This window comes from Agrobacterium sp. CNPSo 3708 (genome assembly GCF_028674915.1).
GTDB lineage: Bacteria > Pseudomonadota > Alphaproteobacteria > Rhizobiales > Rhizobiaceae > Agrobacterium > Agrobacterium cavarae.
Window position 1 is genome coordinate 280,139 of the sequence record NZ_JAQZSF010000006.1, and the last position, 55,613, is coordinate 335,751.

Below are 55,613 nucleotides of genomic sequence, written 5' to 3' on the forward strand. Positions count from 1 at the left end.
ATCATGGCGAAGGAGCTTGGGGTTAACTTCAAGTCCACCTCCGGCCCGGTCATCGCCAAGGCGGGTGATCTTGCAGCGCTTTTGACCAACCTTGAAGAGCGCGACGTTCTGTTCATCGACGAAATTCACCGGCTGAGCCCGGCGGTGGAGGAAATCCTCTATCCGGCGATGGAAGACTTTCAGCTCGATCTGATCATTGGCGAGGGGCCAGCGGCACGCTCGGTGAAGATCGATCTTTCCAAGTTTACCCTCGTTGCCGCCACCACGCGCCTTGGTCTTCTGACCACGCCGCTCCGCGACCGTTTCGGCATTCCGGTGAGGCTCTCCTTCTACACGGTGGATGAGCTGGAACTGATCGTGCGCCGTGGTGCGCGGTTGATGGGGCTGCCGATGACGGATGAGGGCGCGCGCGAAGTTGCGCGCCGCGCGCGTGGGACGCCGCGTATTGCCGGGCGCCTGCTACGACGCGTGCGCGACTTTGCCGAAGTGGCCCGCGCCGAAGCCGTGACCCGCGAAATTGCCGATCAGGCGCTGACGCGGCTTTTGGTCGACAATATGGGTCTCGATCAGCTCGACATGCGCTATCTGACGATGATCGCGATGAATTTCGGTGGCGGGCCAGTCGGCATCGAAACCATTGCAGCCGGTCTCTCAGAGCCACGCGATGCGATCGAAGATATCATCGAGCCCTATATGATCCAGCAGGGATTTATCCAGAGAACGCCACGTGGCCGTATTTTGACCGCGACAGCGTGGAAGCATCTCGGTATGCAGCCGCCTAAGGATCTGGAAGCGGCGCAGTTTCGCCTATCTCTCGAGGACGAGTAAATTTGATCACGCGTCGAGCGCTTCTTAAAATGGCCGCGACTGCCAGCGCAGGCTTCTTTTCGCTTGGGGCCTATGCAGGTGGTGTCGAACCTATGCTGCGGCTTGCGACGACGCGCTATCGCATCATCCCACCCAACTGGCCGGCCGGGCAGAGCCTGCGTCTCGTCATCCTTGCCGATGTGCATGCCTGCGAACCGTGGATGTCGACGGAACGGATTTCAAGCATCGCCAACTATGCCAATACGCTTGGCGGGGATATCATTCTGCTGCTTGGCGACTACGTCACCGGCATGCAACGCTTCATCACCGATATCGTCCCGCCAGCGGAATGGGCAAAGGCGCTTTCCGGCTTGACCGCACCCTATGGCGTTCACGCCGTGTGCGGCAATCATGACTGGGCGCAGGATGCCGAAGCCCAAAGGCTGCGGCTGAAGGAAACCGTGTCGCACAGGGCGCTTCGCGCCGTCGGTATTACCGTTCATTCCAACACCGCGATCCGAACCGGGAGCGAAGAGCATCCCTTCTGGATTGCTGGACTTGAGGATCAGTGGGCCTTTCGCGAAAGTGGCGAGACTGTCGGGCTCGACGATCTTCCTGGAACGATGGCGCAGATCACCGATGACGCGCCGATCATCATGATGGCCCATGAGCCGGATATTTTCCCGACGATCCCGGAGCGCGTGTCACTGACCTTGTCAGGTCACACGCATGGCGGGCAGGTCAATCTCTTTGGCTGGAGACCCGTCGTTCCGTCGCTCTTCGGCGAGAGATATGCCTATGGACACAAGGTCGAGAACAATCGCCACCTGGTCGTGTCGGGCGGGCTTGGTTGTTCCGGCGCGCCGATCCGCTTCATGTCGCCACCGGAAATCGTTGTGATCGATCTGGTCGGCTGACGGAACCAGATCGCGGCCGCCGCCTTTTCCCGTTCTTTCAATGGGAGAAGCCGCATGACGACATATCGCAAAGGCACCAAGGTCAGCTGGAAGTGGGGCAATGGCAAAGGCGAGGGCAAGGTGGCCGAGAGCTTTACCGAGGATGTCGAACGCAAGATCGACGGCTCGACGATCAAGCGTAAGGCCAGCAAGGATGAGCCTGCCTATCTGATCGAGCAGGAAGATGGCGGCAAAGTTCTGAAGAGCCATTCGGAGCTCGACAAGGCGAGTTGAGCCGACACCTCGTCGCCGCTGACGAAAAAGGCTCAAGGCGCTGATTGCCTCGGGCCTTCGGCCTGTATGCGAGAGGATGGCGAGATGACCTATGATTCAACGCGGATATTCAAAAAGCTGGCGCGCAACAACAGGCTTGCCAATCTGCGCTTGCACCACGCCTGTCTTCAATTAACCGCTGATGAGTTGGTGGCACCGCGCACCAGCTTTTTTCCGACGATCCGCAAAACGCTGAACCACATTTACCTGGTGGATCTCTTCTATCTCGATGCGATGAACGGCGGATCGTTGGGTCACAGCGTTTTCGGCGAGCCTGAGCCCTATAGCGACATGGCGTCCTTGGCAGAGGCGCAAGCGGCACTCGACATGGATCTGATCGCTTTCGTCGACGGTCTCGACGAGGACGGGCTTGCCGCTACGGTCCATGTTCACCGCGGTGAGCGGGTGCAGCAGGATCGTTGCGACGATATTCTTTCCCATCTCTTTCAACATCAAACGCATCATCGCGGCCAGGTTCATGCGATGCTCTCCGGCACGCGCCTCAAGCCGCCACAGCTGGATGAATTTATCGTCGGCGACGATGCGCCTGTTCGCAAAACCGAATTACAGGCATTAGGATGGACGGAAACTGATTTGCTGTTTCCTGTTTAATCCTTTGGACACCTGATGGTTGAAGACACTCGCATTCGCATGAAATTCAAGCCGAAGCGCATTTTCCAGATGCGCGTGGCAGGCATCGCCTTTCGCAACGGCCACGTGCTGGTGCATCGCGCCACCCATGAGAAATTCTGGACCTTTCCCGGCGGGCGCGCCGAAATGGGCGAGCGATCGGAAGAGACGCTGGCGCGCGAAATGGTGGAAGAACTGGGTGCCGAGGTTTCCGTTGGGCGGCTGCTGTGGGTGGTGGAGAACTTCTTTCACTACGAGGGCAAGGACTGGCACGAGCTTGGTTTCTACTACCTGATGGACCTGCCCGAGAGCTTCCCATTCGATGAGGAAAAGATCGTCCACCGGGTTCAGGACGGCAAGAATGCGCTTGAGTTTCGCTGGGCCAGGGCGACTACAGAGGCATTGACGGCACTCGACATCCCGCCCTATTTCATCGCCGCAGAGATCGAAAACTTGCCCGCCTCCACCCGCCACGTGGTCTGGGATGACGGCAATCTGGACGACAAATGAGCAATCCTCAACCGCGCCACATGATCCGGCTGGACCACAAGCCGCAGCTCTTCAGCTTTCGCGTGGCAGCCCTGATCTTCCACCAAGGTCATCTTCTGGTGAACCGGAGCGTCGCCGATCGTTACTGGGCGCTGCCCGGTGGCCGGGCCGAAATCGGGGAAAGCACCGACGAAACGATCCTGCGCGAGATCGAGGAAGAGCTGCATGTGAAGGCGCGCATCGAGCGTCTCGTCTGGTCGGCGGAAAACTTCTTCACTTACGGCGACTATCAGGCGCATGAGATGGCCTTCTATTATCAAATCCGGCTGGACGAGGCTTTTCCGTTTCATGAGAATGATATCATTCACCGCGTCGCCGATGGCGGCGAGGTAGAGTTCCGCTGGTTGCCCGCAACCGTGAAAGCACTACGGGAGAACGATCTGCGTCCCGCATTCATTGCCGACAGTATCGAGATGCTGCCTGAGCGGCATCAGCATGTGATCGTGCGCGAAGGCAATCAACCCAGGACAGACAATGACTGACATCACCGTTTCCCTTTCCGGAGAGTTGATCGAGCATGGCCACAGGCTGGTGCAGCGGGTCTATTACGAGGATACGGATTTTTCCGGCCTCGTCTATCACGCTCGCTACCTTCATTTCCTCGAGCGCGGCCGCACCGACTATCTGCGCTGCCTTGGCTGCGAGCAGAGTGCGCTTCTGACGGCGGATGAGGAGGGGCTGGTCTTTGTCGTTCACCGCATGGAGATCGACTTCAAGACGCCGGCGCGGATGGACGATGTGTTGACCATTACCACCATCACCGAAAAGGCGGGCGGGGCAAAGATGGTGCTGAACCAGGAGATCCGTCGTGGCGAGACGCTGCTGGTCGCGGCGAAAGTGATCATTGCCGTCATCAACGCCAAAGGAAGACCAAGACGTCTGCCGGAGACGGTCGCGGAGAAGTTTTTGAAGTAAACCGAAGGGCGGGACAGAAAACGCGCCCGCAGCCCCATGTTTCGTAACACTCCCTTAACCATAATGTAGTCTTACTGAAACGCCCGGTATTTGTGGGCTATGCGCCTTCCTTTTACCAAATTTACCGGCGAATAAGGCGTACTGGCACTTATCGGGGCAAAGGCGACGGGCTGGCGGATTTCAACCGCGACGCTTAACGCATCAATGCGTGTTTGAATCGCCCGGTCATGCACCGGGCGTTTGGATTCGGGGATTGGAATATTTATGGAACAGGCAGGTTTGGCAGCGGCAACGCATGATGTGAGTCTTTGGGCACTGTTCATGCAGGCAGGACTCATCGTCAAGCTGGTGATGATCGGCCTCTTAGCCGCCTCGGTTTGGACGTGGGCCATCGTCATCGACAAATATATGAGCTTCACCAAGGCACGGCGCCAGTTCGATCAGTTCGAGCAGGTGTTCTGGTCCGGCCAGTCGCTTGAAGAGCTCTACCGCACCCTGGCCGAACGCCAGAATGGCGGCCTTGCGGCGATCTTCGTGGCCGCCATGCGCGAATGGAAGAAGTCCTTCGAGCGCGGCGCGCGGTCTCCGATCGGTCTGCAGATGCGTATCGACCGGGCCATGGATGTGACGATGTCACGCGAAGCCGAGCAGTTCGAAGCGCGTCTCGGTTCGCTGGCGACCATCGGTTCTGCCGGTCCGTTCATCGGTCTTTTCGGTACGGTTGTCGGTATCATGACCTCGTTCCAGGCGATTGCCGGTTCGAAGTCCACCAACCTTGCGGTCGTGGCGCCCGGTATTGCCGAAGCGCTTCTGGCAACCGCAATCGGCCTCGTGGCCGCTATTCCGGCGGTCATGGCCTACAACAAGTTCATGGCTGACGCGCACAAGCTTTCCTCGCGCATGGAAGGTTTTGCCGACGAGTTCTCCGCGATCCTGTCTCGCCAGATCGACGAGAAGCTGCAGACGCGTCAGGCCGCGCAGTAAAACGCAACGCCGAAAGCCAGTGGAGTAAAACGCGATGGGTATGTCAGCAGGCGGTAGCGGTGGTGGTTCGGGCGGTCGTCGCGGCCGTGGACGCGGTCGCCGTGGCGGCGGTGCGATCAGCGAAATCAACGTGACGCCACTCGTGGACGTCATGCTCGTGCTGCTCATCATCTTCATGGTGGCAGCGCCGATGATGACGGTCGGCGTGCCGGTCGATCTGCCGCAGACCTCTGCCTCCGCTCTGAACTCGGAAACGCAGCCGATCACCATTTCGGTCAATGCCAATGGCCAGATCCATCTGCAGGAAACGCCTATCGAAGCGGCGGAAGTGGCGGATAAGCTGAAAGCGATCGCCACCACCGGATACAATGAACGCGTCTTCGTGCGTGCCGATTCCGTCGCCGCTTATGGCGTTGTCGCGGATGTCATGGCGCGTATTCAGGGTGCGGGCTTCAAGAATATCGGCCTCGTAACGCAACAGAAACAGGACAATTGACCTCGGCGATGAAGGGTAGCATTACCACATCTGCGATCGTGCACGCCTCGCTGCTGGCCTTTGCCCTTGTGTCCCTGGGCTCGCCGGCACCGCTCGAGGTGTCTCAGGCCGAGTCGATGCCTGTCGAACTCGTCTCCGTCGAGGAAATGACGCAGATCCAGCAGGGTGACAAGAAGGCGCCGAAAGCGGAGAAATCCGCCCCTGTTCCGACCACGCGTCCCGACACCGTGCCCAATGCGCAGAATGTCGGCAACAACAATGCCGACCTCGATGCGCCGCCGACGCCGACCGAAAAGCCCAACAACAATGACAGTGCTGCCGCTCCGCCCAAGCAGGAGCAGCCGGCACCGGTGGTCGATACCAATCCGAACGACGTCAAGGACATCGTAAAGGAAGAGACCGCGCCGAAGCCGCAGGAGATGGCGGCCCTTCCACAGCCCAAGCCTGAAATCGCGACGCCGCCGAAGCCCGCCGAGCCACCGCCTGCCGAGCAGAAGGCCGAAGAGCCGCCGCCGCAGAACCAGGAACCGGCAGAAATTGCCGTGCCGCAGAACGTGCCGCGCCCCAATGCGCGTCCGCAGCCGCCGGAACAGAAGCCGGAGCCGCCAAAGCCCGAGCCGCAGAAGCCGGCTGAGCAGAAGCCTGCGGAAAAGCCGACTGAAAAGAAGACCGACCAGGCCAAGGCCAATGAAAAGCCTTCCGACAAGAAGGTCTCTGATCGCAAGCAGGAAACGGCAAAGGCTGCCGCAACACAGCAGAGCGAGTTCAATGCCGACGAAATCTCTGCACTTCTCAACAAGCAGGCGCCTTCCGGCGGTGGCGCGAAGCGCTCCACCCAGACGGCAGCCCTTGGTGGCAAGAAGACGATCGGCACGGGCCTGAGCGCCAGTGAGATGGATGCTTTGCGTGGACAGATCTCCAAGAACTGGTCGATGGTTGCCGGCCTGACGGATGTGGCGCAGGTGGTCGTTGAAGTCCGCGTCCATCTCGACAGATCGGGTGAGATCGTCGGCCAGCTTGAGGTTTCGGCGACAGGCGGACCGGACGGAACGCGCCGGGCGGTGGAAGGCAGCGCAAGGCGCGCCGTCACCCGATCCGCGCCCTTTACCAATCTCCCACCGGATAAGTACGACGGTGAAAAAGGATGGAACACCTTGTTGTTGACGTTCACGCCGGAAGACTTCGGTGTCTAAGCAGCCGCTTTCGGCGCCGGGCATCCGTATTCCAATCGATGTGCAATTTATGAAAAAAAAGCTGAAAGGCTTGTCTCGATGATCAAGTTCTCTTTCCTTCGCGCGATGATGGTGGCCTCCGGCCTCATCCTGTCGTTCGTTGCGATCACTCCAGCCAACGCGGAAGTTCGGCTCAATATCACCAAGGGCAATGTGCAGCCGCTGCCGATTGCGATCACCGATTTCATGTCGGGTGACGGCATCGGTGCGCAGGTTTCCGCTGTGGTTGCGGCGGACCTGCAGCGCTCCGGCCTGTTTGCGCCGATCAACAAGAGCGCCTTCATCGAAAAGATCAGCAATCCGGACCAGTCCCCGCGCTTTGAAGACTGGAAGGTCATCAATGCCCAGGCACTGGTGACGGGCCGGGTAACGAAAGAGGCCGATGGCCGTCTTCGCGCCGAGTTCCGTCTGTGGGACACCTTTGCCGGCCAGCAGATGATGGGTCAGCAGTTCTTCACCCAGCCGGAAAACTGGCGCCGCGTCGCGCATATCATCGCCGATGCCATCTATGAGCGCATCACCGGCGAGAAGGGCTATTTCGACACCCGCGTTGTTTTCGTGTCCGAAAGCGGACCGAAGCAGCAGCGCAAGCGCCAGCTGTCCATCATGGACCAGGATGGCTTCAACGTTCGCAACCTCACCAACACCAACGATCTGGTGCTGACGCCGCGCTTCTCGCCGAACCGGCAGGAAGTCACCTATATGTCGTTCGAAGGCAACCAGCCGCGCGTTTACCTGCTGCAACTGGAAACTGGACAGCGTGAAGTCGTCGGCAACTTCCCGGGCATGACCTTCTCCCCGCGCTTTTCGCCGGATGGTCAGAAGGTGATCATGAGCCTTCAGCAGGAGGGCAATGCCAATATCTACACGATGGATCTGCGCTCGCGCACCACGACGCGTCTGACGAATACGGGTGCGATCGACACGGCACCATCCTATTCGCCGGACGGCCAGCGCATCGCCTTTGAAAGCGACCGTGGCGGACGCCAGCAGATCTATGTGATGAATGCCGATGGCTCGGGCCAGACGCGTATTTCCTTCGGCGACGGGTCCTACTCCACGCCGGTCTGGTCTCCGCGCGGCGATCTGATTGCCTTTACCAAGCAGTCGGGCGGCAAGTTCTCCATCGGCGTGATGAAGCCCGATGGTTCTGGCGAGCGCATTCTGACGTCCGGCTTCCACAATGAGGGACCGACCTGGGCGCCAAATGGACGTGTGCTGATGTTCTTCCGCCAGAATGCCGGTGCCGGTGGCCCGCAGCTCTATTCCATCGACCTGACAGGTTACAACGAGCAGATGGTCAAGACCCCGACCTATGCGTCCGACCCTGCCTGGTCGCCACTACTTGACTAAGGCGTTTCGCGATCTTTCAGATTCGCTCCCTACGCATTAGGCCTTGTTCTTTCGCATGTCGCTCTCGCACAACCGCTCTACCGTTTTGCTTCGACCATGCCTGATGAATACCCGCCACAGCACCTCGAACCGGAGTTGTTGTGGCGGTTTTGTGGAGAATACCGGGAATGCGCCTCTTTCTTGCCGCAAAATGCTGTGAGGGAGCAGAAAAGTGGGACATTTCCGTTTTGTTAACCATAAGCGTTCGGGGGCCGTTAACCTCAATCGGTTAGCGTCTGGCAACGTTATCGAAATCCTAAGGAGAGACCGGCGATGAGCCGTACACAAACTTCGGCGCTTAGCCCAATGCAGAAAATCGCCCGCAATCCGGCTGTTATCGCTCTGACGCTTGCTCTGGCGCTTGCCGGTTGCGCGAACAAGAAGAACATGCCGAACAGCGCTGGCGAGCTTGGCCTCGGCGGTGGTGCTGGTTCCGCGACGCCTGGTTCGCAGCAGGACTTCACCGTCAATGTCGGCGACCGCATCTTCTTCGATACCGACTCCACCTCGATCCGCGCCGATGCACAGCAGACGCTGCAGCGTCAGGCCCAGTGGCTTGCTCGTTACCCGAACTACGCCATCACGGTTGAAGGCCATGCCGATGAACGCGGCACGCGCGAATACAACCTGGCGCTCGGTGCACGCCGTGCAGCCGCCACCAAGGAATTCCTGGCATCCCAGGGCGTTCCGGCCAACCGCATGAAGACCATCTCCTACGGCAAGGAACGTCCGGTCGCCGTTTGCGACGACATCTCCTGCTGGTCGCAGAACCGCCGCGCGGTTACCGTTCTCGGTGGCGCAGGCATGTAATTGCCTCGCGCAATCGTGATGAAATTTGCAAAGGCGGCCCTCGGGTCGCCTTTCGTTTTTTTCATAGTTTGGCCGAAGTTAAGTTGCTTTTTCATCGCAGATGGAAAAAATCGCGAGTTGCGCCGCTGGGGCGCAAATCAATGAGACAGGAAGCACTATGAAGAAACTTGTCGTGGCGGGAATGCTGGGGCTTGCAGCCTGCACCGGCTTCAGCGGCACTGCAGTGTCGCAGCCGTTGTTTGGCTGGGGTGGGAACCCTAGCACGACCAATTCGCGGGCTCCGGTGGTCAATGTCCAGGCCAACGAGACCTACCGCGTACAACAGCTTGAAGAGCAGATCCGTCAGTTGAACGGTCGTATCGAGGAGATGAGCTTCCAGCTTCTCCAGATGCAGGAAACCATTCGCAAGGCGCAGGAAGACAATGAGTACCGCTTCCAGGAACTGGAAGGCGGCGGCAAGTCCTCTGCACCGGCTGCAGCACCGAAGAAAAAGGCCGAGGCGGATCTTCCGCCTGCAGGCTCTTCCGCCGGTCCGTCTGACGATGTCGCAACCATTATCGGAGAGCCGTCCACCAACGGCGCTTCGGTGCCAGGCAGCGCAGCACCCACCGGTCCGCGGTCCAACGCGGCACCCGGCGAGACGACGCTTGGCTCGATCGAGCTTGATTCGCGCGGCCTGCCGGTTGGCGGCACGCTGAATTCCAGTGCCAACAATTCTGCAGGGGCGCTTCCAGGTGTAAGCACGGGTGGCAAGTCCACCAGCACCGATCCGGTCAATACCGCAGCGCTGACCAGCGAAAACGATATCTACCAGGCAGCTTACAGCCATGTGCTTGCTGGCGATTACAAGCAGGCGGAGCAGGGCTTCGAGCAGTATATCCAAGGCTACCCCAATGGCTCGAAGGCGGCGGATGCCAGCTTCTGGCTTGGCGAAGCGCAATATTCGCAGGGCAAGTTCACCGCTGCGGCGAAGACCTTTCTCGACGGCCACAAGAATTACGGCAAGTCTCCCAAGGCACCTGAAATGCTGCTGAAGCTCGGCATGTCGCTTGCCGCACTGGATAACAAAGACACCGCCTGCGCCACGCTGCGCGAAGTGCCGAAGCGCTACCCCAGCGCCTCCAAGACCGTTCTCGGCAAAGTCACCAGTGAACAGAAGCGCATCGGCTGCTGAGCCTGCTCGCCGCCCCCGCCATGGCGCCCCTTTCTTCTCCGCTAGCGCCGATTGAGGCAGCGCGGAATCTTCTAGAACGCATTTCAACACCCGCCCTTCTTCTGGTGGCGGTCTCAGGTGGAAGTGATTCCACCGGCCTGCTTCTTGCCCTTCACGAGGTTTTGCGTGTCTCCGGTCGCGACGATGTCCAGCTTCATGCCGTGACCATCGACCACGCTTTGCGCCCCGAAGCGGCGGATGAAGCGCAAGCCGTTCAATCCTTCTGCCGCGGGCTGAATATTCCCCATGACATCCTTCGCTGGAATGACGAGAAGCCGAAAACCGGTATCTCCGCCGCAGCGCGGCTAGCGCGGTATCGGCTGGTCGGCGAGGTCGCCGGCAAGATCGGCGCAACAGCCATTGTGGTAGGGCACACGCTTGACGACCAGCGCGAGACGATCGCGATGCGCAGTCAACGAAGCGCGCAGGCTGGCATGCCCGGCCTCTCTGGTATGGCGAATGCGGTTCTCTACAATGCCCGCCATTGGGTGCTGCGCCCGTTCTTGAGCGTGCGGCGCGAGGATATTCGCGACTATCTCGCCGCCAAAGGGCAGGGCTGGTTCGATGACCCTAGCAATGACGACGATAAGTATGAGCGGGTGCGTGTGCGCAAGCTCTCAAGGGATGCCGGACCACAGTCCCGCGAGCCGTTGCTTGACAGGACAGAGCTTGCATCCCGCGCCGCGGCTTTGGTCTCCGGCGCTGCGCAGGCTTATCCGGGTGGACTGATCAAGCTCAGCGCCGATTGTCTTGGCGATGATCCTACCGTCATCCGCTATGCGCTGACCGCAGTCGCTTGCGTTGCAGGCGGCAGAACCTATCCGCTTGCGGCGCAGAGCATGGATCGGGTGATGGCCTTTGTCACCGCCAGAGAGCCAGATAGGCTGACGGCAGGGCGCGTCATATTCGACCGGCGCAAGGATAGTTTATACCTGATGCGGGAGAACCGGGACGTGCCGACGATAACCGTTGCTCCCGGCGAGACCGCGAGGTGGGATGAGCGGTTCGAGATCGTCAACCGTTCTCAGCTTCCGGTGACTGTTTCCGGCGGTGCGGTTGCTTATGCAGAGGATGCCACGCCCACCGCCGTTCCGACCGGCGTGTTGAAACGCGCGAAGCTCTCGCAGCCACGTGTTACTCCGGAGGGTGCAGGGCAGGGGGAGGCCGATATGGGGTTGATTACGATGCGCCCTTTGCTAGCGCCCTACGACCTGTTTCTCCCGCGCTTCGACCTCGATTTGGCCAACGCAATTGCGCTCAGTCTCGGGCGCGGCGTCTATCCGCGGCTTCCACTGCAAAGTTTGTCGTAAATTTCGCAGAGTTTTTACCGCAAAACACATCTCCTTCCTCCCTTCGCCTTGGCAACCGCAACTGTCCTCCTTATGTTAGGGGCAACATAATGGCGGGCGGTCATCCGTCCGTTGGAGTTCGGGGAGTTCAATGAACCCAAATTTTAGAAATTTCGCCCTGTGGGCGGTGATTGCTCTTTTGCTGATTGCGCTTTTCAGCATGTTTCAGACGTCGCCGTCTCAGTCCGGCTCGCGCGAAATTCCATATTCGCAATTTATTCGTGATGTCGATGCAGGCCGTGTCCGTGAAGTGACGGTAACGGGCAACCGCGTTCTTGGCACCTACACCGAAAATGGAACGACCTTCCAGACCTATTCGCCGGTCATTGACGACTCGCTGATGGACCGTCTTCAGCAGAAGAACGTCACCATTGTCGCGCGTCCTGAAAGCGATGGTTCCTCCGGTTTCCTGAGCTATCTCGGTACGCTTCTCCCGATGTTCCTGATCCTTGGTGTGTGGCTGTTCTTCATGCGGCAGATGCAGGGTGGATCGCGCGGCGCGATGGGCTTTGGCAAATCCAAGGCGAAGCTTCTGACGGAAGCACATGGCCGCGTCACCTTTGACGATGTCGCCGGTGTCGACGAAGCCAAGCAGGACCTGGAAGAAATCGTCGAATTCCTGCGGGACCCGCAGAAGTTCCAGCGTCTCGGCGGCAAGATCCCGCGCGGCGTGCTGCTCGTCGGTCCTCCCGGTACGGGTAAGACGCTTCTGGCGCGCTCGGTTGCCGGTGAAGCCAATGTGCCGTTCTTCACCATTTCCGGTTCCGACTTCGTCGAAATGTTTGTCGGTGTGGGTGCATCCCGTGTCCGCGACATGTTCGAACAGGCGAAGAAGAACGCGCCCTGCATCATCTTCATCGACGAAATCGACGCCGTCGGTCGCCATCGCGGCGCCGGTCTTGGCGGCGGTAATGATGAACGCGAACAGACGCTGAACCAGTTGCTGGTCGAGATGGATGGTTTCGAGGCCAATGAAGGCATCATCCTGATCGCCGCGACCAACCGTCCCGACGTTCTTGACCCAGCACTTCTGCGCCCAGGCCGTTTCGACCGTCAGGTCGTGGTGCCGAACCCCGATATCGTCGGTCGCGAACGCATCCTGAAAGTGCATGCGCGCAACGTGCCTCTGGCGCCGAATGTCGATCTCAAGGTCTTGGCCCGTGGCACGCCCGGTTTCTCCGGTGCGGATCTGATGAACCTCGTCAATGAAGCAGCCCTCATGGCCGCCCGCCGCAACAAGCGCGTCGTCACCATGCAGGAATTCGAAGACGCCAAGGACAAGATCATGATGGGTGCGGAACGCCGCACGACCGCCATGACCGAGGCCGAAAAGAAACTGACCGCTTACCACGAGGCAGGCCACGCCATCACGGCTCTGAACGTGCCGGTGGCCGATCCGCTGCACAAGGCGACGATCATCCCGCGCGGTCGCGCGCTTGGCATGGTCATGCAGTTGCCGGAAGGCGACCGTTACTCGATGAGCTACAAGTGGATGGTGTCGCGCCTCGTCATCATGATGGGCGGCCGCGTTGCAGAAGAACTGACCTTCGGCAAGGAAAACATCACGTCGGGTGCGTCGTCCGATATCGAGCAGGCGACCAAGCTTGCGCGTGCCATGGTGACGCAGTGGGGCTTCTCCGACGAACTCGGACAGGTTGCCTATGGCGAAAACCAGCAGGAAGTCTTCCTGGGCCACTCCGTGTCGCAGTCGAAGAATGTTTCCGAGGCAACTGCGCGGACGATCGACAGCGAAGTTCGCCGCCTGATCGACGAGGCCTATACTGAAGCGCGCCGCATTCTGACCGACAAGCACGACGAGTTCGTGACTCTTGCCGAAGGCCTGCTCGAATATGAGACGCTGTCGGGCGAAGAGATCAAGTCGCTGCTGAAGGGCGAAAAGCCTGCTCGCGATATGGGCGACGACTCGCCCCATAATCGCGGCTCGGCCGTGCCGAAGGCGGGCGCCAAGAAGGATGGCCCGAACGAGGCCAAGGGCGATGGCGAAGCCGAAGGCGGCATGGAGCCCCAGCCGCACTGAGCTTCGTGCACAAGTTTACGACGGGAAGGCCGCTTCGAAAGAGCGGCCTTTTTGTTTGTCAGGTGTCGCTGGCGACGCTTGCTTGTCCAAAAGCTGGCACAAATTTCTCCGTCGTCATGGTCGGGCTTGACCCGACCATCCACAGGCAACAAACGTAAGCGATTGAAAAACATGGATCCTCGGGTCGAGCCCGAGGATGACGGAGTGTGTAGTGGGTGCGGCGCCAGTCCCGTAGCTTCCCGTCTGTCCGTCGCCTCTCTCATTGCTGGCGCTTCGCCCCCGAGCCCCCGCTTTCCTGGGGAGAACCTGGGCCGGTCACGACATATATTCCGTTTTTGCGGTAATTTACGTGCTGCCAGACTCGCTTTGTGGCATCTAGCGAAAAAAGGTTGCCGCATCTTAGTGCACGGCGCCGCCATATATTTGGAGTTCACATGACACGTCGCTATTTCGGAACTGATGGCATTCGCGGGCAATCCAACGTTTTCCCCATGACGCCGGATCTTGCGATGCGGGTGGGGATCGCTGTTGGCACGATCTTCCGTCGTGGCCATCACCGTCATCGCGTCGTGATCGGCAAGGATACACGTCTGTCCGGCTATATGCTGGAAAACGCCCTAGTCGCCGGCTTCACCGCCGCCGGTCTCGATGTCTTCCTGCTCGGCCCGATCCCGACTCCCGCCGTTGCCATGCTGACCCGCTCGCTTCGTGCCGATATCGGCGTGATGATTTCCGCCTCGCACAATCCCTTCGCCGATAACGGCATCAAGCTCTTCGGCCCGGATGGCTACAAGCTTTCCGATGAGCTGGAGCTGGAAATCGAAGACCTGCTCGACAAGGACATCCACGCACAGCTTGCCAAGCCGCATGAGATCGGTCGCGCCAAGCGCGTCGATGGCGACATTTATCGCTACATCGAGTTCGTCAAGCGCACCCTGCCACGCGACGTGACGCTGAGCGGGCTCAGGATTGCAATCGACTGCGCCAATGGCGCGGCCTACAAGGTCGCACCGACAGCGCTTTGGGAGCTCGGTGCCGAGGTCGTGACCATTGGTAACGAGCCGAACGGCACCAACATCAATTTCGAATGCGGCTCGACGCATCCGGACGCGTTGCAGAAGAAGGTGCACGAAGTGCGCGCCGATATCGGCATCGCGCTCGATGGCGACGCCGACCGTGTCATCATCGTCGATGAACGCGGCCAGATCGTCGATGGTGACCAGTTGATGGCGACGATCGCCCATAGCTGGGCCGACGACAATATCCTGCGTGGCGGCGGCATCGTCGCAACCGTCATGTCCAATCTCGGCCTGGAACGCTTCCTTGGCGACAAGGGTCTGACGCTGGCGCGCACCAAGGTTGGCGACCGTTACGTGGTCGAGCATATGCGCAACCACGATTTCAATGTCGGCGGCGAGCAGTCCGGCCATATCGTGCTTTCCGATTACGGCACGACGGGTGATGGCCTCGTGGCCGCCCTTCAGGTTCTGGCGCGCGTCAAGCGCTCGGGAAAGACGGTGAGCGAAGTGTGCCGCAAGTTCGAGCCCGTGCCGCAGCTCTTGAAGAATGTCCGCATTTCCGGCGGCAAGCCATTGGAAAACCCGGTTGTGAAACAGGCGATTGCCGATGCCGAAAGCGCGCTTGCCGACAAAGGCCGTCTCGTCATTCGCCCATCCGGCACCGAGCCGCTGATCCGCGTCATGGCAGAAGGCGATGACAGCGCCCAGGTCGAGCGGATCGTCAACGACCTGGTCGGCGTGATTGGCAGCGTGAAGTCGGCTGCTTGAAGGTAATCAACTGATAGGACGGGGAAAGGTAACGTCTTTCCTCATTCCTGTGCTTGTCACAGGAATCTAGCCGCTGCGCGTCCGCGCGGCGAGAGGAGTTCTTTAAGACCAAAGACTTGGTCTGACTGGATTCCTGTGACAAGCACAGGAATGAGGAACGTAACCATCGATGCTCCCGTTCCTTCGTCGCCGTCGCGGTGCAACTCGTCGAAGACACAGAAAAGATAAGCTCGATCAAAGACATACGTCATACGTCACAACATCGAACCGGACAGCGATGGGTCCAGACCAAGGGTGATCAAGAGGCGAGGTCAGAACGCCTCGGTATCTTTGCTGCGCTTGCTTTGCCGCCCGCTTGCCTATGACCGCGTCACGCCCACTGCGGAAGGCTGTCCTCAACACACCCGTTGAGAAACGCATGCACATCATCCGCCTGGATCGGCCGGGAAAAGACATAGCCCTGCACTAGCGTCCCGCCGAGCGCCTTGACGACGGCGAGTTCGGCTTGAGTTTCGACGCCCTCCACAATCGTGTCTAGGCCCATTTCACGGCTGAGCGTCAGCAGCGAGCGGACGATGTTGTAGCTGGCGTCGCTGTCTTGGATGTCTCTGACGAAGCTGCGGTCGATCTTGAGCTTGGTCAGCGGTAGAGAGTGAAGCGAGGTCAGGCTCGAATAGCCGGTGCCGAAATCGTCGAGCGAAATGCCGCAGCCGATCTTTCGCAGCATCTCGACGGATTTGCGTGCCTGCCGGGTGTCATGAATGATCGCGGTTTCGGTGATCTCGAGATCCAGCCGCTGCGGGTCGAAGCCGCTATTGGCGATGATGGCGATGATGCCAAGCGTGGCTTCGGCGCTGTTGATGTCCTGGGCAGAGAGATTGAAGGACAATCGAATGTCCTGCGGCCACGTCTTCGCGGTGGCCAATGCCTTCTTCAACAGCGGTTTCGTCAGCATGTTGATGATGCCGGCGCGCTCTGCGATCGGAATGAATTGTGCCGGTGGGACAGTACCAAGAAGCTTGCTGTTCCAGCGTGCGAGCGCTTCGAAACCGACTGTCTTGCCGGAGTTGACGTCGAGGATCGGTTGATAGACCACCGACAACTCGTTTGCGAGATCGGCTTGCCGCAGCGTCTGCTCCACGCGCGCATCGCGGTGGATTTCGACGATATGCTTGGTGGTGAACAGGGTGCTGTTGCCGCGATGTTCGCGCTTGCTCTGGTAGAGCGCATAGTCGGCCCGGTCGAACAGTTCCTCGGGCGTGGACGCCACATCCGGATAGATGGCGATGCCGATCGAAGCGGAAATCATGATCGTCGCATCCGGCGTTTCAAAGGGGATGCGGAGTTTGGAGCCCATCAGGTTTCCCGCGGCAAGAACGGTATTCTCGTTCACCTGACCGGAGATGATGAAAGCAAACTCATCGCCACCCAAGCGCGACAGGAACATGCTTTCGGCGTTGCAGACGTCTTGCAGCCTCTCACCGACCTCTTTCAAAAGCCGGTCGCCAGCGGAGTGCCCGTAAAGGTCGTTGACGGGTTTGAAGCCGTCTAGATCGATCACGCCGACGGCGAGGCGATGATTTTCCGCCTGGGCGAGGGTGAAGGACGTGTCGAGATGATGAAAGAAGGCGCGGCGGTTCGGGAGTTCGGTCAAGCTATCGATATTGGCGAGCTTGAGGTTCTCGTTGCTCAGGGCTTCGGTCTTCTGCTGCGCCAGCACCATTTGCTCGAAATTGTCGTAGTTGATCTTCAGCACGACCAGCATGCCGAAACAGACGAGCAGAATGTTGATGGCTGTGGCAATGAGCGTCAGGTGCCCGGTGGATGCGAAGAAAACGACGAAGGTGCCGTTGACGATCGCCGTGACCATGAGGGCGGCGGAGCGCACATGCATCATGCAGAAGATGCAGGAAATGACGGTGATCGCCATATAGAAGGCGACATGTGATTTCTGGAAGGCGTCCCCATAGGGATAGAGAAGACAGGACCATGTGGTAAAGGACGCGGCAATTACCGCCCCAAGGATGTTGATCCGCCTCATGCTGGATGCGACAGCCGCAATGGGCGGAGTATCACCTCTAGACCGTAGCCAAAAGAGGATGCGCGCCCCGCACATCACGGTGAAGAGGCATGGGACGCCAAGCGACAGCAGCCTCGGCGCGGTGTGCAGATAGGTTAAGGCCAGCGCCCACGTGCTCGAGAGTAGAATGAAGTACATCATCGGCATCTGCTGGCTGAAGGCCACATATTGCGCTCTCAACAACACCGGATTGTCCCGAGGTGTGGGAGAGAAGTCGAAGATGCTTTTCAGATTGGTTTTCAACGAAGGCCACTCTCGAACAGTTGTTGTGTCGTCTTCTCAACGGGTTTGTCGTGATGCAGTTGCTAGCGAACGCTGTGAGTGGCTTCGTCGTGGTCGCTTGTGGGGACGATGACGGGCAAAGTCGAAACGTTCTGCGTTTGAACCATCTGGAAGGGTCTAGGTTTCCAGCTGTTCACACACGTTTCGTTTTATACTGTGTGCCGGTTAATACTGTTGTCTATCAAAAGGGAATAATTCTACAGAAACGTACCGGTTCGGCGCAGCGGCGTAGACTTGCTGACGTGCAGCTTTTGGATGTGCTGGAGCGCATTCCTGCGTGTGAATGCGCACTTTGAGGTGTAGACGTTGCTTCATTTAACCGGGTGTTGACTGTATTTATTAGCAAAACGACCTGTACTGGCCGTGATATTAATCGTCACTTAACCAATTTCCTTCATGTTTCATAAGTGAAGAATTCACTGGTGTACGCGCCGTTCGCGTATGCCGCTTATGGAGCCACCCACATGAAGAAGAGCCTGATCGGTGTCGTTGCCGCTCTGATGGCAGGTCAGCACGCACTCGCTGCGGATGTCTATCAGTCAGCCCCACCAGCCTATATTGAGCCCGCACCGGAAATTCAGGTGAAGGAAGCAAGCGGCTGGTATCTGCGTGGCGATGTCGGCTATTCCTTCAACAAGTTCCGTGGCGGCAGCTTCAACCGGGCAGTGTCGGCATCTGCGATGGAAGATGTGAGCTTTACCAGCACGTCCCAGAAGGACAGTGTCCTCTTCGGCGCAGGCGTGGGCTACCAGATCAACAATTATCTGCGCACCGACCTGACCCTCGATTATCTGTCGAAGTCGAAATTCCGGGGCTCCGCTCCAAGCCTCGAGTCGCACACCTCGCTTCAGGCCTTTGGCCTGATGGCGAACGCCTATGTCGATCTCGGCACCTATGGCCGCGTCACCCCCTATCTCGGTGCAGGTATCGGTGGTGCGCATGTGAAGTGGGATACGTTCAAGACCGATTCGGGTTGCTGCGAATTCGATGGCAAGGGCAGTTGGCGCTTCGCTTACGCTTTGATGGCCGGTGCCTCGGTTGATGTCACCTGCGACTTCAAGGCCGATATCGGCTATCGCTTCCGCCAGATCGGCCAGGGCGAAATGTTCGGTCTCAATGGCGCTGCCGGTCCTGGTCGCGACAAGGGTCTGACGTCGCATGAAATCCGTCTCGGCGGCCGCTATGTCTTCAATGGCTGCGATACCGCACAGTACATGCCACCGGCCGATATTCCGGTTCAGCCTGCCGTTTACAAGTAAACGTCACAGACCGACTATAGACTTCGACCGCTCGTATCTCATCGATACGGGTGGTTTTTGTTTGGGCGGTTGCCGGCATCTGACGCAGATCGGACAAAATTATCGAAGCTTGCGACATATTCCGCTTGACGGGAACGGGCGAGAGGAATAGCAACGGTGTCAGGACACTCCACCCTAACGTGGAGCGCCTATCTGGAAGGATAGTCAAATGACAGATATAGTGAAGCCGGACGTGCGTCCGGGCAATACGCATTTTTCTTCAGGTCCCTGCTCGAAGCGCCCCGGTTGGTCGCTTGATGCTCTCACCGATGCACCGCTTGGTCGTTCGCATCGTGCCAAGGTTGGCAAAGCCAAGCTGAAGCAGGCCATCGATCTTACCCGCGAAATTCTGAATGTTCCCGCCGATTATCGTATCGGTATCGTTCCCGCATCCGACACCGGCGCCGTTGAAATGGCCTTGTGGTCGCTGCTTGGCGAACGCGGCGTGGACATGGTTGCCTGGGAAAGCTTCGGTGCCGGCTGGGTGACCGATGTCGTCAAGCAGCTGAAGCTCAAGGATGTTCGCAAGTTCGAGGCCGATTACGGCCTGCTTCCGAACCTCGCAGAGGTCGATTTCGACCGCGACGTGGTCTTTACCTGGAACGGCACCACCTCCGGTGTTCGCGTTCCCAACGCCGATTTCATTCCCGCCGATCGCAAGGGCCTTACCATTTGTGACGCAACCTCTGCCGCATTCGCGCAGGATCTCGATTTCGCCAAGCTCGATGTTACGACCTTCTCCTGGCAGAAGGTTCTGGGCGGTGAAGGTGGCCATGGCGTCATCATTCTTTCGCCACGCGCCGTCGAGCGTCTGACGACCTATGTTCCCGCCTGGCCACTGCCGAAGATTTTCCGCATGACGTCCGGCGGCAAGCTGATCGAAGGCATCTTCACAGGTGAGACGATCAACACGCCCTCGATGCTCTGCGTTGAAGACTATATCGATGCGCTTCTCTGGGCGAAGAACCTGGGTGGCCTCAAGGCGCTGATCGCCCGTGCCGATGCCAATGCCAAGGTCATCTTCGACTTCGTCGCCGAGAACAACTGGATCGCCAATCTGGCGGTTGCCGATGAGACGCGCTCCAACACCTCCGTCTGCCTCAAGATCGTCTGCAAGGATGTTGCAGCCCTTGATGCTGGCGCCCAGGCCGATTTCGCCAAGGGCATGGTTGCCCTTCTCGAAAAGGAAAACGTCGCGCTCGACATCGGCGCCTATCGCGACGCGCCGTCCGGCCTTCGTATCTGGGCTGGCGCGACTATCGAAACGGCCGACATGAAGGCCGTGATGCCCTGGTTGAAGTGGGCTTTCGAAACGCAGAAGGCAACGCTTGCCAAGGCTGCGGCCTGATCCATTCCGGCCCTGCGCATTGCAGGGCCGCACACACTTTTCGCTTTCACGCATAAACCGCTTTTCAAGGAGCCCACACCATGGCACCTCGCGTACTCGTATCTGACGAACTGTCGGAAACCGCCGTTCAAATCTTCCGCGACCGTGGCGTCGAGGTCGATTTCCAGCCGAAGCTTGGCAAGGACAAGGACAAGCTCGCCGAAATCATCGGCAATTATGATGGTCTTGCCATCCGCTCTGCCACCAAGGCGACGGAAAAGCTGATCGAATCGGCCAAGAACCTCAAGGTCATCGGCCGCGCCGGCATCGGCGTCGACAACGTCGATATCCCGGCTGCATCGCGCCGCGGCATCATCGTCATGAACACGCCCTTCGGCAACTCCATCACCACGGCAGAACATGCCATCGCGCTGATGTTTGCCGTTGCCCGCCAGCTTCCGGCAGCGGATACCTCCACCCAGGCCGGCAAGTGGGAAAAGTCGAAATTCATGGGTGTCGAAATTACCGGCAAGACGCTCGGCGTCATCGGTGCGGGCAATATCGGCTCCATCGTCTGCTCGCGTGCGCTTGGTCTGAAGATGAACGTGCTGGCCTACGACCCCTTCCTGTCGCCGGAACGGGCACAGGAAATGGGTGTGACCAAGGTCGAGCTCGATGAGCTTCTGGCCCAGGCCGACTTCATCACGCTGCACGTGCCGATGACCGACAAGACGCGCGGCATTCTGGGCGCGCAGAACCTGGCCAAGACCAAGAAGGGTGTTCGCATCATCAACTGCGCCCGTGGTGGTCTGGTGGATGAGGCAGCGCTTGCCGACGCCATCAAGTCCGGCCATGTGGCTGGCGCTGGTTTCGACGTTTTCGAAGTCGAGCCTGCAACCGAAAGCCCGCTTTTCGGCCTGCCGAACGTGGTCTGCACGCCGCATCTTGGCGCATCCACCACGGAAGCACAGGAAAATGTCGCGCTCCAGGTTGCCGAGCAGATGTCGGATTACCTCGTCAAGGGTGCGGTTTCCAACGCCATCAACATGCCTTCGATCACCGCTGACGAAGCGCCGCGTTTGAAGCCCTTCATCAAGCTTGCCGACGTCCTCGGCTCTTTCGTGGGTCAGGTGCAGGAAAGCGCCACCAAGGAAATCGAAATCCTGTATGATGGTGCAACCGCCAACATGAACACCAAGGCGCTGACAAGCGCGCTTCTGGCCGGTCTCATCCGTCCGCAGGTGGCAGACGTCAACATGGTTTCCGCGCCAATCATGATTAAGGAAAAGGGCATCATCCTGTCCGAGGTCAAGCGCGACAAGACCGGTGTCTATGACGGCTTCATCAAGCTCACCGTCAAGACCGAAAACCAGGTTCGCTCTGTTGCTGGCACGGTGTTTTCGGATGGCAAGGCCCGCTTCATCCAGATCAAGAACATCAACATGGATGCCGATGTCGGTCAGCACATGATCTACATCACCAACACCGACGTGCCCGGCATGATCGGCTTCATGGGCACCACGCTCGGTGAGGCAGGCGTCAACATTGCAAACTTCCAGCTTGGCCGCGAAGCCAATGGTGGCGATGCGATTGCGCTGCTCTATGTCGACGGCCCCGTCTCGGAGGAGGTGCTGGACAAGCTGCGCGCCAACCCGGCCATCCGTCAGGTCAAGCCGCTGACCTTCAACATCGACTGATCGGCGACGGCCTTCTTGACCGTTTTAGCCCGGTGCGGATCCTATCCGCACCGGGTTTTTTATTGCGCGATGACGCGTGAATCTACCGAGGGTTGCGTATCACGAAATATTTATGGTTCTCACCCTCAAAACAAAGACCGATAGTTGCTATATGCCTTTTGTTCTTTGTCGCTCAATGGGAGGGCGACCCAACAGGAGATGACGATGTTTGCTGCCATTCGGCGCTTTAAAGGTTTGTTCGCAGTTGCCGCTCTGGGGATTGCGGTTTCGTTCGTGGCTGTCGATATGGCAGAAGCGCGCCGCGCCAGCGGCGGTTTCGGCAGCCGCGGCACGCGGACCTTTTCGGCACCGCCCGCAACCAATACCGCACCGGGCCAGGCCGCGCCGATGAACCGCAGCATGACGCCGAACACCAACCAGGCGACGCAGCCAAATGCAGCGCAGCCGGCACGTCCAGGCGCGCAGGCACCGCAGCAGAACCGCGGCATGTTTGGTGGCATGATGGGCGGTCTCATGGGTGGCCTGTTGATGGGCGGCCTGTTCGGCATGCTCATGGGCGGCGGCTTCGGCGGTATGGCTGGCTTCTTCGGAATGCTGCTGCAGGGACTGCTGATCGGCGGCCTCATCATGCTCGCCATGCGTTTCTTCGCCTCGCGCCGCAAGGCCGCTGAGCCCGCTTATGGCGGTGCAGCCGGCTCGAACAATGCGCGCAGCGACTATTCCGCCAATCAGCCCCACGGCCAGGGTGGTTTCAAGATCCCGCAGATGGGCTCGCGTGCTGGTGCTTTTGGTGGCGCTGCTGCCGCAACGGCGGCTGCCGAACCCGTGGTTGCCAAACCCGTACCGCATGAAAACGCCATGTCCGAAGGCGACGAAATCGGCGTGACGCATGGTGACCTCGAAACCTTCCAGCACATGCTGCAGCAGGTTCAGTCCGCTTATGCTGCGGAAGATTACGGCACGCTACGCAAGCTGACGACGCCGGAGGCGATGTCTTATCTTGCCGAAGAGCTCAGCGACCATGCGACGAGCGGCGTGAAGAACGATGTGCGCGATGTAACGCTGTTGCAGGGTGACGTTGCCGAAGCCTGGCACGAAGAGGGCCAGGATTACGCGACCGTTGCGATGCGCTATTCGGCGATCGACATCATGCGCGACCGCGCCACCGGCAAGGTCATCGAAGGCAATGAGCACGAGCCGGAAGAATCGGTCGAGATGTGGACCTTCGTTCGCAAGGGCGGATCCGACTGGCAGGTGGCCGCAATCCAGGCCGCCGCGTAAAGCGCATCGATTTCTTCCAATGATTTATGGCGTCGGGGTCAGACCCCGGCGCCTTTTTCTTTTTTGTCGCTTTGCACTGGTGAGCAGGCGGTTCAGGCAACCGGCGCAAAATGGGGGAGGGACGGTGCCGCAACCTTGTCCACGTATTGCCTTTTTTCGTTCATCCCGCATTCAGTCGCGGGCTTTTAACCAGACAGGCACACGTCAATGTGAACCGCTAGCGTTTTAGCAAATGCGCGCATAGGCGGAACTCCCGCCTTTTATTCGCGTTGACAATCCGAACTTCGGGCCGACCTTCGGACAACACCCGAGCAGAGGAACACGGCGACCAGCCACAGCGCGGTCCGCGAAATGGAGAGCTTTAACGATGAAACGCTTCGACCTGATCGACGGGATGCGCGGCTATTTCCTCGTCTTTATGCTGATCAACCATCTGGTCTTCGCAGGCGGTTTCTGGCTGGTGGAAATCAACCATCGCCAGTTTGCCTTCGTTGAGGACGCACAGGGCTTTGTGTTCCTGTCCGGCCTTCTGATCGGCATGGTGTATGCCCGCAAGATGGTGAAATACGGCTACGAGGCCGGGCGCGATATGATCTGGAACCGCGCGCTCGAACTGTACAAATATGCAATGGGACTGGTGATCGCCGTCCTCTTTGCGCGCATGGTCATCCCGCACGCCCCTTATATCTGGTACAACTGGCTCGGCATGACGTCGTTTGACGATCCGTTGCGTCTGGCGGCCATTGCCAGCTTCCTGTTCCAGCCGACCTTCATGGACATCCTGCCGCAATATATCGTCTACATGATCTTTGCGCCCTTCCTGGTGAAGCTCTGCATCGACGGCAAGTGGGCCTATGTGATGGCCGGTTCCTTGCTGGTGTGGATGGCGGGACAGCTTGGCCTGCAGCAGCTCTTCACCGCGCCGATGAACGAGATCGTCAAGGGCGTCGACGAGCAGGGCATTCGTGTCAGCTTCAACCTGTTTGGCTGGCAGCTGGTGTTCTACACGGCATTGGTACTCGGCGCGATGACGGCGCAGAACCGTATTCCGTGGATGAAGATCTTCTCGCCGGAGCGTAGCTGGATTGCCAAGGCCTCGCTGATCGTCTGCGTGTTCTTCGTGCCGCTGCGTATCGCCACCGCCTGGAACCTGATGCCGGAATTCGTGCTCGGCAAATTCTCGACCATGGAAATCCGCGCCGACTTCGGTCCGGTTTACCTGATCAACTTCCTTGCCGTCGGTGTTGGCCTCACCTGGCTCATCATTGCCGGTCCGAAGCATCACAACCCGATCGTGCAGAAGATCGCCGCTGGCGTCATCTGGGTGCTGTCCCTGAAGTTTCTGCAGCTTCTTGGCCGCCACTCGCTGCAGGTCTATGTGTGGCACGTCGCCATCGTCTACGGCATCTACTATCTGGATGGCCGCACGGCAGAGCTGACGCAGATCCAGAAGACCGCGATTGCCGTCGTCGGCATTGCGTTGCTGGCCATCCCCGCGCTCTGGCGCGAACGCGACAAGTGGATCGGCAACAGCCAGAAGACGGCTGGCGCCTGATCCGGCAACACAGCGACAAATCCTCTACGGGGTGGCACGTGCCGCCCCGTACTTGCGTTTAAGGGCTTTTCTTTCTATATGCAGCGCTTGAAAATCCAAGCTTCCATGCCTCTCTTGAGACTGAGCCTTGTGGATTTGACGACAGGCGGCGGGGCCTTTACCCCCGTTATGACTGACGATTGGAAAAACCTTGAATACGCTCGACTTTGACAAGAAGCCGGAAGATACCCGGATTGTCGTTGCCATGTCCGGTGGCGTCGATTCCTCCGTGGTGGCTGGCATTCTCAAGCGTGAGGGCTATGACGTCCTCGGCATCACACTGCAGCTTTACGACCATGGCGCCGCCGTTCATCGCGCCGGCTCCTGTTGTGCTGGCCAGGATATCGACGATGCACGCCGCGTGTGCGAAACGCTCGGCATTCCCCATTATGTGCTGGATTACGAGGCGCGTTTTCGCGAAACGGTGATCAACCCCTTCGCCGAAGCCTATGCCATGGGCGAAACGCCTGTGCCGTGCGTCGCCTGCAATCAGACGGTCAAGTTCGCCGATCTGCTGGCTACTGCGCAGGAACTGGGTGCCGACGCGCTCGCAACCGGCCACTATATCCGTTCGCGCCGTAACCCGGTTGCGGGCAATCCCAACCGCCGCGCGCTCTATCGCCCGATCGATAGCGACCGCGACCAGAGCTGGTTCCTGTTTGCAACGACACAGGAGCAGATCGATTATCTGCGCTTTCCCCTAGGCGGCCTGTCCAAGGCGGAGACGCGTGCGCTGGCGGAAGAGATGGGCCTGGTGGTGGCCAAGAAGGCTGACAGCCAGGACATCTGTTTCGTGCCGCAGGGCAAGTATACCGACATCATCAACAAGCTGAAGCCGAATGCTGCCCTTGTGGGTGATATCGTCCATCTGGATGGCCGCGTGCTCGGCCGCCACGACGGCATCGTGCATTACACGATCGGCCAGCGCCGCGGCATTGGCGTCGCGACCGGCGAGCCGCTCTATGTCGTCCATCTCGACGCCCGCGGACGCCGCGTCATCGTCGGCCCACGCGAGGCGCTGGAGACACACCGCGTCTATCTGCGCGACATGAACTGGCTCGGTGACGCAGCACTTGAAGACGACGCGGCAGGCGGCTTTGCCTGTTTCGCCAAGGTGCGCTCCACCCGCCCGCCGGCGGAAGCCGTTCTCCATAGCGACGAGAAAGGCATCTATGTCGATCTCGCCGTCGGTGAGGCCGGGATCGCACCCGGCCAGGCCTGTGTCCTCTACTCCGCGCCGGGCGCGGACGCGCGCGTCTATGGCGGCGGTTTCATCGAGCGCTCGGAACGCTCGGCGGAGGCGGAGGCATCGCTCAAAGCGCTGCTCGCCAACCAGGTCGCAGCCTGAAATCGGCACTCCGGCCAAGTCTGTCGAAAGACTGACTTTTTGCGCATCTTGCGCTTGACACTTTAGGGAGCGGCACCTTATAAGCCGCTCATCCTGATGAGACGGGCCGCACATCGCAGCTTTGTTTCCCTCGTGGCGGGGTAGCTCAGGTGGTTAGAGCAGCGGAATCATAATCCGCGTGTCGGGGGTTCAAGTCCCTCTCCCGCTACCATCCGTCCCCCCAGACTTTCGACGGGATGGCCCATTAGGGCCGACAATCTTCCAATAACTTCGACCTCAACGCCTCCATCATCTCTGTCATGAATGACGACATGATCGACGAGCTGTCGGAAGTCGTTGAATGTTTCCGCATCCTTCTGGGGATCCAGTTCATTCAGTCGCTCGGCCAATTTGTCGACGGTGGCGCGATATTGCGCGGGTGCGTTAGGGTGCAACTCGATCACGGGTGCGGCTGCAGTCGCGGCCAACTCTGCCCTTAGTTCGTCGCGCTCTTTCTCCAAAGGCTTGTATTGCGCTTCGACAGCATCGATGGGCAGAATGCCGCGGGACATGGCTTGAATAAGCCGTTCCAGCTGACCGTCTATTTCTCGAAGCTTTTTCTCCAAGCCGGATCTCTCGCGTGTGCGCTTCGAATAGTCCTCCCGGCGCTCTTCGCGATAAACGCGGACGTACTCCTCCAAGAGGTAAGGGTGCATTAGCTGCGTCTGGAGACCTGATGTTACGGCTCTCTCAATCTTATCGAGCCTATACTTGCGCGTATTGTTGCACATGCCGCTCTGTTTCGAGCGGCTGCATCTGATCCGCATCGAACCGCTCGATTTATCGGTATCGTGCGCTGACAGTCCGCCACCGCAATGTGCGCAGCGCATGATCCCGGAGAGGATTCTCTTTGGCCGTCGCACATCCTGTCCGCCTCTCGCCTTCTTCGCTCGGCCTTCGACGATCGCGCGCGCCTGGTCGAAGGTAGCTTCGTCGACGATGGAAAGGTGAGGGGCGGCGCTTTCTTTGATCTCTGATGCATTGTTCACCCGGCTGACCCGCTTGCCCGTGTCAGGATCTCGGATAAACCTGGTCCGGTTCCAAACGATCTTCCCCGCATAGATAGGGTTTCGGATCATCCCGTATCCGCGCTGAGACGAGCCGATAAGCGTGCTTGGGCTCCAGTAGACGCCGCGAGGTGGCGCAACGCCCTCTTGATTTAGCTGATGAGCGATCTCGCGCGGCAGTGCGCCGCCAATCACTTCAGCAAAGATACGGCGAACGATCTCGGCCTCTGGTTCGAAGATCTCCAAGATGCCCGGACGGCCGAGCACCGGCCGATATCCATAGGCCTTTCCCCCAGCATGCCTTCCCTCCCGAACGACGCCGGACATGCCTCGGCGAATCTTGTTCTTCAGGTCGGCGAGAAACAGTGTCGACACCAGTCCTCTGATGCCCACCTGTATAGCATCAGCTGCGCCGTCATGAACTGCAATGATCTGAATGCCAGCAAAGGTCAGGCGCTTATGAAGGCCGGCAAGATCTTCCTGGTCGCGCGAGAGACGGTCCAGCGCCTCTACGATAACAATTTCAAACTTGCCTGCTCGCGCGTCGTCCATGAGACCGAGTAATCCGTCTCGTCCGAAGATGGAGGCGCCCGACCGCGCTTTGTCGAAGTATTTTTGCGTGACGGTGTAACCGTTGCGGCTGGCGAATTCACGGCAGAGTTCGATCTGATCATCGACTGATCGGTCGTTTTGGAGGTCGGTTGAAAAGCGGGCGTAGATCGCTGCGCGTTTTCCTGGCATGTCTCTTCCTTAACTTCGGTACCGGCCGCCGCTCGGTCGCGACGCGCGTCAGCTTTCGCCAAAGCTCTGACAAATGCAAGAAGGTGAGGATCGACGCGGGTCATCTCGGCCTCCTTTCATTTTGAGGCGATGGTTTCAATGCGAAGGGGTTTGTTCGTGGGTCCTGCAGCCTCAGAGCAAATCTAGCTGTGTATTCGCGGTAGCGGTGTCGCCTTCGTGCGTGGCGCCAGCGCCCATCCATTTTGCTGGCTCGGAGGCGCCGTCTCCTGATCTCTTCCATTTGAAGAAACCAAGCGCGCCACTTGAGGGAGCGAATTCGACCGCTCTCGATTCCTTCAGGATCAAACCCTTGGGGCCGAAGAACCATGGGCTGTCCAGTTCGGTGACGATATCCACGATGTTCGTCACCCCGACGATCCCGCCGCGCTGCAGGTCTTTAGCTGCCGGGCAGGTGACGCCGATCGATGTCATGAACTCCGCAGCTTCCTCGTATTCGCCACGCGTCATGCCTTGCGATGCGTGGATGCAGCAAAGGCCGCGAAATTTGAGGCCGGGATTGCCCTTTCGCCAGCTCCGGTTTTCGACAGGTTTGCCGGCGTGGATGATGGCCCATGCCCATGGCTGACGAACGGAGAGCGCTACTAGAGGAAGAGCGTTATAGGAACCTACCATGGTCAGTTCTCCTGCTCTTGAGCGACGTTCTTGCCGAGCGCTCGATAGGCATCGATGACAGCACTCGCCTGCGCGATCGCATCGTCCAGCGCGTTGTGCGCTATGCCTAGATTTTCTGGTTTGACGCCGGCGAGGTCGAAGATGGTGCGGGTATCGCGTGCCCTTGGAAAAGGAAACGGGAAAGGCAGATCGACAAGCCGATAGGCCGCTTCTAGCAATACTAGATCAAAAGACGGGCTATGCGCCCAGATCCGTAAAGGCGAAACGCCTTCCGCAAGATGCGAAAGCTCTGCCAGGGCCAGATCAATCGACTTGTCGCCCTTGGTGAAAGTCGTTTCGCGGGCCTCATCTGACTGCTTCATCCACCATTTCACCGTGGAAACATCCATGGTGAGGCCGGCTCTCTCTGCACTGTCGAGGTTCACGTTCGCATAAAACAGTCTGCCAATCGCGCCTGTCTCGGCGTTAAACTCCACAGCGCCGATGCTGGCGATGATGCTGCCTGGTCTGATGCCAAGTGTTTCGAGGTCGATCATGAGGTCATTCATGGTGCGTCTCCTCCTGTGTTGGCGAGGGCAGTGCGGGCGTTATGCTTCTGAAGCTGGCTTTCGAGTTCACGGCGTTTGCGCTCATGCGCAAGCTCGTCGGCGCGCTCGTAAAACCATTCTCCGGGTGAACCGCTGCCTTCGCCAAATCCGGCTTTGCATACCTTATCGACCGCTTCGATCTCGTCGGCCAAATGCTGGTCTGTCAGTGAGCGCGCGGATACCTTATTGCGCAACCGCTTCACCGAGGCCTCTGCTGCCTCAGCGCGGCGACGCTCAACTTCGCGTTCTCTTCGAACCGTTTCAGCATCAGCCGCATGATTGCTGGCGTCGATCTTGAGAGCCGCGTTCTCGCGCTGTAATTGGTCGATCTCGGAGAATGCAGCTGCCATCAATTCCTGCACGACGAATGTCTGCCCAGGAACGCGGACGCCCAGCATCTCACCCACACCGCGGCGAACTACCGTGACGAAGTAGGCACCGGCGGTACGCACCAGATATTTCGCGAACCGCGTTTCGGCCTCGGTCCCAGGCCATTTTTTATCTGCATGGCTCATCATTGTTCCTCCTCACACTCGCATCGGCATAAGCACGATGAGGTTTTCGACATGATCGCCATCGGCGCGCAGGATCGCCGGAGAGTTTGGCTCGTCCAGCGCCATCCGGATTTCGTCTTCGGCGAGATGATTGATAGCGTCGAGAACGTACTTGGCGTTGAAGCCGGTCTCGAAGTCTGCCTGGCCTTCGAAGGCAAGCTGCTCCTCGGCCGCGCCGGCGTCGGGATTGTTGACCGTGAGCGTCAGGCCGCTTTCCTCAAAGCGAAAACGCATGGCCCGGCCGCGCTCGGTGGAGATCAGCTGCACACGCTCGACCGCTGCTGCCAGCTGCTTGCCGTTGATCGTGACTTCGGTGCTGTTGCTCTGGGGGATGACGCGCTGATAATCCGGGAACTGACCGTCGATCAGTTTTGACAGGATCTTCGTGGAGGGGAGGGAAAAGACAATCTTGTTTTCGTTCCACTCGATCAAGATGTCACCGTCCTTCGGCAAGACCTTGGTGAGTGCAGCAATGGTCTTGCGCGGTATGATGACGCCACCCGCTACCAGATGCGCGTTCTCGATCGGGACTAAGCGTTTCGCCAGGCGGTGGCCGTCGGTCGCGACGAACATCATGCCGGTCTCAGTCGCATGCATGAATATGCCATTGAGATAGTAGCGCGTCTCTTCCGTAGAGATGGCGAAGCTGACAGCACCAATTGCCGCGAGCAGTTGCTTCGAGGAGATCGTAATGCGGTTGGAGAGCGTGCCGAGATTCATCGTCGCAAGATCGGCCACAGGCGGGCTCTGAAGGGTGAACTTCGAGCGGCCGCATTTGATGTAGATGGTGCCTGGCGTGTCGCTGTCGTCGCCAGCATGAAACTGGATGTCGCCGCTCTCCGGCAGTTTCGAGATGATATCTCTTAGGAGATTGGCGGGAACCGTGAAGGGCTTGAAAGATGTGTCGAGCGCTCCTGCAAATTCGATCTCGGCTTCGATGTCCAGATCGGTCATGCGGGCGCGAAGTCCTCCGTTCGTGCGCTCGATCGCGAGGTTCGACAGGATCGGGATAGTGTTGCGCCGTTCGACGATACTCCCGACAAGGCCAAGGGCTGGAGCCAGTTCGGATTTTTTGGTGATCAGCATGAAGGTGTCTCCTGCGCATGGGCAGTTGCCGGGAGAGTGGAGCCGCCGAAGCGGCTGCACTTTATGGCTTGTTTCAGGTCGGGTTTTCAGGGGTGCCTTCGTAGTGAGGCAGCATCGTATTGCCAGCGGCGCGCGTCAGATCCCGGCGGACTTGCTCGGTGACGTAGAAGTCTGGACGATAGAGCTGGTAAAACCACTCCAGCCCGCCAGGCGTCTTGCGGTAGCGAAGGCGAACAGGAATGCGCGCCGTTTCACCGTTGAAGAATGGCGCGACGGACAGAATGAACATGCCCGGCACGTCTAGCCTGTTGCCGTTCTTGTCCAGCGTCTGATGCTCTTCCTCAAAAACGATATGTGCCGTTCCATTCTGGAGCGATAAAACGTTTTTAACGCGGGTGTCGGCGTTGACCTGAAGGCCGCGCGAAAGCTCTACCATCTGCGATGGGAAGGCGATCTTGAACGAGAACTTGTTCTGGAAATCCAGTTCCTCGGCTTCGTCTGGGGTCGCCAGATCAGCAATGTGATCCTCAATGAAGGCCGCGAACTCCTCCTGGCTCAATCTTTTTCCGTTTAGATTTGTCCAGGCCTGCCACTCCTCAGACAGCGGAAATTCATAATTGATCCGATGTTTGAGGTTGTCAGCATCGACGCTGTTGATCTTGTGGTAATCGACGACGGTGGTCAGTGACGGCTTCTGCCAGTCGGTATTGGCGAAGATGACCGTGTCTTCCGTCTTGTGGCGATCAGTCAGTTCGATGAAGCTTTCCAGAGTGAAGGCCTTGGCGGTACCGGACTTGCGCTGTGGCGCGGTGCGATAGCTTTCGACAAGATCCTTGACGCTGCGAACGGTTCCGCTTTCCCGGTCAAGGAAGGCAGGAACCTCTTGCGGCAGCCCGTAGATCGGTGAAGGCAGCTTGATCGTGACGAGTTCGGAGCCTGCCTTGTCGGCGAGAGCCTTCCAATTTTCGAATTCTCTATCGGTTTCTGATGTATCATTTTTCACGTTGGTGGCTCCTTAGTTGGAAGGTTGGCGCTGGCGATCGATTTCGCGCGGGCCGGGAAACATGTCGTGCTGCTGGGGGTGCTCGGTGGACAGGCGCCCGCCTTCGATGACCCAATAGACCGAGGACTTGCGCGGAAGCTTTGGCAGCGTCGGCGGAGGAATTTCCGCGTTGATCTCGACCATGGCGTTCTTGACGGCTAGGTTGAGTTTGAGAGTGACCGACCCTTTGTAGGTGACATTCGGGCGGTCGTTGGAAAGCTCGAGCAGCTTATCCAGAACCTCCGTCAGCTTTCCGGAGAATTCAGCGTTCAGATCGCCGCTTTCCAGCATGCCGAGGAGGGATTGCGCATCGCGTATGATTTGCATGGTCTTCTCCGGTTAAAAGGGGATGTCATCTAGGTCGGGCTCGGAGCCACCGCGCGTTGTGCCGCCGGCCTGATAGGATCTGTTGGATGCCTGGCTGTTGGAGCGGCCGTAATCGTCTGGGCTCGAAGCTGGCGGCGGGCGGTTGCCGCCCTGGCTGTCGAGCATGGTGAGGATACCGCCGAAAGCAGCGAGGACGACTTCTGTCGTGTAGCGGTCCTGCCCCTGCTGGTCCTGCCACTTGCGCGTCTGCAGGCTGCCTTCGACGTAGATCTTGGCGCCCTTCTTCAGATACTGTTCGCAGACCTTGGCGAGGGCTTCATTGAATACGACGATGCTGTGCCACTCGGTCTTTTCCTTGCGCTCGCCGGTGTTCTTGTCACGCCAGCTTTCGGATGTGGCCAGGCGCATGCTGGCGATGGCTTTTCCGTCCTGCGATCGGCGGATCTCGGGATCGTTGCCGAGGTGTCCGATTAGAATGACTTTGTTGACGGAACCAGCCATCTGACAGCCCTTTCAATTTTGGGGAATGCGTCATGGGTGACGCCGTCGAGGGTCCTGCCAGCTTTGGCCTTGCCGATACGCTGCATGACGTGGAAGCGTTCGCCGTGAAAACCTGACCCACCGGCCAGATTGAGCCAGCTGATGTCTTGACGCCGGTCGTTCAAACGGTTTGCATAATCTGCGCGCCAATCCGGATCGGCGTTGTCCCGATCCATAATGCTTGACCAGTTTCCCCATTGCTTGAAGAAGAACGGGACGTCCGCTTCTTTGCACTGGTCGCGCAACGAACGTGTCCAGTCGGGGTGCATAGGCCGCGCGCCGGTACCGCTTTCGCCACCGACAACAACCCAATCGAGGCCTGATCGACCCTTCGCGATTGCCTCGTCAGGCTGCCGTCCTCTTTGGCAATTATGGAGCGCAGGGCGTCCATTCTTGCACCATCCGCAATCGCCCCAGCACTCGGGAGAGAGCGCGTCCTCGCCGCACCATGCGATGTTTAGATCTATATGCCCGAGCATCGGCTCGACGCTGACCCAGCGAACGGCAGCAGACGTCGCCAAGAGGTCAGCCAATCTTTCATCAGCTCTCTTTTGGTCCTCTGCCGATACACCTTTCCAAACGTTCTTAAGAGGCCATTGGCCGAGGTACACTCGACGGCCTGGCGGGGCCACAGCTTCATGCGAGGGATCGGCTATCAAGGTCACGTTGACGCGATGCTCCACCGCGATGTCACAAACCAGGTGATAGACGCGCCTGATGGTGTCTGGACTGTTGACGTATGCGCGCATTCGGTCCGCCCGCTTCGTCAGAACTTGGAACGTGTGGTGAGGGGCCAGCGCCATGACGGCGAAAACCCGGTCGATCCATTCGTCCGGCACTCCCTCGGCAAAGAGATCACCGTGGGCGCAGACGAAGATCATGCGTGGGCGCTTCCACTGCAACGGCTGCAGAGCGAACTCCTCATTGAAGCGCAGCTGCCCGTTCCAGACGGGTCCGGCCTTCGTCTGGTTCGTGAGGCCCTTACGGCTCGGCATGTTGCGCAGGCGGGTGCCGGCGAGCTTCATGGCGTAGCAATTGGTGCAGCCGGGCGAGACGACGGAACAACCGGTTACCGGGTTCCACGTCGCGTCGGTCCACTCGATCGGGGTTTTGTCAGCCATCAGCGTGGCCTTCTTTCCATGCCGCGATGCAGACGGGCGCAACGGTCTCAGCAAGGGCCAGAAGAGCTTCGGCGTAAACACGGATCTCGTATTGCGCATGAGGGTCGCAACGGAGGTCGAGAAAACCGAGTAAGTTCCGAAGATCGACCTTCGCAAACATGTGGCTATATGTCGAAACCGGGAGAACGGAGCGAGCAAGCTCACGGGGCCAGCCATTGCCGAGGAGGTGCCGATAAAGATCAAACGCTTTCTCGCATTGCTCGCGCAGCATTTGAGCTTCTATCTCGCGGCTTCCAATCGTCTCAGCATCGGCGGTTCGGCCTTGCTTGTTCGAAGAAGATTGAACGCCAATGCTTTCTGGCTCGGGAATGTAGAATTCCTCCGGTAATTCGCGGTACCGGGCGGAAAGTTCGTTAAAGGCCCAGGTGCGGTGGCGATGCCATTGACGAAAAACGAAGATGGGCGCCTTGACCTCGAACTGAAACTCGACAGCTTCGAAAGGTGATGTGTGCCGGTCTTTCCAAAGGCGCTTAATAAGACGCTCATCCGAGCCGGCGTCACTCCCGGCTCGCCATGCCGCATCATAACTGACGCGCGCAGCGCGAACGACCGAGAGATCGCTGCCCATGCTATCGACAAGTCTTACGAGGCCATGATCCAATACATTGATAACGTCGTTTTTCATGCGGGAACCCTTTTGAGGAAGTCCGCCAGGTAGGCGGCGTACCAAGCCGACTTTTCGTAATCCTGCGCACCGTTCTTTTTCGCTGCGCGAGCCTGGTATTTGACGATGTTGAACTTGAGCGCGCCGATGAATTCCTCGCGGGAGAGCCACGCTTCGAGGACCTTGATAACCTCGTAAGGATTATCGCTGCCGCCGTAGTGAGCAGGGTGATTAACGCTCTCAGCCATTGGCGCCACCGCGAACAAGCTTGATTTTGTTGATGATGGTATCGCGCTGCTCGCATTGCTGTTTTGCGAGCTTTCGTGCGTCCTGCGCATCGTTAGCGTTCACGTCATGATGAGAGCCATCTTCAAAATGCACGCGAAAGAGTGAGGTCTTTTCAGCCATTGGGGATCGCGTCCTTCAGTTTCGAGGTGGCGCGGAAGTGACGAATGTTGATCGAGACGGCGTCGACGACGCAAAGTTCGCAGATGAAAGCCTTGTTCTCGGGTGCCGCCATCATCAGTCGGCAGTCAGTCGCAGTGGCACTGCAGAACGTGCAGACCGGATCAGGCGCGGCGGGCGTTTCGATGCTCATCGCTGTGCCTTCCGATGCATGAGGTGATTGTTTTTGGCAGCGTGGCGCTGCTTGATACCGATCAGGTTGTCGAAGCACTCGAGGAATCTCTCCTCGGCTTTCGCCGCGCCCCAAGGGATGATCGCACCCCGTGTTAGCGGTTCCGGATGCTTGGCGAGTGGGTAGACCTGGCGGGCGGCTGAGCCGAAAAGGGCTTCCGCTTCCGCCGCCATCATGCGGATATCCATGCGCGCCACGACATGCAGCTGACGCTTCGTCCAGGCGTTGGGTGCAGGCAGACCGGCCGCGCCGTAAATGGCGGTGTCCCAGCCAGCCTTTGCCTTCGCCACAACCTGGCGATAGGCCGCAGCAGAGTTGGGAGAGAACTCGTCGAGCATCGCGGCCAGAAGATCCTGCTTCGGGCGGCTGTCGTCACCGAGCTTGTACTCATGGCCATCGTGCAGAAGAAATAGTGCTGCCAGCAACTCATCGCGCTCTTCGCGGAGGATCGCCTCTGCACCCATGACACTGTGCTGCGCGACACTATAGGCGGTACCGGCATGGGTGCCGGTGAAACGAGCAATCTTCGCCAGACCGAAGGCGACTTCATCGAAATCGACTTCGCAGGGTTCGGGACGAGATAGATCGACGAGAGATCCGTCCGGGCGAAAGGACGTGACAGATGTGGAACACAGGCGTTCGGCGCTGATCGTTGTCATCGGCAAGCCACCTGTGTTGCCGGTGCGCGATCTTCCTGCACATAAAGTGCAGCGCTGTAGCACAGACCGGCAAATGACATTACGGCCAGTATGCAGGCCAGTGCGAAGATACCTCGCATCGGAGGTGTCGGATGTGTGGCCCGCGAAGCGTCGGGGCGCTGCGGTATCATGGGTGTGATGGTGAACAAGGTGAGGTCTCCGTCCGTTTGGGAAACCGCCCCTCTCAGAGGCGGAAACCAAAACCGGGCGTGATCAGGCCGAAATCTGCGAAGGGTTTTTGCGCAGCATCTTCGCTGCCAGTGGTGAGCAGCGTTGAATTTCGTCGTCGCTGTAACCTTCGGCGCGCAGGTCCTTGTCAGTCTGGCTGCCGCGCTCGCGTGCAAGGTCCGCCATCTGGCGGGCGATACGGGTGTCTTCTGTCGAGGGTGCAGTCGTCGTCATGGCTTTCTCCATCCGTGAGAGGTCAGGCCGGACGATAGTTGGGGGATCAAGGCTACCGTCCGGCCACCAGGTGAGTGTATGCGGCCACTCATCTGATGCGGACATTAATGCGGACAAATGACCGCCATGTCAACGCAGGTGCGGACAAATGACCGCATATTAGCCGCAAGGCATTGATGCCGTTGCCTGAAAACTTGCAAATACGGCGAATCACTCACCGCTTTTGCGGCGCGGTGAGATCTGAAGATTTCAGCGTTTCAAGTGGGGGGCGTTAGTTTCTCAGCAGTGCTTCGAGGGGCAGCGGCTTGCGATAAACCCGCTTATAAAGCTTTTCGGCCTGGCTTAATGCGGCCTTTCGATCGGTATTGGAGAGCGATCCACAGTCCGCGTCATAGCTCCAGCGATCCGCCTCGGTCTTATGATTTGGTGCGCCTTGGATGATCATGCGCCAGGTGCAGGCGTTGATCTGGTTGACAGGGACTGCTCCGTCACATCCCTTGGCAAGGCAGAAGGCAACATTGCGCTGAGCGGCGTAATCGCCAGCATTGGCGTTTTTGAAGTCTTTGGCAAACTGGGTCTTCTGTGTTTCGCAAAGCTCTGTATTGGCTGCGGACTGGCAACTGTTCTGCCGTGACGTCTCTGCTTTGGCAAAAGATCCAAGCGGGAGGAGAAGGATGCAGACCGCGACTGCCAGTGGCTTCATTGCTTACACTCCAAACAGCTCATTCATCGTTAGCACCTTGTGCATGAACATAACCGTGGATCTGGCGATCGCTATTTCAGCGCTCGGATTGTGCTTGCGAATATAGAGGTTTTCGGCGGTTTTCTTGATGTAAATGCCTAGCGTGGCCTCGATCGAAGAGTCGCCGCTGATCTGACATTGGATGACGACAGGATCGCCAACCTTTGCCGGCTTGTGTGGGTGGACGAAGATCAGGTCCGCTGGATAGAACTGCGGCACCATCGATTCGCCTTCGACGTAGAGCGAGTAAATGTCTTTCGCGCCCATGAGTGCCGGTGGTCTGCGAACATAGTCAACCGGATCCGACGTCATCTGGAACGCGCCCCGGAGGTGCGAGCCGGCGGCCGTTCCCATGACAGGAATGTCGTTCGGCATGTCTGCCCTGTTTGGGACCTTGACGCTACCGGTGCCATCCGTCTGGCGAGCAGGAAGACTGGCGTTGGAGGGTGTGTTGACAGAAAGCTTCTCAAGCGGAATTCCCAAGCCTATGGAGATTTTCCGCATCGTGTCGACCTTGGGCACGGTGTCCCGCTCGAAAAGCTTACGAAAATAGCTCCGTTCGAGGCCGCTCCTTCTAGAGGCTTCTTCAGGGCTTATATCAAGCTCTTCAATGGCTTGCTTTATTAGATTGATCACTTTTTTCTCCATGCGCGGATTATCAGCCGCGATGCGGACAAACAAAAGCGGTCTTTTCTGCTTGACATATGCGGACAAATGACCGCATTTAGACCGCATGGCTATGAAAGATCAGATTGTCCGCATCGCAGATTTGTACGCCGCTTCAGCCGGGATCGGCCGCAAGCGACTTTCGACGATCGTTTTCAATCGAGGTGCCAAGCTCGACAGCATTGCCGATGGCGGCGATCTGGCGACTGGTACCTTCGAGAAAGCGATGCAGTGGTTTTCAGATCATTGGCCGAAGGATCGTGATTGGCCGAGCGAGATTGCTCGACCAGAGCCGGTTCGTATTCCGGAGGCTGCTGAATGATTGTTCTTTCAATGTTTCATGTCGGGGTAGGGAAGCCAGGTTGTTCCCGCCGGTCTCATAAGCCGGAAATCGCGGGTTCAAATCCCGCCCCCGCAACCAAATTCCACAGCGTGGCTTCCTCCGAGCCCGGTGGAATGGCGCCGGCCGGCGCGCGGCGCGCGACGATTGGGGGTTCCCGGTTGTCGCGCGCTGCTTCGGCCTCATGCTCTCAATCTCTTCGTGATCAGCTGGAAGCGAAACTCGTCGACTGTGACGCGTGCCGCTTCGGCCATGCCGACAATGTAGGTCATATCCTGTGGCGCTGCGTCGTGAAGGCATGCTTCCGTGTGATCAATGCGGGCGTCGGTCTCGTCCAGAAATCGGGCGATATCGGCACGCTGGCAAAGCAGTTCGCGCAGCATCATTTCCATGGCCAGAAGCCGACCGGAAAACTGGCTGCCATTGTCGATCGGTGCGTCATTCATGGTGGTCTTAAGCCCCTGTTGGCATTTCGAAATCTGACATTCTCGTCGAGTGGTCCTTCATGACCTTCTGACGGACTGAACCTCACATTTTCGTGTCATTCCCGCCACGGGAAAAACCGCTGGAAATTCCCGGCGCGGGAAAGCGCGCCTTTCGTTTGGAGAACCGTCGATGGACGCCTTTCTTTTCCGGGTCAAAGCTGCCCAACGAGACCTTATCGAACGCTGCGGCGGCATTGAGCGCGTCGTAACTATTTGTGGCTTCTCGAAAAGCCAGGTCGGGCGCTGGAACAGTCCTAACGATCCTGACCTGATGCCGATTGGCGCTGTCGTTGCATTGGAGCGCGACTGCGGCCAGGCTCTTGTTACCAGCGTAATGGCGCAGGCGAATACGCGGCGTCTGACTGATCCGGATATTGAGAGAGCACAGGAAGTTTGCCTCATCCGCAATCATTCGGAACTGATGCGGCAGTCGGCAGAGCTTGCTCATACTGTCGCTATGGCAATTGAGGACGGACAGGTCTCTCCTTCGGAAGCCAGCAGCATAGATCGTGTAGCTGCAGCGCTGGAGCATGCCGCGTCGAATCTTCGTGCAGGTTGTGCCGTCATCAAGGCGCGTGGCGGGCAAGCGTCGCAGCTTCGTGTTGTCGGTGAGGGCGAATGATGGACTTCGTCTTTCTCCCTCTTGCCGGAAACGTTTTGACCTATGCGCAGTCCTGTCTGGAAAAGGCGCGGGCTGATGGTTCAGTGCCGAAGAGCTTGCCCTTCTTCAGCGGTGAGGAGACAGCATTCATTGCTCGTTTCCCGACGCAGGACGGGTTCACTCGTCGCGGGATCGCTGTCTTCTACGAGGAAGAGCGCGGCAATCTCTGGCTCGATCTTCTCTATGTCGAGCCGGAGTTTAGGCGGCAGAATGTCGGCTGGCAGCTCATCGAAAAGACACGCGCTTTCGCTGTCCAGCAGCGCTTTCGCAGCCTTTCCATCGGTGTCTTGGCGTCAAACGCACCGATGCGAGCTTTGATGGTTAAGGCTCCCGGCCTCTTCCAGTCAGCGCCGGACAGCGATGGTTCGATCTACTTCTCGGAGCATCTGTCGCGGAGGGCTGTGCGATGAACGCTCCTCTTTGCAAGTCCAAGTCCGACCGAGATCGACTTCGCCAGCGGCGAGGCGAAAGCCGCAAGGCGCAGATCAAGGAAATTCGTAGGCAGGTCAAGCGCTGGCAGGACGGCGCCAGTTCCGAAGACTGCATGGCTCTTATCCGGGACGCCCTGCACAAGGTCGCGGGGCACGAATGACCCATCACGATTACAAGCAGTTCCTTGCCGCCAAGGTCGCCATCGCGCAAGAGGGTGGCTTCGAGGTATCCCTCGACGACATCAATCCGATCCTCCAGCCTCATCAAAAGCTGATCGTCGTATGGGCATGCCGCGGCGGACGCCGCGCTGTGTTCGCTGCATTCGGCCTGGGCAAGAGCGTTATCCAGATCGAGATCCTGCGCATCGTCGTGTCCCGGTTCGGCGGACGGGGATTGCTCGTCCTTCCGCTTGGGGTTCGTCAGGAGTTTCGGCAGGACTGCGAACTGCTGGCTACTGGCCACCATCCGAACGTGACGGACGCGCAGCGGGCAGGTCTGAAGGCGTGGCAAGCTCTTCGGCCAGATCGTGTTCCGTCCATCAGCTTCATTCGCTCCGTTACCGAGGCTGGCGAGAACGGTCTTTACATGACCAATTACGAGACGGTGCGAGAGGGCAAGATCGACCCGCGCGAATTCACTGTCGCGTCGCTGGATGAGGCTGCTTGTCTGCGCGGGTTCGGCGGCACAAAGACGTTCCGAGAATTCATGCGGCTGTTCGACGGCATCCGCTTCAAGTTCCTTGCCACCGCGACGCCGTCTCCAAATCAGTATGTCGAGTTGCTTGCCTATTCGGCCTTCCTCGAGGTGATGGATGTCGGCCAGGCGAAGACCAGGTTCTTCAAACGCAATTCCGAGAAAGCCGACACGCTCACCATTCATCCGCACAAGGAAGAAGAGTTCTGGCTGTGGGTGGCGAGCTGGGGGCTGTTCGTGCAGCGCCCGTCCGATCTCGGTTGCTCTGATGAAGGGTACGATCTGCCGGAAATTGAAGTCCGTTGGCACGAACTGCCGGCAGATCACGCCTCGGCCGGTACCGAAAAGAACGGACAAGGTCGTCTGCTGCGCAACGCTGCAGCGTCACTGTCTGATACGGCGCGGGAGAAGCGCGACAGCCTGGGCATTCGTATCGCCAAGATGATCGAGTTGCGCGCGGAAGACCCTGCGGCACATCGCATCATCTGGCACGATCTTGAAGCGGAAAGACTGGCGATCGAGGCGGCTATTCCCGATGTGGTCAGCGTTTACGGCGCGCAGGATCTGGACGAGCGAGAGAAGTCGATCGTGGGCTTTTCGCATGGCAAAATCCGCGAGATTGCTGCCAAACCGGTCATGCTCGTTTCCGGGTGTAACTTCCAGCGGCACTGCTGGTGGGCGATCTTTCTTGGCATCGGCCACAAGTTCAACGACTTCATCCAGGCCGTCCATCGCATTCAGCGATTTCTCCAGAAGCACAAAGTCCGGATCGACCTCATCTATACCGAGGCCGAGCGCCCGGTGCGCGACAATCTGGAAGGCAAGTGGCGGCGACATCAGGAGCAGATGTCCATCATGACAGAGATCATACGCAAATACGGACTGTCCTCTGCGGCAATGGCCGAGACCCTGACGCGCGCCATGGGTGTGAACCGCATCGAGGTTTCCGGGCCGGGCTATCGCCTCGTCAACAATGATTGCGTGCTGGAATGCCAGCGGATGGAAGCGAATAGCGTCGACCTGATCGTCACGTCGATTCCTTTCTCAACTCAGTACGAGTATTCGCCGAATTACGCCGATTTCGGTCATACCGAAGGCAATGAGCATTTCTGGCAGCAGATGGATTTCCTCATCCCGCAGCTGCTGCGCGTTCTCGCACCTGGTCGGGTCGCTGCCATTCATGTGAAGGACCGTATCGTTCCGGGCGGCATGACAGGCCTCGGCTTCCAGACGGTCTATCCGTTCTCGGACGATTGCGTGCGTCGCTTCCAGAGCCACGGCTTCGCCTTCCTCTCGCGCAAGACCATCGCAACCGACGTCGTGCGCGAGAACAACCAGACATACCGGCTCGGCTGGTCCGAGCAGTGCAAGGATGGCAGCCGGATGGGTAATGGCCTGCCGGAATATCTGCTGATCTTCCGTAAGCCGCCATCCGACAATTCGAACGGCTATGCCGACAAGTCGGTGCAGAAAGAAAAGCGCGAGTGGAAGCAAGGCCACTGGGAAAATCCGGAAGGATACAGCCGCGCGCGTTGGCAGCTGGACGCTCATGGTTATACGCGAAGTGACGGCGAACGCCTTCTTGCGACGGAAGAGCTGGCGGGCCTTGAGCATCACCAGATCTCCAAGCTGTGGAAGCGCTACTCGCTCTCTGAGGTCTATAATTTCGAGCACCATGTGAAGATCGCGGAGCATCTGGAAGAGCGCGGCATGTTGCCGTCGACCTTCATGCTGTTGCCGCCTCACTCTGTCATCGACGATGTCTGGACCGATGTCACCCGCATGCTTTCCATGAACACCCTGCAGGCCGCGGCTGGTCGGGAAATGCACCTTTGCCCGCTGCAATTCGACATCGTCGACCGGTGCATCGCGCAATACACCGAAGCTGGTGAGACGGTGTTTGATCCATTCGGCGGGCTGATGACTGTGCCTTACCGGGCGATCAAGTTTGGTCGCCAGGCTGTGGCGAGCGAGTTGAGCCCCGGCTATTTCTTGGACGGCTGCAAGTATGTCGAGAGCATGGCGCGCGAGAAGGATATGCCGAGCCTCTTCGACACCCTGCCGGAGGCGGCAGAATGAGCGAAGCAATCCGTCTCTACGTCGTCACCGACAATCAGGAAGAAGCCTGCCTTGCGCTGCTGGGGTGTGGCCTGTCTGGCCTTCCCGCCTGGATGAAGATGGTGAGCGATCCCCATGAGGTGGAAAAGCTGCCGTCTGGCACATCGGCCATGGGGCTTTTCTTCCCGAAAGGAACGGGTCGCAATTCGTATCTCGAAACCGTCTGGGCCGAGCGGCGAGAGCGCGGCGGGATCGATTACGATTTCGGCAAGCATCAGGAAAAACTGAACGACTGGATAAGGCGCCGTGATGAAGCGGAGCGGCGCCTGTTGGCGGATGCATTGGCGCAAGAGCCGGAAAATCAGCGAGGGGCAGCGTGACACAGGAAATCACTTTTTCGGTCGAAGCATTTTCTTCCATCAATCTAACGGAACAGCAATTCGCGTCACTTCCGGAACGCGGTCGATCGGAACTCTTCCGGCTGATGTTGGAACGCGGATACGGTTTGGGGACGATCGCCTCACTCTTCGGCATGGTCAGAGCGGAAGTAAGGGAACTGGCAGACAAGAAGTTTCGCTTCGTTCTCGGGGACGCGCCAGAGGTTGCGGTCGTCATTCCGGAAGGCCCACTCAACGTCAAACAGACCGACGAAGCGGTCGAAGCCCTGACGATCAACCATTGCCGCCTTTTGATCCGTTTTCCGACCTCTGGCCCGATCTACTGGAAGGACAGGCACTCGCTTGAACGTGATGCCGGACTGAAAGCCGGTCACGGCGCACGCGTGGTCGAAACGCTGTACGAGAGCAAGCTTGTCGAGCGCGCGCCGGCGAAGCGGGGCTACGAGCACGGCTGGATGCTGACGGAACGTGGTGTCGAAATGCTCGCCACGATCAATCCAGATGATGTCCTTTCGGCCAAAGGTCCGAAGTGATGCTGGCGCGCGCCGAACATCGCATCAAGATCCTGCTGGTGATCGCGCCAAGCCTTTTCCAGTGCCGCAAGACGCTCGACGCTTTCGGTATTCCGATCTCTCGCATTGGTGAAATCCGCTCCGTCACAAAGGCATTGCAGCTGCGCGGCTGGTCGCACGGCGCGCCTTTCATCGCGGCCGATCGAGACCAGTGGTTCGCCACCCAGCAAGGAACCGAACTCAGCATGGCGCTGGATGCCATGATGCTGAACGGACGCCTTCGCGTGGCCAGCCAGGCAGAACTTGACGAACTCAAACAATCGGAACCTCTCCATGTACGCTGAAACGCTTCTCAACCACATGGCGCCGCTGCATATCCCGGCCACGCGAAGCAGATGGGATCATGGCCTTCCGCTCATCCTAGACAGCTTTGCAGGTGGTGGCGGTGCCTCGACAGGAATCGAGTTGGCGCTTGGTCGCTCGCCGGATCTTGCCATCAACCACAATGCACAGGCCTTGGCGCTGCACGCGGCAAATCATCCCGATACCGTCCACCTGTCGGAAAACATTTATCACGTCGATCCGCTCGACTACGTCGCCGGCCAGCATATCGGGCTCGCCTGGTTCTCGCCGGACTGCAAGCATTTCTCGAAAGCGAAGGGCGGCAAGCCTGTCGAGCGCAATATCCGGGATCTCGCTCATGTCATCCCCTTCTGGGTTGAGCGCTTACAAAAGAGCGGCGGCAAGATCGATGTGATTGTCATGGAGAATGTCGAAGAGTTTTCGACCTGGGGTCCGCTGATGAAGACGGACAAGGGCGAGTTTCCTGATCCGAAGCGCAAAGGCGAGACGTTCAATGCGTGGTGCAAGCAGCTGCGCAAGCTTGGCGGAAAGCTGGAAAAGCGAGAGTTACGCGCCTGCGACTACGGTGCCCCGACGATCCGCAAGCGGCTTTTCGTCATCATCCGCTTCGATGGTAAGCCGATCGTCTGGCCGGTGGCAACGCATAGCAAGCCGAGCGATCCCGACGTCATCGCCGGCCGCAAACTGCCATGGCGAACAGCAGCTGAATGCATCGACTGGTCGGTCCCTTGCCCGAGCATCTTCGACAGCAGCGAAAACATCCAGCAGAAGTACGGGCTCAAGGCAATCCGCCCGCTGGCCGTCAATACCATGGCCCGCGTAGCGCGCGGGATGAAACGTTATGTGCTTGATGCCGAGCGGCCATTCCTGGTCAACCTGACGCATGGCGGGCGGGTCGAAGGCATGGATGATCCGTTCAAGACGGTGACAGGTGCCAACCGCGGCGAGAAGGCCGTCGTTTCACCTTCGCTGGTATCGATCGCGCATGGTGATAGTGGAGGACGGCGGGAATATCCGCTGACCGATCCATTCGGGGTGGTCACGGCCGGGGGCATTTCGCACGCCGTCATGACGCCTCATCTTTCCGCCTTCTACGGTCCGGGAGAGGGTGGTCAGGATCGCGCCTCGCCAGTCGACGAGCCCTGCAGAGTCATCCCGTGTGAGAACCGCCACGCTGTGATTGCGCCTTCGCTGATCCGCTTCAACACCGGAGCGACCGGGAGTGATCTGCGCGAGCCAGCCCCGACGGTTACAGCCAATAGCTACATCAAGAAACCCGGCGGCGCTGCGCCCCTCGGGGTCATCGCGCCGGTTCTATCGGCCGCTCAGCATGGCGGATCAACCCGCTCTGTCGACGAACCCCATCACACGATCGCTGCGAGCCGGAAGGATCAGAATGGCGTCATCATCCCGACGCTTGTCCAGACAGGTTATGGCGAGCGCGAGGGGCAAGCACCTCGATGCCTGGATATTGAGCGCCCTCTCGGAACAATTGTGGCCGGTGGTATAAAGCATGCCGAAGCTGTCGCGTTCATCGCGCAGCAGAACAACGACAGCCGGCGTGATGGCGGTGTCAATCCCGGCCGCTCTGCTGATGAACCCTTGTCGACCATCACACAGTCCGGGTCGCATCAATCCGTCGTCTCAGCCTTCGTCGCTCGCCAGTTCGGCACTTCGACAGGTCACCCTATAGACCATCCATCGGCGACAGTCATGGCGGATGGAGCGGGTAAGTCGCAACTGGTGACGCCGTTCCTGCAGGCCTATTACGGCACGGGTGAAGGCGCAGCAGAAGATCAGCCGATGCGCACGGTCACCACGAATGACCGTCATGGCCATGTCGAAGCTGTGCTCGATGTTCCGCCATTCACGGAGGCGCAGGCCGAGAGGGCTCGGGAAGTCGCAGCATTCATGCGCACGCATGGTTTCTGGGATGATAGGGAATTCGTCACTCTCGAGATCGTGGGACAGGTATTCGTCATCGTTGATATCGGCATGCGTATGCTGATGCCACGCGAACTGTTCAACGCGCAGGGGTTCCCTACCGATTACGTCATCGATGGTGTATGGGCAGAGACTGGTGGCGGACCGGTATGGGTTCCGTTTCCGAAATCGGTGCAGGTGTCCTGCGTCGGTAACAGCGTTTCGCCGAACGTCGCGGAAGCTATTATTGCCGCAAACTGCGATCACTTGGTCGTCAGGCAGGTGGCGGCATGATCCTACTTAATCAAGCGCTCGATCATTCCGTTTCGCTCTTCAATGATGTTGCGGCAGTCTTTCAATGTCAGGCTGAAGAGGTTGGCAGCTGCGGAAGTCTGATCGACAAGTTCTCTGAGCATTTCCGGCTTTCCGCGATTGTAATCGGCGGTAGTTTTTGTGCTTTCAACAGCTTCCTTAAGTCGCTTGAGACGGAAGTGTGGCATCCCACCAAAATCATTGATGAGTTTATTGAGGCTATCTTCCTCAGCCCAGCGCATCATGTCACCCAAGTAGCTGAAGCAATAGTCCTCATCGGTTATTCGGCGGCTATTTGCATTTTTGATGAAAAAGCCTATCGCGATTTCGACGTTGTGGACGAAGATTGTCGCACTCCGGATCGTGTCTCTCATACCTTGAAGCTGCAGCTCCATGTTGTCACGATGGTGACGATTGGTCGCTTCTATATCCTCTCTCATCGCCTTGATGGTGAAGTAAGCTGCGGCGATGGCGACCCACCCGCCGGAGGCCGAAAGCCACTCCCTGAGGCAATGTTCATCATCGGCGGCGCTGCACATCGCGCTCCTGAACAGATCTCTCCAATAGAAGCCAGTCATGAAGGCAGCGATCAGGGTCAGACTTGCAATCAGTGGAAAGTGGCGCCCGCCAGTTATCGAAATCACACGCCTGTAGATTGCTTGCATTTGGCCCCCGAAAGAAAAACTTTTCCACCTTATCCGATGGTTGGTGAGCAGTCATGAGTAATCCTGCAATCGATGAGTTTGTTGAGCGCGCTCGCGCGGTTTCTGTTTCTGAAGCGGCCGGGCGGCTCGGAATAAAGCTCGGCCGGAACGAATACACAGGACCATGCCCACGATGTGGCGGCGACGATCGCTTCTCGATCAACGGGCAGAAGAATGTCTTCAACTGCCGTGGATGCAGTGGCGGGCGCGATGCCATCGGCCTTATGGCACATTTTCACAATCTCGATCTGCGCGACCGTGCGCAGTTCCTCGAGGCCTGCGCCGAAACGCTTGGTGAGGAAATACCGGAAGGTGGCGAACGTGAAAGCGACGAGCAGCGCGCCGAGCGTCATGCGCGGATCGCCAAGCTGAAGGCGGAAAACGAGCAGAAGAACCAAAAGAAAACGGATGATCAGAATCGGTTTCGCGAACTTGAAGTAAGCCGGGCGCATGGCATCTATTCCAGTGCTCTCAACCTTTCGAAAGAGAGAGCTTCAGTTCGATCCTCCTCTCAACTGGCGGCATATCTTCAGCGTCGCACCGGCTTTGAAATGCATCCGGGCGTGTTCGACCATGTCCGCTTTTCTCCTGACCATTCCTATTGGCACGGCAAGGACGAGATGGGCCGCATGGCGAGCCCATGGCAAGGACCGGCCATGATCGCCGCATTTGTGTCTCCTGCAGGCGATGTGACCGGCTGCCATGAGACATGGATTGACCTCGCCAGCGCTCCGAAGTTTAGACCGGATCTGGGTCTAGATGCAAAGGGTGATGCGCTGCCCACAAAGAAGATGCGAGGCACGAAAAAAGGCTCGCTCATACCATTGTTTGGCAGCTTCAACATCTGCGCACGTTGGGTGCTGGGTGAGGGGATCGAGACCGTTCTTGCCTATGCGGGCGCTGAGAACTGGCGACCGGATACCTTCTACGCCGCAACCGGCGATCTAGGGAACCTTGCCGGACCTGCCGATCCGAAATCGGCATTTCCTCATCCGACGATCAAGGGCGGAAACAACCAGGCGAAGAAGGTTCAAGGTCCTGTGCCAAAAGCCGACCAGGCAGAGACCGAGGCCGTGCAGGTGCCAGACTATGTCGAGGATCTGATCATCCTCGTCGACGGCGACAGCGAGATCATGTTCACCGCGGCTGCCATTGCCCGCGCCTGCGCCCGCCTGGAGGCGCCCGGTCGCATCATCACACCATTCTGGCCACCGGAGGGCGAGGATTTCGCCAGCCTGTTCGCCAAGCTTAATCAGGGGGAAAATACACATCCATGAAAGGGAAAGACAAAACGAAGAGCGGCGTGCCGGAGCAAGTTGCCAGCATGATAGCTCTCGCGACGCAGCAGCGTCGGATGTATGCGGGAAACCCAGACCCTTTGCCAGTTTTTCAAGCAGAAGAGCCGGAAGATGTCATTGAGTTGTCGCCGGAAGAGAAGCTCGAGGAATGCTCTCAGCAACCTGAAACCGATATCGGCAATGCCAATCGGTTGTTGATCCGATACGGGCAAAACATACGCCATGTTACTCATGTGGGCTGGCACGGCTTTGACGGGAAGCGCTGGCTGGAAGATGCGTCGGGCGCCGTCGTGCGGCGCTTTGCTCATAGGACGGCTGAATTTATCGATGATGAGGCGATACAGCTGGATTGCTCGGAAGAGGAACAGGCGATGCTCGCGGCCGGGAAGCTTGCGCGCGAGCAGATGAAGGCTCTTGGCAAGGCAACGAAGGACTGGGACCCGGAGAAGCTCGCGGACTACGAGCGTCTGCAAAAGGACGTGGAGAAGATGGAGAAGGTCGAGAAAGACCGCTCTGGTCGTATCTCATCGCGCCATGGTCACGCCAAGTCAGCGGCTGGGTCGTCTAAGATCAACAACATGCTGCAGGAGGCTGCGCCTTATTGCTCCCTGGATGTCTCCGATCTGAACAAGGACCTCTTGGCGCTTAATTGCGGGAACGGCACGCTGCGCTTCTTTTGCTCGGAGGTGGATGGAAAGCCGAAATGGCAAATCCGGGCGGATCGTCATCGATCGGCCGATCTCATCTCAAAACTTGTCGAGGCCAATTTCAGGCACGACGCCGATGCGCCTTTGTTTAAGCGTTTCCTTCAACAGGTGATGCCGAACCCGGATTATCGCGGCTTCCTGCATCGCTATATCGGTTACTGCCTGCTTGGCCTGACAGGCGAGCAGTGCCTCTTGTTCTTCTACGGCGCTGGTCGAAACGGTAAGTCCACATTCGTCGATATCATGGTCGAGATCCTGGGCGACTATGCCGTGTCGATGTCGATCGACAGTTTCGCCGGCGATAGCAAGCGGGGAGGAGCAGAGGCCACGCCCGACCTTGCGCGTCTGCCAGGCGCGCGCCTCGTCGCCGCCAGTGAGCCGGAAATGGGTGTTCACCTGAAGGACGCGCTGATCAAGACCCTGACCGGCGGCGAGCCGATCGCTGTGCGTCGCCTGCATCAAGACTTCTTCGAGCTTACTCCTCAGTTCAAGATCATTCTGTCGGGTAACCATAAGCCGATCATCAAGGATGACTCGGACGGCATATGGCGGCGCGTCCATCTTGTGCCATGGGAAATCCAGATCGCGGAAGACGAAGTCGACAAGACCCTGAAGGAAAAGCTGCTGGCGACAGAGAGGGAAGGCATCTTCGCGTGGATGGTGCGCGGGGCGCTTGACTATTTGCAGGAGGGTTTGCGCGTGCCTGACGGCGTTAGGGCCGCAACGGCGGAATATCGCGAGGAGAGCGACCCGATCGGAGCATTTCTCCGCAATGCCTGCCATGTGACCGGTGAGGAGAAGGACAGGGAGAGCCCGGAAAACCTCTATAACGGCTACCTGCGCTACGCAAAGCGCGAAGGTTTGGCCGATATCCGACAGGCTACCTTCTCCCGGCGATTGCCAGACCAGACACGCAAAAGCTGGAAAGGCCCTGACGGCAAGATGCATCAGTTTGTGCGAGTGCGATCTAATGGGACGACTTATTCGGGCATCCGAATACGCGATGAGTTCGCCGGTAAGGCGGACGTTGGGTCGCCACCTGAAGGTCGATTTAGCGATGAAGAACCATTCCCCGGAGACTTTAATGCTTGACACCCGGACCCTTCGCCGTACAGACAGGACAGGTAGACCTGTATCTGCCTTTCCAGTCCTTTCGAAGGGTTCGGGGCGTACAGCTAGGACAGCAAGCAAATGTGCGCGGACAGTAAGTGCTGCGCACCACAGAGCGGAAAAGCGTTTTCGTTCAATGGCTTGCAATGGTCGGACAGCTAGGACAGCAATTTTCCAGTTTTCCATGATGCGTATGCGCCCGCATGTGCATATCCCATCGGATTATGCGGATCACAAAAATCAATCTCACGTCACATAAACCCTGAGATTATCTGTGCAATCTGTCCAAGCTTTGAAATCACTCAATAAATTCTCTTCTTGCTGTCCGTCTATCTGTCCATTCTCAACCTTCTATCTGTCCTTCCTGTCCAAATGACCTTGAAAGGCTCGAATAAATGAAAATCTCAATCGAAAAACTCCTGCAGTGGGCATTCACGGAAGATCTGGGCAGCCGATCTGGCAATAGCGAGCCTGTTGGGACATCGAACTTCACCATGATCATGGATGTCATCAAGCTTGGCGCCATTATCGACCGCTCACGAAACATCAAGGGAATGGCCTTCGCGTTGGAGCCAGATGAGGACGCTGTCATGACGGTCGAGGCGGTGCGGGCGCTGGCGTCGCGTGGTTTTGACATCGCCGAGGGATGGAACCCTTTCCCAGAGTGGAGCGATGAGCATGGCCTGATCGCGGACGCTGTTCGGGAAGAGGTTAAGGCGTTGCGCGCCAAGGGTGATCGTCTGAATGGGCGCCACGCTGCAACGCTCGTTTACTCTTGCGCTGTCATGGGGCGCGGTCCCGACTGGCAAGCCGATCAGCCAGCATGCGGCTACGTGCAGCGCAACGGGATCGATGCCTGGTTTCTCGCGAAAAAGAGCAAGGACCTTTTCGGCAAGGTGCACATGATCGAGACCGACGGTTATGACCGCAAGCGGCGCAAGCCTATGAGAGGCGCTTATCGCAAAATGGAACTGCTCGAACCGCTTCGAGGCGCGATCATCTCCCGTTTGGAGTGGCAGATATGGCAGGATGCGCTCTGCGATCTCCATTCGACGCTGGAAAACCAGCTCAAAACACATGATCTGGTGCCGTTCGTTCCGCTCCGTCAGCCGTGGGCTTATTCTCGAGAGCCTAGTGAAATTCCTGTAAGTGTCTGATAAGGCTGAATCTTCGTTCCAGAAAATTCAGTTGAACTTACACGGTCGGTTGACATATCTTCAACACACTAAAAAAGGTTCAGAATAGCCCGCTTCGTATCCGAGGCGGGTTTTTTGTTGAGCCAAGTAAGTCTGGATGGGTGGTGAGGCATGGAAGTTGTTTTCGATGCCTCGGAAATTCAGGCACTGGGCAGGGCGATCAATCGCTTGCCAGGCGATATCAAGGCGAAAGCCATGTCTCGTGCCATGCGCCGAATGCGCGACATGGCGAGAACGCGGGTCGTCAAGCGATCAGCTGAGCGAACCGATCTGCCACCGCGCAAGGTCAGGGAACTGACGACAGCGTATTTCAACGCTGGTGGCAACACGATCGAGATTGTCGAGAAGTCCGGGTGGATACCGCTTGCGCAACTTGGTGCAACGCAAACCAAGACGGGCGTCCGGGTAAGGCTGCGCGGTTCATACAAGTCGGCTTTCATCGCCAAGATGGCATCTGGCCACACAGGCGTCATGAAGCGAACGGGCAAGGCTCGGCTTCCAATTCGAGAACTGTACGGTCCGAACCCGGCGCACGATGTCACCAACAATCCGGATGTTTTCCTGATGGTGTTGGCCGAGTTGATCGAAGATCACCTGACACCTCGCGTCCTTCACGAGATCGACAGGCTCTTGCCAAGGTGAGGGTCGGACCCCAAAGGCAGGGGCCACCCCACCCCCCGGTTATAGGGACCGTACAGGTCATCGACCCCTGGCGGGCCGGGGCGACCCCGAAAAGCCGTCAGTCAAACACATGAATTTATTGGGTTAACGGGGTTAACGGGGTTAACGAGGCGGTTAACGAACGGGTTAACGATGAGCGATTTGATGTGGTCTATCGCGCAGATTGCTGCGCGGGACGGTATTTCCAAGGCTGCCGTATCGAAAACCGTCAAGAAACTGTCCGAGGATCGCCCAGACACTCCTATCGAGCGCGGGGGGCACCGTCAGGTTCTGGCGGTATCGCTTGCGCACTACGATCACTACCGCCAGCGCTTCGTTAACCCTGCCAAGGCCTCGGCGCCTTTGCGGTCGCCGGATGACCAGGCGGTCACACGTCCAGACGTGGGCACTCCGGTCAGGATCGAGGACAGTTTCGAAGAAGCGAAGCGGCAAAACGAATGGCTGAAGCTTGGGCGCGAGAAGATCCGACATCGGGAAGACTGCGGCGATCTCCTCAGAAGAGACAAGGTCGAAGAAGGCGTTATCAAAGCCGGCACTGAAATTCAGGCCATCATCAAACGCCTTCAAAACAAGGCGGACGCAATAGCTCTGGCTGTTTCGAAAGAGGGCGTGCACGGCGTGCGCGTGCTGCTGAGGCAGCTGGCCTTCGACATGAGTAATGATATCGCCGACAAGCTGGAGCAGATCGCAGCGACATCAGCTGAAACCGATCCGCTTATCGAGGACGAAGACGCGTGACAGTTCATCCTGGTGCCATTCGAGCAGTATATTCTGCCCTCGCCGGTGCCATCAGGCTTCAACCGCCAGTGTCCTTTGACGCTTGGTTGCCAAAGAACATCATTCTGGTCGACGGTCCGAAGAAGGGTGAGTTCTGGTCGGCTGAAGATGCACCATACCTGCCGGAGATTGCGCAGTGCCTCAGTCAGGAACATCCCTGCACGGAAGTAACCGTTCGCAAGTCGCAGCAGACTGGTGTTTCGATCCTCGCTTTGGCGTGGATGCTCTATATCGCAGAGAACTGCCCAGATAATTCGATCTACGGGGTTCCCGGTCTCGACGCGCTACAAGACATCAACTCCGGGAAGCTCCAGCCGCTCATCGATGCTTGGCAAAAGCACACGAAGAAAACGATCATCATGCCAACGACCAGCCGGTCGGGTGTTGGGTCGACGACTTACGAAAAGAAATTCCCTGGCGGTGCGCTCTATCTGGCGAACGCCAACACAGTCATGGACCTGTCAGCGAAAACGACACGGTTTGGTGTCAAGGACGAGGTGTCCAAATGGCAGGCCCTTCCAAATGGTGCTGATCCGGAAAACCTCTTCTTCGGTCGCTTCACAGCGTTTCGCCGGCAGAAGACTTACAAGATTTTCGGGCTTTCCACGCCCGAGCTCGATAGCGGCGACGCGCTGGGAGAAGGCCCTGGCCACTGCCGAATTGACCGCGACTTTCGTCGATCAGATCAGCGTTTCTGGTATATTCGATGCCCGGAATGCGGAACCGAGCAGGTGCAGAGAGATGCATATCTGCTGATCGACAAGGCTCACCTGCACAAGACGGTCATGCAGTGCCAGCACTGTGAGCATCATATCTCGGAAATGGAGCGCGTCGTTGCCGTCCGGGAAGGCCGGTATATCCCGACTTTCTCCGGTCCCGACAGGCATCCTGGCTTCCACGTGGATGCTTTCATGTCGCTCATGATGTCCTACGAGGCCATCGCTGAGGACAAACTGAAGTACGAAGCGAAAGGCGAGGCGGGGGCCAAGGATTACAGCAATCTGATTTGCGGCTTGCCATACCAGATGAAGGGCAACGCGCCGGATCATCAGCGCCTTATGGAACGCCGTGAAGATTACCCGCCTCTTTCGATCCCGGCTGGCGGCCTGATCTTTGTGGCCGGCGCTGACGTACAGTCATACGGCATTTACTGTGAGGGCGTTGCGTTTGGCGAAGATCGCCAAAGCTGGAACGTCTTCGCGGAGTTCTTCGAAGGCGCGACGGACAATCCTCAGGCCGGTGCGTGGCTTCTGTTCGAAAGGTTCTGCGAGCAGGAATTTCCAGACGGTCACGGCGTGTTGCGGAAGATCGAGGCGGTTGCAGTCGACAGCGGTTATCGCCCGAACCAGGTGCGTGAATGGTGCAGACGTCGCCCAAATGCCTACGCGACCAAGGGTATGCCTGGGCGCGGGGTTCCGGCCATCAGCGCACCAGTGCAGAAGGCGATCAATAAACGCGGGAAGCGAAAGAGATTCGGTGGCGAGTTGTCATGGCCTGTTGGCACATGGGCTCTTAAGGCGGAGCTTTACGGCAATCTGCACAAGATTGGACTTCGATCTGGAGAGGCTTCGGACCCTTCCGGTTACTGCCATTTCCATATGGATTTGGGTGAAGAGTATTTCCAGCAGCTAACCTCTGAGTATTTCACCCAGAAGCTGGTTAAGGGGAAACTTCACGAAGAATGGGCTCTTCGCCGAGAGCATAACCACTTTCTCGATTGCCGAATCTACGCGATGGCGATCGCAGAACATCTTGGCTTGTCCAGAATGACCAAAAGCCAGTGGGCAGCCTTGCGCGCAAAGCTTGAACCGGTCGAGCCGATAGATCTTCTCTCGACAGAGAGCCAAAAGGCAGCGGCTGCAGAGATCCCGGAAAACAAGGAAGCGGCATCAACTCCAGTCGAGATTGAGATAGATCGACCGGGGAATGCACCCGTGAAACCGACTGAGAACAGGTGGAAGAAAAGACGATGACGGAAAAGGTGCGTGTGCGGGTGAAGGCAGGGAGCTTTCCAACTCCCGCCGTTCATACCGGCGCGCAGCGGAGCCGATCGGCTTACCTTCGCGATACCCAGTCTGGCGTGCTCAAAGCGCGCCCGGCTTCGCTTCGTGAGCATCGCGACGAGGTTCGTCGCGTTTGGGCGCGTGCCGCGGGCTTGGCTATGGACATGCTGCAGAATTCAGGTCGCCTGCGCGGAGCGGCCGATCAGATCCTCGCGGATACTGTCGGCGTAGAGCTGCAGCTGAACCCTCGTCCAGACCTTTTGCAGTTCGGTTACTCTCGCGCCGAAGCAATCGAGTGGACGAGGCTCGTCAAGGGTCGCTGGAAAATCTATGCCTGGAACCCGATTGAGTGCGATTTTCGTGGGAAGTTGACCAATCCGCAGCAAACCGACGTCGGGTTGCGCAATTGGCTCGCCTTCGGTGAGAGTGTCGGGGTTATTGAGTATCTGCCGGAGTGGCAGAGACTTCCGGGCACAAAGACAGGTACCAAGTTCCTTCTTCTCTCCCCAGATAAGTTGGTTCAGGATACGAACGAGTTCGAAGGTTTGTACCAAGGCGTCATTCATGACGCGTTTGGCCGACCAGTCCGGTATCGCTTTCAAGAAAAGCGCAGCGGACTTTCGGTGAAAATCGACTATGCGGCTCGCGATGCAGATGGACGCCAGACGGTGATGCATGCCTTCGACCCATTTGGGGCTGATGATGTGCGTGGACTGTCACCACTTGCGCCCACCTTCCGCAAATATCTGATGGCGGAAAACACGGATGATGCCACGGCGCAGATCCGGTTCCTCCAAACGATTTATTCGGCGATCCTTACAAGCGACCGACCGAGCGCCGAGGCCTTTGAGGCTCTTGAGACGATGAAGGACACTGGCGCCGATGGCGTTGAGGGCATTGCGACTGATTTCGTCAACTACTTTAAGGCGCAGCTAGATCGTGCTGCGGAATCTGAGTTGCGCATTGGTGTTGGGGCGGGGGTTTCTCATCTGGCTCCCGGTGAGAACTTGGAGTTCAAATCAATAACCGCGCCAGGTGCTGACTTTCCAGATTTCATGGCTTCGCTGCATCGTGAAACAGCGCGAGCACTGGGTATG

Annotated in this window: 59 protein-coding genes and 2 tRNA genes (2 of these 61 running past the window's edge); 41 read left to right on the forward strand and 20 right to left on the reverse strand. The window is 58.4% G+C overall.

Going from position 1 to position 55,613, the window contains the following annotated elements; genetic code table 11:
• The 16 genes from ruvB to glmM form a co-directional block, all read left to right on the forward strand.
• A protein-coding gene (gene ruvB, locus PVA19_RS15045; RefSeq protein WP_062427945.1) for a Holliday junction branch migration DNA helicase RuvB crosses the window boundary here: on the forward strand, nt 1-828 show its 3' portion. The gene continues 213 nt to the left of window position 1, outside the view; 828 of the gene's 1,041 nt are visible here — the last part of the coding sequence; its start codon lies off the left edge, out of view; it ends in the stop codon at nt 826-828.
• A gap of 2 nt (nt 829-830) precedes the next feature.
• On the forward strand, nt 831-1,724 hold the full coding sequence (locus tag PVA19_RS15050; RefSeq protein ID WP_274103174.1) for a metallophosphoesterase: 894 nt from the start codon (nt 831-833) through the stop codon (nt 1,722-1,724).
• 54 nt (nt 1,725-1,778) lie between these two features.
• The gene (locus PVA19_RS15055; RefSeq protein WP_062427947.1) at nt 1,779-1,997 is read left to right on the forward strand and encodes a DUF2945 domain-containing protein; all 219 of its coding nucleotides are present in this window, start codon (nt 1,779-1,781) and stop codon (nt 1,995-1,997) included.
• Nucleotides 1,998-2,081: 84 nt separating this feature from the next.
• On the forward strand, nt 2,082-2,648 hold the full coding sequence (locus PVA19_RS15060) for a DinB family protein (protein WP_274103176.1): 567 nt from the start codon (nt 2,082-2,084) through the stop codon (nt 2,646-2,648).
• A gap of 15 nt (nt 2,649-2,663) precedes the next feature.
• A complete protein-coding gene (locus PVA19_RS15065) occupies nt 2,664-3,176 on the forward strand; it encodes an NUDIX hydrolase (protein ID WP_274103178.1) in 513 nt (170 codons plus the stop codon).
• Nucleotides 3,173-3,697, forward strand: coding sequence for an NUDIX hydrolase (locus PVA19_RS15070; protein WP_274103179.1), 525 nt, complete (start codon nt 3,173-3,175; stop codon nt 3,695-3,697). The genes PVA19_RS15065 and PVA19_RS15070 overlap by 4 nt, the downstream gene beginning before the upstream one ends.
• On the forward strand, nt 3,690-4,130 hold the full coding sequence (gene ybgC / locus PVA19_RS15075; protein WP_062427951.1) for a tol-pal system-associated acyl-CoA thioesterase: 441 nt from the start codon (nt 3,690-3,692) through the stop codon (nt 4,128-4,130). The genes PVA19_RS15070 and ybgC overlap by 8 nt, the downstream gene beginning before the upstream one ends.
• Before the next feature lie 264 nt (nt 4,131-4,394).
• A complete protein-coding gene (gene tolQ, locus PVA19_RS15080; RefSeq protein ID WP_062427952.1) occupies nt 4,395-5,114 on the forward strand; it encodes a protein TolQ in 720 nt (239 codons plus the stop codon).
• 34 nt (nt 5,115-5,148) lie between these two features.
• Nucleotides 5,149-5,610: a protein TolR gene (tolR, locus tag PVA19_RS15085; RefSeq protein WP_062427953.1), complete on the forward strand. Its 462-nt coding sequence runs from the start codon at nt 5,149-5,151 to the stop codon at nt 5,608-5,610.
• An 8-nt stretch (nt 5,611-5,618) separates the two neighbouring features.
• Nucleotides 5,619-6,803, forward strand: coding sequence for a hypothetical protein (locus PVA19_RS15090; protein ID WP_062427954.1), 1,185 nt, complete (start codon nt 5,619-5,621; stop codon nt 6,801-6,803).
• Between the two features lie 78 nt (nt 6,804-6,881).
• Nucleotides 6,882-8,195 (forward strand): Tol-Pal system beta propeller repeat protein TolB, encoded by a 1,314-nt coding sequence (gene tolB, locus PVA19_RS15095; protein ID WP_062427955.1) that lies wholly within the window; start codon nt 6,882-6,884, stop codon nt 8,193-8,195.
• 312 nt (nt 8,196-8,507) lie between these two features.
• Entirely contained in the window at nt 8,508-9,044 is a 537-nt protein-coding gene (gene pal, locus PVA19_RS15100) for a peptidoglycan-associated lipoprotein Pal (protein ID WP_062427956.1), read from the forward strand.
• A 157-nt stretch (nt 9,045-9,201) separates the two neighbouring features.
• On the forward strand, nt 9,202-10,218 hold the full coding sequence (ybgF, locus tag PVA19_RS15105; RefSeq protein ID WP_062427957.1) for a tol-pal system protein YbgF: 1,017 nt from the start codon (nt 9,202-9,204) through the stop codon (nt 10,216-10,218).
• 20 nt (nt 10,219-10,238) lie between these two features.
• Complete coding sequence (gene tilS / locus PVA19_RS15110; RefSeq protein ID WP_274103180.1) at nt 10,239-11,567, forward strand: tRNA lysidine(34) synthetase TilS; 1,329 nt, start codon at nt 10,239-10,241, stop codon at nt 11,565-11,567.
• 130 nt (nt 11,568-11,697) lie between these two features.
• Nucleotides 11,698-13,644, forward strand: a complete 1,947-nt coding sequence (gene ftsH, locus PVA19_RS15115; RefSeq protein WP_062427959.1) for an ATP-dependent zinc metalloprotease FtsH — start codon at nt 11,698-11,700, stop codon at nt 13,642-13,644.
• A 434-nt stretch (nt 13,645-14,078) separates the two neighbouring features.
• Nucleotides 14,079-15,431, forward strand: coding sequence for a phosphoglucosamine mutase (glmM, locus tag PVA19_RS15120; protein ID WP_062426211.1), 1,353 nt, complete (start codon nt 14,079-14,081; stop codon nt 15,429-15,431).
• Nucleotides 15,432-15,801: 370 nt separating this feature from the next.
• Here glmM and PVA19_RS15125 read toward each other — a convergent pair whose 3' ends face one another.
• Complete coding sequence (locus tag PVA19_RS15125) at nt 15,802-17,754, reverse strand: putative bifunctional diguanylate cyclase/phosphodiesterase (RefSeq protein ID WP_440598525.1); 1,953 nt, start codon at nt 17,752-17,754, stop codon at nt 15,802-15,804.
• Between the two features lie 503 nt (nt 17,755-18,257).
• Here PVA19_RS15125 and PVA19_RS15130 point away from each other — a divergent pair.
• The 7 genes from PVA19_RS15130 to PVA19_RS15160 all read left to right on the forward strand — a co-directional run bounded on the left by PVA19_RS15130 (nt 18,258) and on the right by PVA19_RS15160 (nt 26,549).
• Nucleotides 18,258-19,052, forward strand: coding sequence for an outer membrane protein (locus tag PVA19_RS15130; protein ID WP_062598840.1), 795 nt, complete (start codon nt 18,258-18,260; stop codon nt 19,050-19,052).
• 208 nt (nt 19,053-19,260) lie between these two features.
• Nucleotides 19,261-20,439, forward strand: a complete 1,179-nt coding sequence (locus tag PVA19_RS15135) for a phosphoserine transaminase (protein ID WP_274103181.1) — start codon at nt 19,261-19,263, stop codon at nt 20,437-20,439.
• Between the two features lie 80 nt (nt 20,440-20,519).
• Nucleotides 20,520-22,115 carry a phosphoglycerate dehydrogenase gene (gene serA / locus PVA19_RS15140; protein WP_062598839.1) on the forward strand — a complete coding sequence of 532 codons (1,596 nt, stop codon included), beginning with the start codon at nt 20,520-20,522 and terminating at the stop codon, nt 22,113-22,115.
• Between the two features lie 204 nt (nt 22,116-22,319).
• Entirely contained in the window at nt 22,320-23,396 is a 1,077-nt protein-coding gene (locus tag PVA19_RS15145) for a Tim44 domain-containing protein (protein WP_274103182.1), read from the forward strand.
• 367 nt (nt 23,397-23,763) lie between these two features.
• The gene (locus PVA19_RS15150; protein ID WP_274103183.1) at nt 23,764-24,951 is read left to right on the forward strand and encodes an OpgC family protein; all 1,188 of its coding nucleotides are present in this window, start codon (nt 23,764-23,766) and stop codon (nt 24,949-24,951) included.
• Nucleotides 24,952-25,141: 190 nt separating this feature from the next.
• Complete coding sequence (gene mnmA / locus PVA19_RS15155) at nt 25,142-26,338, forward strand: tRNA 2-thiouridine(34) synthase MnmA (protein ID WP_113181031.1); 1,197 nt, start codon at nt 25,142-25,144, stop codon at nt 26,336-26,338.
• 134 nt (nt 26,339-26,472) lie between these two features.
• Nucleotides 26,473-26,549: transfer RNA gene (locus PVA19_RS15160), tRNA-Met, on the forward strand.
• Here PVA19_RS15160 and PVA19_RS15165 read toward each other — a convergent pair.
• The 17 genes from PVA19_RS15165 to PVA19_RS15245 all read right to left on the reverse strand — a co-directional run bounded on the left by PVA19_RS15165 (nt 26,506) and on the right by PVA19_RS15245 (nt 37,878).
• Nucleotides 26,506-28,125 carry a recombinase family protein gene (locus PVA19_RS15165; RefSeq protein WP_274103325.1) on the reverse strand — a complete coding sequence of 540 codons (1,620 nt, stop codon included), beginning with the start codon at nt 28,123-28,125 and terminating at the stop codon, nt 26,506-26,508. The genes PVA19_RS15160 and PVA19_RS15165 overlap by 44 nt on opposite strands.
• Before the next feature lie 171 nt (nt 28,126-28,296).
• Nucleotides 28,297-28,797, reverse strand: a complete 501-nt coding sequence (locus PVA19_RS15170) for a hypothetical protein (protein ID WP_274103184.1) — start codon at nt 28,795-28,797, stop codon at nt 28,297-28,299.
• A gap of 2 nt (nt 28,798-28,799) precedes the next feature.
• Nucleotides 28,800-29,345 (reverse strand): 3'-5' exonuclease, encoded by a 546-nt coding sequence (locus tag PVA19_RS15175; RefSeq protein ID WP_274103185.1) that lies wholly within the window; start codon nt 29,343-29,345, stop codon nt 28,800-28,802.
• Complete coding sequence (locus PVA19_RS15180) at nt 29,342-29,899, reverse strand: hypothetical protein (protein ID WP_274103186.1); 558 nt, start codon at nt 29,897-29,899, stop codon at nt 29,342-29,344. Before PVA19_RS15180 ends, PVA19_RS15175 begins: the two co-directional genes overlap by 4 nt.
• Before the next feature lie 12 nt (nt 29,900-29,911).
• Nucleotides 29,912-31,024 carry a DNA polymerase III subunit beta gene (dnaN, locus tag PVA19_RS15185; protein ID WP_274103188.1) on the reverse strand — a complete coding sequence of 371 codons (1,113 nt, stop codon included), beginning with the start codon at nt 31,022-31,024 and terminating at the stop codon, nt 29,912-29,914.
• A gap of 73 nt (nt 31,025-31,097) precedes the next feature.
• Nucleotides 31,098-32,027: a DUF2303 family protein gene (locus PVA19_RS15190; protein WP_274103189.1), complete on the reverse strand. Its 930-nt coding sequence runs from the start codon at nt 32,025-32,027 to the stop codon at nt 31,098-31,100.
• 12 nt (nt 32,028-32,039) lie between these two features.
• Entirely contained in the window at nt 32,040-32,393 is a 354-nt protein-coding gene (locus PVA19_RS15195; RefSeq protein WP_274103190.1) for a hypothetical protein, read from the reverse strand.
• Nucleotides 32,394-32,405: 12 nt separating this feature from the next.
• Nucleotides 32,406-32,894 (reverse strand): single-stranded DNA-binding protein, encoded by a 489-nt coding sequence (ssb, locus tag PVA19_RS15200; RefSeq protein ID WP_274103191.1) that lies wholly within the window; start codon nt 32,892-32,894, stop codon nt 32,406-32,408.
• Nucleotides 32,864-34,054 carry a phage Gp37/Gp68 family protein gene (locus PVA19_RS15205; RefSeq protein WP_274103193.1) on the reverse strand — a complete coding sequence of 397 codons (1,191 nt, stop codon included), beginning with the start codon at nt 34,052-34,054 and terminating at the stop codon, nt 32,864-32,866. The genes ssb and PVA19_RS15205 overlap by 31 nt, the downstream gene beginning before the upstream one ends.
• Nucleotides 34,047-34,739 carry an FAD-dependent thymidylate synthase gene (gene thyX, locus PVA19_RS15210; RefSeq protein WP_274103195.1) on the reverse strand — a complete coding sequence of 231 codons (693 nt, stop codon included), beginning with the start codon at nt 34,737-34,739 and terminating at the stop codon, nt 34,047-34,049. Before thyX ends, PVA19_RS15205 begins: the two co-directional genes overlap by 8 nt.
• Nucleotides 34,736-34,966, reverse strand: coding sequence for a DUF3310 domain-containing protein (locus PVA19_RS15215; RefSeq protein ID WP_274103196.1), 231 nt, complete (start codon nt 34,964-34,966; stop codon nt 34,736-34,738). The genes thyX and PVA19_RS15215 overlap by 4 nt, the downstream gene beginning before the upstream one ends.
• Nucleotides 34,959-35,126: a hypothetical protein gene (locus PVA19_RS15220; RefSeq protein ID WP_274103197.1), complete on the reverse strand. Its 168-nt coding sequence runs from the start codon at nt 35,124-35,126 to the stop codon at nt 34,959-34,961. The genes PVA19_RS15215 and PVA19_RS15220 overlap by 8 nt, the downstream gene beginning before the upstream one ends.
• Nucleotides 35,119-35,316 carry a ClpX C4-type zinc finger protein gene (locus PVA19_RS15225; protein WP_274103199.1) on the reverse strand — a complete coding sequence of 66 codons (198 nt, stop codon included), beginning with the start codon at nt 35,314-35,316 and terminating at the stop codon, nt 35,119-35,121. Before PVA19_RS15225 ends, PVA19_RS15220 begins: the two co-directional genes overlap by 8 nt.
• Complete coding sequence (locus PVA19_RS15230; RefSeq protein ID WP_274103201.1) at nt 35,313-36,014, reverse strand: hypothetical protein; 702 nt, start codon at nt 36,012-36,014, stop codon at nt 35,313-35,315. The genes PVA19_RS15225 and PVA19_RS15230 overlap by 4 nt, the downstream gene beginning before the upstream one ends.
• 252 nt (nt 36,015-36,266) lie before the next feature.
• On the reverse strand, nt 36,267-36,455 hold the full coding sequence (locus PVA19_RS15235; protein ID WP_274103203.1) for a hypothetical protein: 189 nt from the start codon (nt 36,453-36,455) through the stop codon (nt 36,267-36,269).
• A 271-nt stretch (nt 36,456-36,726) separates the two neighbouring features.
• Complete coding sequence (locus PVA19_RS15240) at nt 36,727-37,158, reverse strand: hypothetical protein (RefSeq protein WP_274103204.1); 432 nt, start codon at nt 37,156-37,158, stop codon at nt 36,727-36,729.
• Between the two features lie 3 nt (nt 37,159-37,161).
• On the reverse strand, nt 37,162-37,878 hold the full coding sequence (locus tag PVA19_RS15245; protein ID WP_274103205.1) for a S24 family peptidase: 717 nt from the start codon (nt 37,876-37,878) through the stop codon (nt 37,162-37,164).
• 58 nt (nt 37,879-37,936) lie between these two features.
• Here PVA19_RS15245 and PVA19_RS15250 point away from each other — a divergent pair, with 58 nt between their 5' ends.
• Nucleotides 37,937-38,185, forward strand: a complete 249-nt coding sequence (locus tag PVA19_RS15250) for a hypothetical protein (RefSeq protein WP_274103206.1) — start codon at nt 37,937-37,939, stop codon at nt 38,183-38,185.
• A 19-nt stretch (nt 38,186-38,204) separates the two neighbouring features.
• Nucleotides 38,205-38,284, forward strand: a tRNA-Met gene (locus PVA19_RS15255).
• A 101-nt stretch (nt 38,285-38,385) separates the two neighbouring features.
• Here PVA19_RS15255 and PVA19_RS15260 read toward each other — a convergent pair.
• The gene (locus PVA19_RS15260) at nt 38,386-38,649 is read right to left on the reverse strand and encodes a hypothetical protein (RefSeq protein ID WP_274103207.1); all 264 of its coding nucleotides are present in this window, start codon (nt 38,647-38,649) and stop codon (nt 38,386-38,388) included.
• A 169-nt stretch (nt 38,650-38,818) separates the two neighbouring features.
• Here PVA19_RS15260 and PVA19_RS15265 point away from each other — a divergent pair, with 169 nt between their 5' ends.
• From PVA19_RS15265 to PVA19_RS22440, 9 genes are read left to right on the forward strand one after another with little or no spacing between them, the layout of a single operon-like run.
• Nucleotides 38,819-39,310, forward strand: coding sequence for a hypothetical protein (locus tag PVA19_RS15265; RefSeq protein ID WP_274103208.1), 492 nt, complete (start codon nt 38,819-38,821; stop codon nt 39,308-39,310).
• Nucleotides 39,307-39,759 (forward strand): GNAT family N-acetyltransferase, encoded by a 453-nt coding sequence (locus PVA19_RS15270; protein ID WP_274103209.1) that lies wholly within the window; start codon nt 39,307-39,309, stop codon nt 39,757-39,759. Before PVA19_RS15265 ends, PVA19_RS15270 begins: the two co-directional genes overlap by 4 nt.
• Entirely contained in the window at nt 39,756-39,941 is a 186-nt protein-coding gene (locus PVA19_RS15275) for a hypothetical protein (RefSeq protein WP_274103211.1), read from the forward strand. Before PVA19_RS15270 ends, PVA19_RS15275 begins: the two co-directional genes overlap by 4 nt.
• A complete protein-coding gene (locus PVA19_RS15280) occupies nt 39,938-42,553 on the forward strand; it encodes a DEAD/DEAH box helicase family protein (protein WP_274103212.1) in 2,616 nt (871 codons plus the stop codon). Before PVA19_RS15275 ends, PVA19_RS15280 begins: the two co-directional genes overlap by 4 nt.
• On the forward strand, nt 42,550-42,912 hold the full coding sequence (locus tag PVA19_RS15285) for a hypothetical protein (RefSeq protein ID WP_274103214.1): 363 nt from the start codon (nt 42,550-42,552) through the stop codon (nt 42,910-42,912). Before PVA19_RS15280 ends, PVA19_RS15285 begins: the two co-directional genes overlap by 4 nt.
• Complete coding sequence (locus PVA19_RS15290; protein WP_274103216.1) at nt 42,909-43,463, forward strand: hypothetical protein; 555 nt, start codon at nt 42,909-42,911, stop codon at nt 43,461-43,463. Before PVA19_RS15285 ends, PVA19_RS15290 begins: the two co-directional genes overlap by 4 nt.
• Nucleotides 43,463-43,786: a hypothetical protein gene (locus PVA19_RS15295; protein WP_274103218.1), complete on the forward strand. Its 324-nt coding sequence runs from the start codon at nt 43,463-43,465 to the stop codon at nt 43,784-43,786. The genes PVA19_RS15290 and PVA19_RS15295 overlap by 1 nt, the downstream gene beginning before the upstream one ends.
• A 16-nt stretch (nt 43,787-43,802) precedes the next feature.
• Complete coding sequence (locus tag PVA19_RS15300) at nt 43,803-46,022, forward strand: DNA cytosine methyltransferase (RefSeq protein ID WP_274103327.1); 2,220 nt, start codon at nt 43,803-43,805, stop codon at nt 46,020-46,022.
• Nucleotides 46,019-46,762: a hypothetical protein gene (locus PVA19_RS22440; protein ID WP_443111645.1), complete on the forward strand. Its 744-nt coding sequence runs from the start codon at nt 46,019-46,021 to the stop codon at nt 46,760-46,762. The genes PVA19_RS15300 and PVA19_RS22440 overlap by 4 nt, the downstream gene beginning before the upstream one ends.
• Here PVA19_RS22440 and PVA19_RS15310 read toward each other — a convergent pair.
• The gene (locus PVA19_RS15310) at nt 46,735-47,196 is read right to left on the reverse strand and encodes a hypothetical protein (RefSeq protein ID WP_274103222.1); all 462 of its coding nucleotides are present in this window, start codon (nt 47,194-47,196) and stop codon (nt 46,735-46,737) included. The genes PVA19_RS22440 and PVA19_RS15310 overlap by 28 nt on opposite strands.
• A gap of 63 nt (nt 47,197-47,259) precedes the next feature.
• Between PVA19_RS15310 and PVA19_RS15315 the strand changes: the two genes are divergently transcribed.
• From PVA19_RS15315 to PVA19_RS15345, 7 genes are all read left to right on the forward strand, one after another.
• Nucleotides 47,260-48,021 (forward strand): DUF7146 domain-containing protein, encoded by a 762-nt coding sequence (locus PVA19_RS15315; protein ID WP_443111646.1) that lies wholly within the window; start codon nt 47,260-47,262, stop codon nt 48,019-48,021.
• Between the two features lie 101 nt (nt 48,022-48,122).
• The gene (locus PVA19_RS15320; protein WP_274103226.1) at nt 48,123-49,841 is read left to right on the forward strand and encodes a DNA primase family protein; all 1,719 of its coding nucleotides are present in this window, start codon (nt 48,123-48,125) and stop codon (nt 49,839-49,841) included.
• 512 nt (nt 49,842-50,353) lie between these two features.
• Nucleotides 50,354-51,016, forward strand: coding sequence for a hypothetical protein (locus tag PVA19_RS15325; protein WP_274103228.1), 663 nt, complete (start codon nt 50,354-50,356; stop codon nt 51,014-51,016).
• 150 nt (nt 51,017-51,166) lie between these two features.
• Entirely contained in the window at nt 51,167-51,697 is a 531-nt protein-coding gene (locus PVA19_RS15330) for a phage tail protein (RefSeq protein ID WP_274103230.1), read from the forward strand.
• Between the two features lie 171 nt (nt 51,698-51,868).
• Nucleotides 51,869-52,474, forward strand: a complete 606-nt coding sequence (locus PVA19_RS15335) for a hypothetical protein (protein WP_274103231.1) — start codon at nt 51,869-51,871, stop codon at nt 52,472-52,474.
• Nucleotides 52,471-54,486: a terminase gpA endonuclease subunit gene (locus tag PVA19_RS15340; protein ID WP_274103232.1), complete on the forward strand. Its 2,016-nt coding sequence runs from the start codon at nt 52,471-52,473 to the stop codon at nt 54,484-54,486. Before PVA19_RS15335 ends, PVA19_RS15340 begins: the two co-directional genes overlap by 4 nt.
• On the forward strand, nt 54,483-55,613 hold the 5' portion of the coding sequence (locus PVA19_RS15345; protein ID WP_274103234.1) for a phage portal protein. The gene runs 489 nt beyond the window's last position; only the first 1,131 of its 1,620 coding nucleotides appear in the window; its start codon is at nt 54,483-54,485; the stop codon falls past the right edge of the window. The genes PVA19_RS15340 and PVA19_RS15345 overlap by 4 nt, the downstream gene beginning before the upstream one ends.

What these genes read in the sequence shown, in the direction of transcription:
- PVA19_RS15055 (WP_062427947.1), top strand. Translation starts at nt 1,779, where the DNA reads ATGACGACATATCGCAAAGGCACCAAGGTCAGCTGGAAGTGGGGCAAT.
- PVA19_RS15060 (WP_274103176.1), top strand. Translation starts at nt 2,082, where the DNA reads ATGACCTATGATTCAACGCGGATATTCAAAAAGCTGGCGCGCAACAAC.
- PVA19_RS15065 (WP_274103178.1), top strand. Translation starts at nt 2,664, where the DNA reads ATGGTTGAAGACACTCGCATTCGCATGAAATTCAAGCCGAAGCGCATT.
- PVA19_RS15070 (WP_274103179.1), top strand. Translation starts at nt 3,173, where the DNA reads ATGAGCAATCCTCAACCGCGCCACATGATCCGGCTGGACCACAAGCCG.
- ybgC (WP_062427951.1), top strand. Translation starts at nt 3,690, where the DNA reads ATGACTGACATCACCGTTTCCCTTTCCGGAGAGTTGATCGAGCATGGC.
- tolQ (WP_062427952.1), top strand. Translation starts at nt 4,395, where the DNA reads ATGGAACAGGCAGGTTTGGCAGCGGCAACGCATGATGTGAGTCTTTGG.
- tolR (WP_062427953.1), top strand. Translation starts at nt 5,149, where the DNA reads ATGGGTATGTCAGCAGGCGGTAGCGGTGGTGGTTCGGGCGGTCGTCGC.
- PVA19_RS15090 (WP_062427954.1), top strand. Translation starts at nt 5,619, where the DNA reads ATGAAGGGTAGCATTACCACATCTGCGATCGTGCACGCCTCGCTGCTG.
- tolB (WP_062427955.1), top strand. Translation starts at nt 6,882, where the DNA reads ATGATCAAGTTCTCTTTCCTTCGCGCGATGATGGTGGCCTCCGGCCTC.
- pal (WP_062427956.1), top strand. Translation starts at nt 8,508, where the DNA reads ATGAGCCGTACACAAACTTCGGCGCTTAGCCCAATGCAGAAAATCGCC.
- ybgF (WP_062427957.1), top strand. Translation starts at nt 9,202, where the DNA reads ATGAAGAAACTTGTCGTGGCGGGAATGCTGGGGCTTGCAGCCTGCACC.
- tilS (WP_274103180.1), top strand. Translation starts at nt 10,239, where the DNA reads ATGGCGCCCCTTTCTTCTCCGCTAGCGCCGATTGAGGCAGCGCGGAAT.
- ftsH (WP_062427959.1), top strand. Translation starts at nt 11,698, where the DNA reads ATGAACCCAAATTTTAGAAATTTCGCCCTGTGGGCGGTGATTGCTCTT.
- glmM (WP_062426211.1), top strand. Translation starts at nt 14,079, where the DNA reads ATGACACGTCGCTATTTCGGAACTGATGGCATTCGCGGGCAATCCAAC.
- PVA19_RS15130 (WP_062598840.1), top strand. Translation starts at nt 18,258, where the DNA reads ATGAAGAAGAGCCTGATCGGTGTCGTTGCCGCTCTGATGGCAGGTCAG.
- PVA19_RS15135 (WP_274103181.1), top strand. Translation starts at nt 19,261, where the DNA reads ATGACAGATATAGTGAAGCCGGACGTGCGTCCGGGCAATACGCATTTT.
- serA (WP_062598839.1), top strand. Translation starts at nt 20,520, where the DNA reads ATGGCACCTCGCGTACTCGTATCTGACGAACTGTCGGAAACCGCCGTT.
- PVA19_RS15145 (WP_274103182.1), top strand. Translation starts at nt 22,320, where the DNA reads ATGTTTGCTGCCATTCGGCGCTTTAAAGGTTTGTTCGCAGTTGCCGCT.
- PVA19_RS15150 (WP_274103183.1), top strand. Translation starts at nt 23,764, where the DNA reads ATGAAACGCTTCGACCTGATCGACGGGATGCGCGGCTATTTCCTCGTC.
- PVA19_RS15165 (WP_274103325.1), bottom strand. Translation starts at nt 28,125, where the DNA reads ATGCCAGGAAAACGCGCAGCGATCTACGCCCGCTTTTCAACCGACCTC.
- PVA19_RS15170 (WP_274103184.1), bottom strand. Translation starts at nt 28,797, where the DNA reads ATGGTAGGTTCCTATAACGCTCTTCCTCTAGTAGCGCTCTCCGTTCGT.
- PVA19_RS15175 (WP_274103185.1), bottom strand. Translation starts at nt 29,345, where the DNA reads ATGAATGACCTCATGATCGACCTCGAAACACTTGGCATCAGACCAGGC.
- PVA19_RS15180 (WP_274103186.1), bottom strand. Translation starts at nt 29,899, where the DNA reads ATGAGCCATGCAGATAAAAAATGGCCTGGGACCGAGGCCGAAACGCGG.
- dnaN (WP_274103188.1), bottom strand. Translation starts at nt 31,024, where the DNA reads ATGCTGATCACCAAAAAATCCGAACTGGCTCCAGCCCTTGGCCTTGTC.
- PVA19_RS15195 (WP_274103190.1), bottom strand. Translation starts at nt 32,393, where the DNA reads ATGCAAATCATACGCGATGCGCAATCCCTCCTCGGCATGCTGGAAAGC.
- ssb (WP_274103191.1), bottom strand. Translation starts at nt 32,894, where the DNA reads ATGGCTGGTTCCGTCAACAAAGTCATTCTAATCGGACACCTCGGCAAC.
- PVA19_RS15205 (WP_274103193.1), bottom strand. Translation starts at nt 34,054, where the DNA reads ATGGCTGACAAAACCCCGATCGAGTGGACCGACGCGACGTGGAACCCG.
- thyX (WP_274103195.1), bottom strand. Translation starts at nt 34,739, where the DNA reads ATGAAAAACGACGTTATCAATGTATTGGATCATGGCCTCGTAAGACTT.
- PVA19_RS15215 (WP_274103196.1), bottom strand. Translation starts at nt 34,966, where the DNA reads ATGGCTGAGAGCGTTAATCACCCTGCTCACTACGGCGGCAGCGATAAT.
- PVA19_RS15220 (WP_274103197.1), bottom strand. Translation starts at nt 35,126, where the DNA reads ATGGCTGAAAAGACCTCACTCTTTCGCGTGCATTTTGAAGATGGCTCT.
- PVA19_RS15225 (WP_274103199.1), bottom strand. Translation starts at nt 35,316, where the DNA reads ATGAGCATCGAAACGCCCGCCGCGCCTGATCCGGTCTGCACGTTCTGC.
- PVA19_RS15230 (WP_274103201.1), bottom strand. Translation starts at nt 36,014, where the DNA reads ATGACAACGATCAGCGCCGAACGCCTGTGTTCCACATCTGTCACGTCC.
- PVA19_RS15235 (WP_274103203.1), bottom strand. Translation starts at nt 36,455, where the DNA reads ATGACGACGACTGCACCCTCGACAGAAGACACCCGTATCGCCCGCCAG.
- PVA19_RS15240 (WP_274103204.1), bottom strand. Translation starts at nt 37,158, where the DNA reads ATGAAGCCACTGGCAGTCGCGGTCTGCATCCTTCTCCTCCCGCTTGGA.
- PVA19_RS15250 (WP_274103206.1), top strand. Translation starts at nt 37,937, where the DNA reads ATGAAAGATCAGATTGTCCGCATCGCAGATTTGTACGCCGCTTCAGCC.
- PVA19_RS15260 (WP_274103207.1), bottom strand. Translation starts at nt 38,649, where the DNA reads ATGAATGACGCACCGATCGACAATGGCAGCCAGTTTTCCGGTCGGCTT.
- PVA19_RS15265 (WP_274103208.1), top strand. Translation starts at nt 38,819, where the DNA reads ATGGACGCCTTTCTTTTCCGGGTCAAAGCTGCCCAACGAGACCTTATC.
- PVA19_RS15270 (WP_274103209.1), top strand. Translation starts at nt 39,307, where the DNA reads ATGATGGACTTCGTCTTTCTCCCTCTTGCCGGAAACGTTTTGACCTAT.
- PVA19_RS15275 (WP_274103211.1), top strand. Translation starts at nt 39,756, where the DNA reads ATGAACGCTCCTCTTTGCAAGTCCAAGTCCGACCGAGATCGACTTCGC.
- PVA19_RS15280 (WP_274103212.1), top strand. Translation starts at nt 39,938, where the DNA reads ATGACCCATCACGATTACAAGCAGTTCCTTGCCGCCAAGGTCGCCATC.
- PVA19_RS15285 (WP_274103214.1), top strand. Translation starts at nt 42,550, where the DNA reads ATGAGCGAAGCAATCCGTCTCTACGTCGTCACCGACAATCAGGAAGAA.
- PVA19_RS15295 (WP_274103218.1), top strand. Translation starts at nt 43,463, where the DNA reads ATGCTGGCGCGCGCCGAACATCGCATCAAGATCCTGCTGGTGATCGCG.
- PVA19_RS15300 (WP_274103327.1), top strand. Translation starts at nt 43,803, where the DNA reads ATGGCGCCGCTGCATATCCCGGCCACGCGAAGCAGATGGGATCATGGC.
- PVA19_RS22440 (WP_443111645.1), top strand. Translation starts at nt 46,019, where the DNA reads ATGATCCTACTTAATCAAGCGCTCGATCATTCCGTTTCGCTCTTCAAT.
- PVA19_RS15310 (WP_274103222.1), bottom strand. Translation starts at nt 47,196, where the DNA reads ATGCGCCCGGCTTACTTCAAGTTCGCGAAACCGATTCTGATCATCCGT.
- PVA19_RS15325 (WP_274103228.1), top strand. Translation starts at nt 50,354, where the DNA reads ATGATCATGGATGTCATCAAGCTTGGCGCCATTATCGACCGCTCACGA.
- PVA19_RS15330 (WP_274103230.1), top strand. Translation starts at nt 51,167, where the DNA reads ATGGAAGTTGTTTTCGATGCCTCGGAAATTCAGGCACTGGGCAGGGCG.
- PVA19_RS15335 (WP_274103231.1), top strand. Translation starts at nt 51,869, where the DNA reads ATGAGCGATTTGATGTGGTCTATCGCGCAGATTGCTGCGCGGGACGGT.